This is a genomic window from Pantoea sp. AS142 (assembly GCF_037152305.1).
Lineage (GTDB): Bacteria > Pseudomonadota > Gammaproteobacteria > Enterobacterales > Enterobacteriaceae > Pantoea.
Genome location: NZ_JBBCMO010000009.1, coordinates 1 through 57,671 on the forward strand (window position 1 = coordinate 1; position 57,671 = coordinate 57,671).

Consider the following 57,671-nt stretch of genomic DNA (forward strand, 5'->3'; position numbering starts at 1 on the left):
GCGTATATTACGCGTTCCTCCTGCAGAGTCAACCTCTATTTCAGAAGTTTTTCTCCGGCGGCCCAGTCTCCTGCGCCTCTCAACCCGTTTCCCGTTGCCGGTGTGCCGTGTTGATGGAGGCGCATTATAGGGAACGGCTCAGATAGCGCAAGTGCAAATTGAGAGTTTTTTTCTGTTCGTCTGAATTTTGCACAAAAGGGCCGTTTTACCCCTTTTTAATGCGTCCTGGCAGTTCTGCAAGGCTATTAATCACCCAATCTGCTGTAGCTTCGCCTTCAGCCGTGACCGGTTTGCCACTGCGTACCAGCACTTTTGTGCCGACACCGGCAGCCTGCCCTGCCAGCATATCTTCGAGTTTATCCCCCACCATATAAGAAGCGGCCATATCAATATGCAGCTCTTCCTGGGCCGTCAACAGCATGCCAGGCTGAGGCTTACGGCAGTCACATGTCTGACGGAATTCGTCTACTGTTGCTTCGGGATGGTGAGGACAGAAATAGATGCCATCAAGATCAACATCGCGGTCGGCCAGCGACCAGTCCATCCATTCTGTCAGCCGCATAAAGGTATCTTCGGTAAACATACCGCGCGCGATGCCGGACTGATTGGTCACGACCACCAGCGCAAATCCCATTGTCTTCAGTTGTTGCAGCGCTTCAATCGTGCCATCAATAAATTGGAAGTCATCGATCTCATGGACATATCCATTGTCGACATTAAGGGTGCCATCACGATCAAGAAAAATAGCGGGGACTTTATTCGCCACGTAGAAACTCCTGCTGTAAAAATTGCCGATCAGTATCGCATGATTGCTATAAAAGGGAGAATGTCAGATTGAAGCACTTCCATTGATTTAGACGTCTGGATGCCTTAACATCCATCCAGCTTATATACCGAATAAAAATGACGGGTCTTCCCACACCACGGACAACGCAACACGATAATTAATAACATAATGATTAAATTAGAAAATATCACCAAGGTGTTTCAGCAAGGCGCGCGGTCTATTCCGGCATTGACGGATGTCAGCCTGCACGTACCTGCCGGACAGATTTATGGCGTTATTGGCGCTTCCGGTGCCGGTAAAAGTACATTGATTCGTTGCGTGAACCTGCTGGAGCGCCCTACCTCAGGCCGTGTGCTGGTCGACGGGGCTGATTTAACTGCACTTAACGAACGTCAGTTAACCCAGGCGCGCCGACAGATCGGCATGATTTTCCAGCACTTTAACCTGATGAACTCCCGTACCGTCGCGGGCAACGTTTCTCTCCCACTGGAACTGGGGAATCTCTCACGCGCTCAGATCAACGCTCGCGTCACAGAGCTGCTGGAACTGGTGGGATTGTCCGATAAACATGATGCCTGGCCTGCTAATCTCTCGGGCGGACAGAAGCAGCGCGTCGCGATTGCCCGGGCCTTGGCCAGCAATCCTAAAGTTCTGCTGTGTGATGAAGCCACCAGCGCACTGGATCCTGCGACTACGCGCTCCATTCTGGAATTACTGAAAGACATCAATCGCCGGCTTGGACTGACGATTCTGCTGATCACTCATGAAATGGATGTAGTGAAACGCATCTGCGATCAGGTTGCGGTCATCAGTCATGGTGAGTTGATTGAGAAAGATAGCGTCAGTGAGGTTTTCTCGCATCCTAAGACGCCGCTAGCACAGCAGTTTATTCAGTCGACTCTGCATCTGGATATCCCGGATGATTACCAGCAGCGTCTTTCTGCCACCGCAGCTGAAGGCACCGTGCCCTTACTGCGAATGGAATTCACCGGTAAATCGGTTGATGCACCTCTGCTTTCTGAAGCGGCTCGGCGTTACAACGTGAATAACAACATTATCAGTGCCCAGATGGATTACGCCGGTGGCGTGAAGTTCGGCATTATGCTGGCCGAAATGCACGGCACAGAAAGCGATACCCGCGAGGCGATAGCCTGGCTGAAGGAGAATCATGTGAAAGTAGAGGTGTTAGGTTATGTCTGAAGCGATGATGTGGTTGCTGGGACGGGGCGTGTGGGAAACGCTGATGATGACCTTCGTCTCGGGCTTTTTCGGTTTTGTACTGGGCCTGCCGGTTGGCGTTTTACTTTATGTCACCCGTCCGGGGCAGATTCTGCAGAATCAGGGGTTATACCGCGTGCTCTCCGCGCTGGTGAATATCTTCCGCTCCATTCCGTTCATCATTTTACTGGTCTGGATGATTCCCTTTACCCGCGTCATCGTCGGCACCTCCATCGGATTACAGGCGGCCATCGTACCGCTGACCGTAGGCGCTGCGCCGTTTATCGCACGTATGGTTGAAAATGCCTTGCTGGAACTCCCTACCGGCCTCATCGAAGCGTCACGTGCTATGGGCGCAACGCCAATGCAGATCGTCCGTAAGGTTCTGCTGCCGGAAGCGATGCCTGGCCTGGTGAATGCAGCCACCATTACCCTGATTACCCTGGTCGGTTACTCCGCCATGGGTGGCGCAGTGGGTGCCGGTGGTCTGGGTCAGATCGGTTATCAGTATGGTTATATCGGATACAACGCCACTGTGATGAATACGGTATTGGTGTTGTTAGTGGTTTTGGTGTATCTCATTCAATTCTGTGGCGACCGCATCGTGCGTGCGGTGTCCCATAAATAAGCCAGCAATATCACATTATTAAGAAGGAAAGGATATGTCTTTCAGATTCAAGAAAATTGCCGCTGTGGGTGCACTGATTGGCGCGATTGCGCTGGCAGGATGCGATCAAAAAGAGAAAGATCCTAACCACATCAAAGTGGGCGTGATTGTCGGTGCTGAGCAGCAGGTTGCTGAAGCAGCGCAGAAAGTTGCCAAAGAGAAATATGGTCTGGACGTTGAGCTGGTGACCTTCAACGATTACGTACTGCCGAATGAAGCACTGAGCAAAGGCGACATCGACGTCAACGCCTTCCAGCACAAGCCTTATCTGGATCAGCAGATCAAAGATCGTGGCTACAAGCTGGTTTCAGTGGGTAACTCCTTCGTTTACCCAATCGCGGGTTATTCGAAAAAGATCAAATCACTGGATGAGCTGCAGGATGGCGCGCAGGTTGCCATTCCAAACGACCCGACCAACCTGGGCCGTACATTACTGCTGCTGCAGAAAGTCGGTCTGATTAAACTGAAAGATGGCGTGGGATTACTGCCAACCTCGCTGGATATCACTGAGAACCCTAAGCATCTGAAAATTGTTGAGCTGGAAGCGCCACAGCTGCCGCGCTCACTGGACGATCAGCAGATTGCGCTGGCGGTGATCAACACCACCTACGCCAGCCAGATTGGCCTGACACCAGCCAAAGATGGCATCTTTGTCGAAGATAAAGATTCACCTTACGTCAACCTGATTGTTGCCCGTGAAGATAATAAAGATGCGGAAAACGTGAAGAAGTTCGTTCAGGCTTACCAGTCTGACGAAGTGAACGAAGCCGCTAACAAGGTCTTTAACGGCGGCGCAGTTAAAGGCTGGTAATTAAGCCGTTCATCTCCTTAAGGGCGGCGCTATGCCGCCCTTTCTATTATTGGGTGCCCTGCCCGACTTGTTATTTATTCCTGTCCTTGTTTCAATAACGCCACTTTTTGAAATCTGAGGATGTTGCCATGCGTTTTTTACCGCTCTGCTTGTTAGCATTGATGCTGACAGGGTGTGTTCATGAGTATCGCCCGATAAGCAGCGCACCGTCCCGGCCGCAGCAATCCAGTGAACCGACCCACAAACCTGCGGCACGCTCGGCTCCAGTCAAGCTCTATAACGATGCAGCTGATCTGGTCAGCAAACCCTTCCGCGATCTGGGTGAAGTCTCCGCTGAAGATTGCCAGATCAGCAATCAGAACTCGCCAGCTAACATCGCCACCGCACGTAAACGTCTGCAGATCAGAGCGTCACAGATGAAAGCCAATGCTGTGCTGCTGCATCAGTGTGAAATCGTAACCGGCACGCCAGGCTGCTATCGTCAGGCCGTGTGTCAGGGTTCAGCACTGAAAGTCAGCAATCAATGAGTGAATTCGCTTTTGCGCAAATTGGCGTCATCCGTTCGCCGTGGAAGGAGAAGTTTGCCGTACCACGTCAGCCAGGGCTGGTGCAGGATGGCGGCGGTGAACTACACCTGCAGCCACCTTACAATCAGCCGGACGCGGTGCGTGGACTGGAAGCGTTCAGCCACCTCTGGCTGCTGTTTGTTTTTCATCAGACGATGGCGAGCGGCTGGCGTCCCACGGTTCGCCCTCCCCGATTGGGCGGCAATGCGCGCATGGGTGTATTCGCTACACGTTCCACGTTCCGTCCCAATCCCATTGGCATGTCGCTGGTTGAGCTAAAAGGTATCAGGATTGAAAAACAGCAGGTGATCCTGCAGTTTGGCAGTTTGGATTTGGTCGATGGGACCCCGGTGGTGGATATCAAACCTTATCTGCCCTTTGCCGAAGCGCTACCCCATGCCCAGGCAGGTTTTGCCCAGACGGCCCCTGCGGCGGATATGCCTGTTCGCTTCTCGGCTCAGGCACAACAGCAACTGCACCAACAGTCGCGCTACCCCCATCTGGCACGCTTCATCAGTGAAGTGCTGGCACAGGACCCCCGTCCCGCTTATCGTCAGGGCGAAACGCAGATGCGGGAATATGCGGCCTGGCTGATGGATTTTAATGTACGCTGGCGCATTGACGATGCCGGTACTGAAGTGATCGCTATCGACCCGCGTTAAAACCCGCTTTTGAGCCGGTGATCTCACTGGTACACTAGCCGCCAGCAAAATTCTGTCTGTGACTTTCCGATCAACTGGAACCGTAATCAATGCGTACTACTCAATATCTGCTCTCTACTCAGAAAGAGACGCCTTCCGACGCTGAAGTGATCAGCCATCAGCTGATGCTGCGCGCCGGTATGATCCGCAAACTGGCTTCTGGCTTGTACACCTGGTTACCGACCGGGGTTCGCGTGCTGAAAAAAGTCGAAAACATCGTGCGCGAAGAGATGAACAACGCGGGCGCGGTTGAGATTTTAATGCCGGTTGTGCAGCCCGCCGACCTGTGGCAAGAGAGCGGTCGCTGGGAGGAGTATGGACCAGAACTGTTACGTATTGCCGATCGCCACGAGCGTCCGTTCGTGCTGGGTCCGACGCATGAAGAGGTGGTCACTGACCTGATCCGCAATGAGCTGAGCTCTTATAAGCAACTGCCGCTCAACCTTTATCAGATCCAGACCAAATTCCGTGATGAAGTCCGTCCGCGCTTTGGCGTGATGCGTTCACGTGAATTCATCATGAAAGATGCTTACTCGTTCCACGTTTCGCAGGAGTCACTGCAGGAAACGTATGACGCGATGTACCGCGCCTATAGCCAGATCTTCAGCCGTATGGGCCTGGATTTCCGCGCCGTGCAGGCCGACACCGGCTCGATTGGCGGCAGTGCATCCCATGAGTTTCAGGTGCTGGCGCAGAGTGGTGAAGATGATGTGATTTTCTCTACCGATTCTGATTACGCGGCCAATATTGAGCTGGCCGAAGCTGTTGCACCTGCCGGTGAACGCGCAGCGCCGTCGCAGGAGATGCAGCTGGTCGAAACGCCAGACGCAAAAACCATCGCGGAGCTGGTTGAGCAATTCAATGTGCCTGTTGAAAAAACAGTGAAGACGCTGATTGTTAAAGGTGCTGAAGAGAGCGGTCATGCGCTGGTTGCCCTGCTGGTACGCGGCGATCATCAGCTTAATGAAATCAAAGCGGAGAAGTCGGCCGTCGTTGCTTCACCACTGGTGTTCGCGACTGAAGAAGAGATTCGTGCCGCTGTGGGTGCCGGACCGGGTTCTATCGGGCCAGTGGGTCTGCAGATACCAGTCATTGCCGACCGAACCGTGGCGAAGATGAGTGACTTCAGCGCCGGTGCCAATGTTGATGGTAAGCACTACTTCGGTATTAACTGGGAGCGCGATCTGCCGCTGGCCAGCGTAGCGGATATCCGCAACGTGGTCGAAGGCGATATAAGCCCGGATGGTAAAGGCACACTGCAAATTAAGCGCGGCATCGAAGTCGGGCATATTTTCCAGCTCGGCACCAAGTATTCTGACGCGCTGAAAGCGTCGGTTCAGGGCGAAGATGGCCGTAATCAGGTGATGAGCATGGGCTGCTATGGCATCGGCATCACCCGCGTTGTCGCCGCAGCGATTGAACAGAACCATGACGATCGCGGCATCATCTGGCCAGCCGCACTGGCACCTTTCGAGGTCGCGATTCTGCCAATGAATATGCAGAAATCGTTCCGGGTTAAAGAGCTGGCGGAAGAGCTTTATGCCACACTGCGTGCCAAAGGCGTTGAGGTTATCCTGGATGACCGTAAAGAGCGTCCAGGCGTGATGTTCGCGGATATGGAACTGATCGGTGTGCCACACACCATCGTCATCGGCGACCGCAATCTCGACAATCAGGAGATTGAATATAAATCGCGCCGTGCCGGTGAGAAGCAGATGATTAAGCAGGATGAAATTGTTGAATTCCTGCTGAAGGCTCTGAAGAAGTAAGTTCTTAGCGTTAATCAAAGCGGGCTGAATCTGGCCGCAACGGATGAGCTCAACGCGAAGGGAACCGGGTCAGAAGAGGAAAGCGTCCCGCGCCAGGGGAGGTGCGGGCCGAGCGGCCATGGATGGCTTTAGCGACTTTCCGATCTGACCCCATTCCCTGAGCAGGCTCGATCTCTTCGCCGCTCGCCCCTGACATTGTAAGTACTCAAACGCCCCGCCTGCGGGGCGTTTTTTATTGCACCTTGCCGCGCATCGATTTAGTTGAACTGCGGCGGGCCTTTCCTTCCAGACGGCGCTCTTTTGAAGCGCGGGTCGGCCGCGTGGCGCGCCGGGCTTTTTCAACGGTACTCAGTTCCTGGATCAGATTAACCAGACGTTGCAGTGCCGCTTCGCGATTCATCTCCTGACTGCGATACTCCTGCGCCTTGATCACCACGACGCCATCACCGGTAATCAGATGATGGCTGGCGGTCAGCAGCCGCTCTTTATAAAACGCGGGAAGCGAAGAGGCGGCAATATCGAAGCGCAGATGAATGGCAGTACTGGCTTTGTTGACGTGTTGTCCGCCTGCGCCCTGGGCGCGAATCGCCGTCAGTTCAATCTCACTTTCCGGAATCTCAACCGAACGGGATAGCATAATCATCAACTCGCTCCCCACACCTTAACCACGTTGACCTCCGATAACCTGTTCATAAAATTAACCTTTTGTGCTCTTATTCTTTCCGCCTCAGACAGCGGAATCTGTCACTTTAGCAGTGTTTAGCGCACTGTTCCTGCTTTACACAGGCTGATTTCCACTAAATGGCTATGATATAGTCGCCAGTTAACCAGAGTATTTACGCTCTGCCGAGGAGGGCCACGTGCAAAATTATTGTGAGTTAGTTCGCCGGAAATATGCCGAAATCGGCAGCGGGGATTTAGGTTACATACCGGATGCGGTTGGCTGCGCATTGAAGGCACTTAATGATATTGCCGCAGATACTGAGCTAAACTCTTCTGTCAGGGAACAGGCGGCCTACGCCGCTGCTAACTTATTGGTGAGCGACTATGTTGATAAATAAAGCGTACCAACCTATCAATTGCGATGATTACGATAATCTGGAACTCGCCTGCCAGAACAACTGGATGCTGTCGCTGGAAATGAAAGATGGCGAACAGCTTAAGGCAAAGGCCAAAGAGATCTTTTCACGTAAGAATGTGGAATATCTGGCCATCGATCTTTCTGGTGAACATCGCGAATTACGTCTCGACCATATCGCCAGCTTCACCCATCCCGAGCTGGGCACGGTAGTTGTCAGCGCAGAGTAATCCACGCATTTCGGGCGGGATATTCCCGCCCCTGTCAAACGTCAGGGCTGCAACGAACCGTAGTACGCCGCCAAATCCGCCATATCGCTATCACTCAATCCCGCCACAAACGCCTTCATGACCTCAGCCTGACCGCCACTGCGTTCGCCCTTTTTATAGGCCTGCAGGGCATGTTCCAGATAAGGGGCATGTTGCCCGGCCAGATTGGGGTAGAGCGGCACCGTCGCTTTTCCTTCTGCGCCATGACAGGCCATACAATTGCCTGCTTTCTGGGCACCGCGCTGCACATCACCCACAGCCCAGGCCGGTAATACAACCGCCACTAAACAGGCGATAAGCCACTGCTTCATTGTTGTTCTCCTGCGCTGGATGCCTCATCCCAGACTATCTGCCAGCCCTGCTGATCGGTAGCCGCACCATCACGGGTGACAACGAGATTCGGAACACAGATCAGCGTCTGGTTATAAAAAATTAACGGCAGCCGTTCACGCTGCCACGGCGGTATCTGTAACTCCTGCCACAGCTTTTTCATTTCCCTTCCGCCATTACGGCCTACCAGATGGACGTGTCCCTGCGCATGGAAGCGTACGCTGACCTGCTCATCGGGCTCAGGATAGCGCAACAGGCTCTGCGACGGGCTGGCACGCAGCGTGCCGATGTGCTGCGGTAATGTCAGCGGTTGGCCGAGATCGCGCCATGCCAGCGTTATACCGCGCAGTGAACTGAGCAACGGCAGCCAGTAGAGCTGCTGACGGTAACGACGGAGTTCAGCCTGACCGAATTGCAGCCGGGGCTGTGCATCCTCCCGGCTCGCCATCACTTCATCGCGAATGCGGTTCAGCGCTTCACGGGACGGCATCACACCGCCCTGCCCGGCAATCCAGCGGCGCAATAACGCATTAGCACGCAACTCACTCATGGCCATCAAGGGCGGAAAGTGCAGGCTGCCGTCAGGCTGGATCAGCTCAGCCAGTTGCCCGGCGAGCAGTTCATCAAGCAACTGCTCCTGCTCACTGCACAACGCCGCGCTTCGGGCTGTTGCCTGAGTAAAATGGGGCCACCGCTGACAAAGCTCAGGCAGCAGCCGCTGACGGAGGAAGTTGCGGTCATAGCGAACGTCCTGATTGCTCTCATCTTCAATCCATACCAGCTGGTGTGCGTCGGCATAGGCCTCAAGCGACTGTCGCGACTGATTAAGCAGAGGACGCAGCAGCGGATTGGATCCCAGCATACGCGATGAAGGCATCGCAGCCAGCCCGGCTGGACCACTGCCGCGCTTGAGCGCCAGCAGAAATGTTTCACACTGATCGTCGAGGTGCTGCGCGGTAAGTAGCACTTCCCCCGGCTGCAATGCCGCACCCAGCACCTGATAACGGGCATCGCGGGCCGCCGCTTCAATCCCCTTTTCCCTGCCATCCACGATAACGCGCAGCACTTCAAATGGCAGCTGCCACTGCTCACATATCGTCTGGCAATGTATTGCCCAACGTTCGGCATTAGGGCTTAGCCCATGGTGAACATGCAACGCCCTCAGGCGCGACTGAGGATGCTGCTGCTGCCAGCCGCGAAGCTGATGCAGCAGTACCGTTGAATCGAGTCCGCCGCTGAACGCAACCACCAGCGCGGCATCGGGTTGCAACAGGGCATAAAAAGCGGGCAAAGGCATGGCAGAATCCAGAAAATCGGGCCACTAAATGTTGCCCGCTAAGCGCGCTATTTTACGCCTGATAAAGCTCCAGCGGCAAACCATCCGGATCGGCAAAGAAAGTACAGTATTTTCCAGTCAGTGCATCGATGCGAATGGGTTCGCAGATAACGCCTTTATCGGCCAGCGTCGCGACGGCAGCAGCAACATCAGGCACGGTAAAGGCCAGATGACGCAGGCCACACGCCTCGGGATGACTGACCCGCGCCGGCGGCTCAGGAAAAGAGAACAGCTCAATGGTATAGCGATCCTGTAAGGCCAGATCACCTTTCCAGGAATCGCGCGCCTCGCGGTAAACTTCGCTCATCAGACGGAAGCCCAGTACGTCACAATAAAACGCTTTGCTGCGCTGATAGTCGGAGGCGATGATGGCAATGTGGTGAATAGCGCTTAACTGCAACATGTTCAATTCCCTGATCAGGCCGGGTGTCTGCAAACACCCTGCCGGTGATAGTCGTTTAAAAACCTAAGCGAGATCGTTTTTTAACACACGGACGCGGTACTCGCCCTCTTCCGTCAGGCTGGCACCGTGAATATCGGTTTCGAAGCCCGGATAATGCCGGCCAATGCTGCACAGCATCAGTAGAAAATCGAGCACCGCACGGCTCTTCTCGGTGATCATCTCGCCCGGCATCACCAGTGGGACGCCTGGCGGATAAGGCAGAATCATGTTGGCCGATACCCGCCCGACCAGTTCGCTGAGATCCACCGTTTCGATATTGCCCTTCACCTGCTGCTGAAATGCCTGATGTGGTGTCATCTTCATTTCGGGCAGGACATCAAACGCCTGCAGCATGAGACGCGGTAAATCGTGATGGCGGATGAGCTGATGGATCCCCTGCGCCAGTGTCTGAATGCGCATATTGCGATAGAAGTCGGGATCTTCAGCATAGAGATCCGGCAGCATGTTTTTCACCCGCAGATTGAGATCGTAGGCGCGTTTGAACTCGGTCAGACCGCGCAGCACGCTCATCGCTTTGGTTTTGTCGATACCGATACTGAACAGAAACAGCAGGTTATAAGGGCCGGTCTTCTCCACTACAATGCCGCGCTCATCCAGAAACTTCGCCACCAGCGCGGCCGGGATCCCCTCTTCCGCCATTTCACCCAACTCGCTCATGCCCGGCGTCAGGATAGTCACCTTGATCGGATCGAGGTACATGTGATCGCGATCGGCCTGAGTAAATCCGTGCCACTCTTCGTCGCCAGGCTGGATCGGCCAGCACTGCGCTTCGTCAATCTGCTCCGGCTGCCAGATATCAAAGAACCAGCTGTCAGACTCTTCGCGCAGGCGCTGGATCTCACGCCGGAAGTGCAGCGCGCGTTCCACCGAGCGATTAATCAGTCGCTTACCGGGATTGCCGCGCAGCATGGCGGCAGCGGTTTCAATCGAGGAGACGATGGCGTAATTGGGCGAGGTAGTGGTGTGCATCATGTAGGCTTCATTAAACGTCTGTTCGTCGTAGTCGCCTTTAATGTGAATCATTGATGCCTGCGAAAATGCCGCCAGCAGTTTGTGAGTCGATTGCGTTTCATACACCACTTTGCCAGGGATGCGGTCGCCACTCATGCCGCTTTTACCGGCGTAAATAGGGTGAAAATTGGTGTAAGGCACCCAGGCCGAATCGAAATGAATTGACGGCACATCCAGCGTCTCTTTGATGTACGGGGTGTTGTAGAGCAATCCATCATAAGTAGAGTTGGTGATCACAGCATGAACCGGCCAGGTGGCACGATCGGTGGTCGCGACCTTCTGCGTAATGCTCTCCCGGGTGAACTCCTGCTTCGGGATACCGCCGAGAATACCCAGCGCATTGCGGGTCGGCTTCAGCCAGATGGGGATCAGATCGCTCATCATCAGCAGGTGGGTCAGTGACTTGTGACAGTTGCGATCAATCAGCACGGTACTGCCCGCCGGTGCGGCATACATGCCGACAATTTTGTTCGACGTTGAGGTGCCGTTGGTCACCATATAACTCTGCTCGGCGCCAAACGTGCGTGCGATGTACTCTTCAGCTTCAAGATGCGGGCCGGTGTGATCCAGCAGCGAACCCAGCTCGGTCACTGAAATGGAGATGTCCGACTTCAGGGTATTGGCCCCGAAGAAATCATAGAACAGGCAGCCTACCGGGCTCTTCTGAAATGCGGTGCCCGCCATGTGACCCGGCGTGCAGAAGGTGTACTTGCCCTCTTTCACATAGGTGAATAGCGCTTTGGTCAGCGGTGGTGTGATGTGATCAAGATAGTCGTTGGTATACTGCCGGATATGCAGCGCGATATCGTCGGCGGCATTCAGCGCATACTCAAAGAAGTGCAGCGGCATGCGCATCTCATTAATGCTGATGTCCATCTGCGAATGCGTATTGATAAAGGCATACAGGGGCAGATATTCGTTAAGCTGATTTATCTCACCGCACAGCGCCGGACTGTTGTGTGCGTCCCAGTCGAAGATGACGCCGCTGATACGCGGATTGTGTTCGATCAGTTTCAGCAGATCGTCACTGTTTTTCGGGTAAAGCAGCTGGAAGCCTTGCAGATTTAACGCCGCGTCGAGTTCGCGTAACGGTTCATCTTTATAAAACACGCCGTGCGCGCCCATGATCGCCAGAATATTCAATGCCCCTCTCCCTGATTGTTATGGAACCGGACAAGCATAACCGCTAACTCCGGTAAGGTGTAGCAAGGGGACGATCAGATGAGGCTGAAAGGCGTCAGAAAGCGTGCGGAGGCTAAACTGGCGACATAAAAAAAGCGGACCGGAGTCCGCTTTTATTGATGAGCTAGAATCAGGCGTAGCCGTAACTCATCAGGCGCTGATAACGACGATCCAGTAGCTCTTCGGTACTTAATCCATCGAGATCAGCCAGGTCTGCCAGCAGCTGCTGCTTCAGTGACTGCGCCATATCCACCGGACGACGATGTGCACCACCCAGCGGCTCAGGGATCACGGAGTCAATCAGTTTCAGCTCTTTCAGACGGTGAGCCGTAATGCCCATCGCTTCGGCGGCCAGCGGCGCTTTATCTGCGCTCTTCCACAGAATGGATGCACAGCCTTCTGGCGAGATCACTGAATAGGTGCTGTACTGCAGCATATTCACTTTATCACCCACGCCAATCGCCAGCGCACCACCTGAACCGCCTTCACCGATCACCGTACAGATTACCGGTACTTTCAGGCCAGACATTTCACGCAGGTTGCGGGCGATCGCTTCAGACTGCCCACGCTCTTCGGCGCCCACGCCCGGATACGCGCCCGGTGTGTCGATGAAGGTGATGATTGGCATTTTGAAACGTTCAGCCATCTCCATCAGACGCAGCGCTTTGCGGTAGCCTTCCGGTGCTGGCATGCCGAAGTTACGGCGAATTTTCTCTTTGGTCTCACGGCCTTTCTGGTGCCCGATGATCATCACCGGACGTCCATCAAGACGCGCAATCCCGCCGACAATCGCTTTGTCATCCGCATAAGCACGGTCGCCCGCCAGCTCATCGAAATCGTCGAAAGCGTTGCGAACGTAGTCAAAGGTGTAAGGACGTAAAGGATGGCGTGCCAGTTGAGCAATCTGCCATGCGCCCAAATCGGCGAAGATTTTACGGGTCAGCTCAACGCTTTTCTCACGCAGACGCTGAACTTCTTCATCCAGATTAACGTGTTTATCATCCTGACGACCAATCGACGTCAGCGAATCAATCTTCGCTTCCAGTTCTGCAATTGGCTGTTCAAAATCCAGGTAATTAAGACTCATAATGTTCCTGTTCTAGTCAAACTCCAGTTCCACCTGCTCCGATCCAATCAACGAGCGCAGATCGTTAAGTAAACGATCGCTGGGCGAAATTCGCCACGCTGCACCAAAGCGCAGCTTCGCTCGCGCGTCGGCTCTCTGATAGTAGAGATGCACCGGAATCGTCCCTGATCGATGAGGTTCCAGGGACTGACGGAGCCGGTTTAATAGCTGGTCATCAATTTGCCTGTCCGTCAGCGAGATAGCAAGTCCGCGCGCGTATTTTTCGCGAGCTTCGTCGATGTCCATGACTTCACGAGCGGTCATTTTAAGGCCGCCACTGAAGTCATCAAAGCTGACCTGTCCGCTGACGATCAGGATTCGGTCTTTCTCCAGCAACTGCTGGTATTTATCTAACGCATCGGTAAATAACATCACCTCAAGACGACCGGAGCGATCGTCCAGAGTACAGATACCAATTCGGTTGCCGCGTTTGGTGACCATTACCCGTGCGGCGATCACCAGACCGGCCGCCACGGTAATTTTACCCCGATCGGTAGGATGCATATCTTTAAGACGCACCCCGCCAACGTAACGCTCAATTTCTTTCAGGTACTGATTAATCGGGTGGCCGGTAAGGTAAAGCCCCAGCGTTTCCCGTTCGCCATCCAGCTGCACCTGCTCAGGCCACGGCGTGACGCTGGCGTACGATTTCTCAACCTGTTCCGGCTCTTCCGCCAGTACGCCAAACATATCAGCCTGGCCAATCGCTTCCGCTTTCGCGTGCTGATCGGCCGCTTTTAACGCGTCACTGAGTGAACTCATCAGCGCAGCACGATGAGGTCCAAGGCGATCAAAGGCCCCGGACATGATCAATTTTTCCATTACCCGACGGTTGATCTTTTTGGTGTCAGTACGGGCGCAGAGATCAAACAACTCGCGGAAATAACCGCCTTCGTTACGGGCGTCGATGATCGCTTCGATCGGGCCTTCACCGACGCCTTTGATCGCGCCGATACCGTAAACGATCTCGCCCGCGTCATTAACATGGAACGGATAGAGACCGGAGTTGATATCGGGCGGCAGGACTTTCAGCCCCATCCGCCAGCATTCATCCACCAGACCAACCACTTTCTCGGTGTTATCCATATCGGCGGTCATCACCGCCGCCATGAACTCTGCCGGATAGTGCGCTTTCAGCCACAGCGTCTGGTAGGACACCAGTGCGTAAGCCGCTGAGTGTGACTTGTTAAAGCCATAGCCTGCAAATTTTTCTACCAGATCGAAGATCTTCATCGACAGTTCGCCGTCGATACCCATACTTTCGGCACCGTCGCGGAATACTGAACGCTGTTTGGCCATCTCCTCGGGTTTCTTTTTACCCATGGCGCGACGCAGCATATCTGCACCGCCCAGGGTATAACCGGAAAGCACCTGGGCGATCTGCATCACCTGTTCCTGATAGAGGATGATGCCGTAGGTCGGTTCCAGCACCGGTTTCAGGCTTTCATGCTGCCACTGAATGTCGGGATAGGAGATCGCTTCCCGGCCATGCTTACGGTCGATGAAGTTATCCACCATGCCGGACTGCAGTGGGCCAGGACGGAACAGCGCCACCAGTGCGATCATATCTTCGAAGCAGTCGGGCTTCAGTCGCTTGATCAGATCTTTCATGCCGCGCGATTCAAGCTGGAACACCGCCGTGGTTTCCGAACGCTGCAGCATATCGAAGCTTTTCTTATCATCCAGCGGGATAGAGGCGATATCGATCGGCTCCAGCCCCTGCTTTTCCCGGCGCGGGTTGATCATCTTCAGCGCCCAGTCGATGATGGTCAGCGTACGCAGACCCAGGAAGTCGAACTTCACCAGGCCGGCATATTCCACATCATTTTTATCGAACTGGGTGACCGGGAACTGCCCATGCTCATCGCAATAGAGCGGCGCAAAATCGGTGATCTTCGTTGGCGCAATGACCACGCCGCCCGCATGTTTACCGGCGTTACGCGTGACCCCTTCCAGCTTGCGCGCCATGTCGATCAGCGCTTTAACCTCTTCGTCCGCGTCATACATGGCGGGAAGCTGCGGTTCAGCAATAAAGGCTTTTTCCAGCGTCATGCCGGGATCGGGCGGGATCAGTTTTGAAATGCGATCGACAAAACCGTAAGGGTGACCCAGTACACGACCCACATCACGGATGACCGCTTTTGCCGCCATGGTGCCGAAGGTGATGATCTGGGAAACCGCTTCACGTCCGTACATATCCGCGACGTGCTCAATCACCTGATCGCGCTTCTCCATGCAGAAGTCGACGTCGAAATCAGGCATCGAGACACGTTCCGGGTTCAGGAAGCGTTCGAACAGCAGGTCAAATTCCAGCGGATCGATATCGGTGATTTTCAGCGCATAGGCCACCAGTGAACCGGCACCGGAACCACGGCCCGGCCCGACCGGGACGCCGTTGTCCTTCGACCATTGGATGAACTCCATCACGATCAGGAAGTAGCCGGGGAACCCCATCTGGTTGATAACGTTGAGTTCAATCTCCAGGCGCTCGTCATATTCCGGGCGTTTTTCCAGACGTTCGGCTTCGTCCGGGAACAGAAACTCCAGACGCTCTTCCAGACCCTCACGGGATTTCACCACCAGATAATCTTCGGTGGTCATGTCACCGGTCGGGAACTGCGGCAGGAAGTACTCGCCCAGCCGGACGGTGACGTTACAACGCTTAGCAATCTCTACGCTGTTGGCCAGCGCTTCGGGAATGTCCGAGAAGAGTTCGCACATCTCCGCTTCGCTGCGCATATATTGCTGAGGACTGTAGTTGCGCGGACGCTTAGGGTCATCCAGCGTATAGCCATCATGAATGGCAACGCGAATTTCATGAGCGTCGAAATCGTCTGCATTGATAAAGCAGACTTCATTGGTGGCGACCACCGGTATTCCCTCTGCAATCGCCAGTTCAACGGCCGCATGCAGATAGCTCTCTTCGTCCTGACGGCCAGTACGAATCAGCTCCAGGTAGTAGCGGTCGGAGAAGTGCTGCTGGTAAAACGACAGACATTGCGAAACCAGGGCATTGTTGCCACGCAGCAGGCTGCGACCTACATCGCCGCGCCGTCCGCCCGACAGCAGAATTAATCCTTCCTGCAATTCAACCAACCAATCACGATCGATGATCGGTCCGGCCACGCCGTAGCCGCGTTGATAGGCACGGGAGATCAACAGCGTCAGGTTCTGATATCCGATATCACTGGACGCCAGCACGGTCAGCTGTGTTAGTTCATCCCCCATTAGCTCACTGGCCACATTGAAATCGGCACCAATGACCGGCTTTATCCCTGCGCTGTGTGCACCACCGTAGAATTTCACCAGACCACAGAGGTTAGTGAAGTCGGTAATCGCGATAGCCGGCATGCCAAGGGCAGCCGCCTTCTTGATCAGCGGCCCGGTTTTCGCCAGGCCATCAACCATCGAATAGTCACTGTGGACACGCAGATGTATAAAACGGGGTTCAGCCATATCAGTTTCCGGTTAAAACAGCGTCAGGCTATTAAAGCGTAAGGGTCTGGCGGGCAGCCACTATTTCAGCATCGAGCAGCGCATTGCGTACGGGCGCAAAACTGCGACGGTGGTGCGGCGTGACGCCATACTGCGTCAGTTTTTCCATGTGCAGCGCCGTCGGATAACCTTTGTGCTGCGCAAAACCATACTGCGGGAAGAGCAGATCCAGCTCGGCCATCTCACGATCACGCGACACTTTGGCAATAATCGAGGCCGCACTGATTTCGGCAACAAGGCTGTCACCTTTAACCACCGCCTGTGAAGGCATAGGCAGGGTTGGGCAACGGTTACCATCAATCAGCACATAATCGGGCTGAATGCCGAGGCCAGCAACGGCGCGCTGCATCGCCAGCATGGTGGCGTGCAAAATGTTCAGCTGATCGATCTCTTCCGCCTCTGCGCGTCCCAGATTCCATGCCAGCGCTTTCTCTTTAATTTCGTCATACAACGCCAGGCGGCGCTTTTCCGACAGTTTCTTAGAGTCAGCAAGACCGGTAATTGGGTTTGCCGGATCGAGGATCACCGCGGCAGTAACGACCGCGCCGACCAGCGGACCGCGACCCACTTCGTCCACACCGGCAATCAGTCTGGCTGCGGGATAGATAAAATCAGGCATTCGCCAGCTCCAGTACCGCATCAGCTGCCTGTTCATCGGCGTTCCAGCGGATCTGTTGATGTAATTCATGAAACGTCTGCAGAAGTGCTTCACGATCAGGCCCGGCATGCAGCAGCGGATCTAACGCCGCGGCCAGAGCTTCGGGCTGACACTCATCCTGCAGTAACTCTTTGACCAGCTCACGCTTTGCAAGCAGGTTTGGCAGCGATACGTAAGGCGTTTTTACCAGCCGTTTCGCCAGCCAGAAAGTGGCCGGCTTCATGCGATAACCGACTACCATTGGGCATTTTGCCAGCATGCACTCCAGTGCGGCAGTGCCTGACGCCAGAAGTGCAGCATCGCTCGCAATCATCGCCTCACGTCCCTGCCCATCCAGCAGATGCATGGGAAGTTCGGGTGCGGCTTCCGCTTTAATCTTCTCAAACTGTTCGCGGCGGCGGTCGTTAACCAGCGGCACTACAATTTCCAGCGTTGGGTAGTGACGACGCAACAATTGAGCTGTTTTCAGGAAATCAGCGCTGAGCATTTCCACTTCCGCCCCCCGACTGCCGGGCAGCAGGGCCAGACAGAGGGCATCATCGGCAATGCCGAGATGACGGCGCGCAGCCAGCTTATCGGGTTGCAGCGGCATGGCATCCGCCATAGTGTGGCCAATAAAGCGACAGGGAACGTTATAGCGATCGTAGAAGGCTTTTTCAAACGGCAGGAACGCCAGCACCAAATCGGTGTTGCGACCAATCTTAAAGACGCGCTTTTGCCGCCATGCCCATACCGAGGGACTGACATAGTGAATAGTGCGAATGCCAGTGCGTTTGAGGTTGCCTTCCAGAGTGATATTGAAATCGGGCGCATCAATCCCGATAAAGACATCGGGTCTGAGTTCGGAAAAGCGCCGGGTGAGATCGCGGCGGATTTTCAGCAAACGTTGCAGGCGACCCAGCACCTCGACAAGACCCATTACCGCCAGCTCTTCCATCTCATACCAGGCTTCACATCCTTCTGCCTGCATCAATGGACCTGCTACGCCGACAAAGCGAGCATCAGGATGACGGGCTTTCAGGGCACGGATCAGACCTGCACCAAGAATATCGCCGGAGGTTTCTCCGGCGACCAGGGCAATCGTTAAAAGACGCGCTGACATGGATTAACGAATTAATCCACGGGTTGAACGGGTGAAGAAGTCGTAGAAAGGCTGCACTTCGCTGTGCTGCTGCGCGATGGCTTCGATCTCCGGCTTCACTTCCTCCAGCGTTCTGCCGCTACGATAGAGCAACTTGTAGGCGTTGCGGATAGCGTGCAGCGACTCTTTACTAAAGCCACGACGCTTGAGGCCCTCGATATTGATCCCGAACGGCGTCGCGTGGTTGCCCTGCGCAATAACATAAGGCGGTACATCCTGCGCCACGCCGGAACAGCCACCAACCATCACATGAGCACCGATGATGCACCACTGATGTACCGCTGTCATGCCGCCAATAATGGCGAAATCATCGACCGTCACGTGACCACCCAAAGTGGCATTGTTGGCGAAGATACAGCGGTTGCCAATCACGCAGTCATGCGCGATGTGGACATTCACCATCAGCAGATTATCACTGCCCACCGTGGTGACATTGCCACCCTGAGTGGTGCCGCGATGAATCGTCACGCTTTCACGGATGCGGTTGCGATCACCGATCTCAACCCGTGTCGGCTCACCGGCATATTTCAGATCCTGATTCACTTCGCCAATCGAGGCGAATTGATAGATCTGATTATCTTTTCCGATACGCGTGTGGCCGTTCACCACAACATGTGACTTCAGTACCGTTCCTTCATCGATCTCAACATTCGCGCCAATAAAGCAAAACGGGCCAATGTGAACGCGGGCACCAATGATAGCGCCCTCTTCGATGACAGAACTGGGATGGATAGTGGCGGTTGGATCAATCACGAATTATGCCTCCCGGCTGCGGGCACACATCATGGTCGCTTCACAAACGATTTTACCGTCGACAGTCGCCACGCCTTTAAAGCGGGTCAGACCACGGCGGGTTTTCTCGAAAGTCACTTCCATGATCATTTGGTCGCCTGGTACAACAGGGCGTTTGAAACGGGCACTGTCGATACCGGCAAAGTAATAGAGTTCGCCTGGCTCCAGTTTACCTACGCTTTTAAACGCCAGAATACCGGTAGCCTGCGCCATGGCTTCCAGGATAAGAACGCCAGGAAAAATCGGTTTACCAGGGAAGTGCCCCTGGAAAAACGGTTCGTTAACAGAAACGTTCTTCACTGCACGCAGGTATTTGTGCTCTTCAAATTCCAGCACGCGGTCTACCAGCAGAAACGGATAGCGGTGCGGCAGCAGCTCTAAAATCTCTTCAATTTTCAGAGTATGAGTTTCAGTAGTCAAAATACTCTTCCTGTCCTAAAAATCTGATGACATCAATAACACGGCCTGCACAGATCAAGATGATCTTCCGCAGGCCGCAAATAGGTTCTGTGGCGCCGGGCTTCCCTGCTTAACATTTTTATTATGAAAGCCGGTCAGTTTTGGGATGGCGGTTAGTCGTCTTTGCCGACCTTGCGCTCGATGGCTTTTAAGCGTTTGCTCATGTCATCGATGTTCATCACCAGCGCTGCAGTTTTGCGCCAGGTTTTGTTGGGTTGTAGCGGAATGCCTGACGAATAGACACCAGGCTCTGTGATAGGACGCATGACCATACCCATACCGGTCACTGTTACTTTGTCACAGATTTCCATATGGCCGTTAATGACGCTGGCACCGCCAATCATACAGTAACGTCCAATTTTCAAACTACCCGCCATGATCACACCGCCTGCAACCGCAGTATTGTCGCCAATAACTACGTTGTGAGCGATCTGGCACTGGTTGTCTATGATAACACCATTGCCGATCAGAGTGTTATCCAGCGCACCGCGATCAATAGTGGTGCAGGCACCTATTTCTACGCGATCGCCGATAACTACCGCGCCTAACTGCGGGATTTTTACCCAATTACCGCGATCGTTGGCATAGCCGAAACCATCAGAACCGATAACGGTACCTGATTGAATCAGGCAATCCTGGCCGATCTCAATCTCGTGATAAACAGAGACGTTGGCCCACAGACGGGTTCCGCTGCCGATACAGGTTTTTTTGCCGATAAAGCAACCCGCACCAATGACCACGTTATCGCCCAACTCCACGTCCGCTTCGATCACCGCATTGGCGCCAATAGCGACGTTGCTGCCGAGTCGGGCTGAGGGATCGATCACCGCACTGGGGGCGATATTTTGCGCCGGCTGCGGGGTGGTATCGAGTATTTGTGCCATACGCGCATAGGTCAGGTAGGGATTTTTCACTACCAGCGCGGCGGTATTGCACCACTCCAGATCCGCTTCCGTCAGCACCACGGCTGAGGCCTTAATCAGGGCGAGTTGCTCGCGGTAACGGCTGTTTGCAAGAAAAGTGATTTGGCCAGTTGTGGCGGATTGCATAGAAGCAATGCCGGAGATGACGATATCGCCATCTCCGTGCAATTCTGCATCCAACTGCTGGGCTAAATCAGCCAGTCGAATAGATGACATCAATTATTTAACCTGTTTCAGCACGTCAGCAGTGATGTCTTTTGCGTTTGATGCATAAGCCACTGCGTTAGCGTCGATGACGACGTCGTAACCATCGCTGTCAGCGACTTTCTTCACGGCATCCTGAATGCGGCTCAGCAGCTTGTTACGCTCTTCCATCTGACGACGGCGATTATCCTGCTCAAAAGCCTGGGCTTTTGAAGAGAAAGCTTCACGCTGAGACATGACATCTTTTTCCATACGGCTGCGTTCACTCGCCTTCATGGTAGAACCGTCACGCTGCAGACGCTGCATTTTGGTTTGCAGATCGCGCTCCTGGCTCTGCAACTCAGTTGCACGGCCTTTGAACTCGTTTTCCAACTGTTTAGCAACAGTCGCACGTTGCGGTAACTGTTGGAAAATGCTGGACACGTTTACCACTGCAATTTTGTCGGCAGCCTGAACACCAGCGGAAACCGCTAAAGCAAGACCCAGACCTGCGGCACACAACAACTTTTTCACTATAAACTCCTTACCATCAACGTTTGTGTCAGCGACACAGTGTTTGCCCCGGATCAGCAACAAGTGCTGTCCGGCAGCAATACTTCAGCTATGCATCCATGCTCAGAACATTACCAGGTTTTACCAATGTTAAACTGGAACTGCTCTGACTTGTCTCCATCAACTTTCTTGATCGGCTGGGCGTACGAGAACACCAGCGGGCCGAGCGGTGACATCCACTGCAGCGCAAGACCGCTTGATACGCGGATATTGTTTGGATCACTGTAGTCGGGAATGTCCGCAGCGCGCGTTTCTGCAGTATTTTCCCAATGGGTATCCCACGCGGTACCGGCATCAACAAACACCGAGGTACGAACTGAGTTAGCATACTTCTCGCTCAGGAACGGCGTTGGCGTGATCAGCTCAAGGCTGGCAATCGCCATGGCGTTACCGCCCACCGCATCGTCAGACTTACAGACGCCATTTGGATCGGCGATTCGGCAATTCGACGAGTTGTTATTAAAGTAAGCGGCTTTCGGTCCAATGGTGTTGGACTGGAAGCCACGAACGGTGCTTGAACCACCGGCATAGAAGTTCTCGTAGAACGGCATCTCTTTGCCGCCCAGCCCATCGCCATAACCTACACGACCACGCCCCAACAGCACCCAGGTACGATCCTGGTTAATCGGCACATACTGCTGAGTGTCCAACGTAGCCTTATAGAAGCTGTTATCCGAACCTGGAATCGTCACCTTGCCATTCAGGTTAGTGCGGTTACCGGACGTTGGGAAGAAACCACGATCCAGGGTGTTATAGGTCCAGCCGTAGTTAAAGGTGAAGTCATCCGCTGAGAAATCACCGTCATCATTGAGCTGCTGCGGCTTGCCGACTGAGTCAAGATAACGCCACATCGCAACCTGAGGCTGCATGTTTGACAGGTCATTGTGGACATAGCCCAGACCGACACGCAGGGTGTTGTTTTCGTTGACCGGGAAGCCAAGCGTGCCATCCAGACCATAACTTTTGTTGGTATAGTCCGAAAGGTCCGCATTGTCCGCTTTGAAGTCGTTGTAGAACAGACGACCACCCAGACTCACACCATCAACGGTGAAGTAAGGGTCAGTAAGCGAGAATTCAGCGTAAGTCTGGTAATCGTTTTTGGTCCCGCTAATGCCCACGGTATTACCGGTGCCCAGCCAGTTGTCCTGCGTGACCCCCACCTGGAAACTCACACCACTTTCGGTGCCGTAGCCGACGCCAAAGTTAAAAGTACCGGTGTTACGTTCTTTAACCTTGTAGACCACGTCAACCTGGTCTGGCGAACCTGGCACTCGCTGCGTATCCACATCAACGGTTTCAAAATAACCGGTACGGTTCAGACGCTCTTTACCCTGCTCAACAAGATCGCTGCCCAGCCACGCGCCTTCCATCTGACGCATTTCGCGACGTAACACCGAGTCTTTTGAGGTGTCATTGCCTTCGAAACGGACGTTACGCACGTAGTAACGGTTACCCGCGTCCACATTGATATGCAGTTTTACCGTTTTATCGGCGTCGTTGATTTCTGGCTGCGTTGCCACGCGCGGATAGGCATAGCCGTAACGGCCCAGCAGTTTCTTAATGTCATCTTCCATTTTCGTGACTTTGGCGCCGTTATACAGCTCGCCTGCCGGAATTTTGGTCAGATGTTCAATTTCTGCTGAATGGCCCGCCATGCTGCCATTGACGATCACGCCAGCGATTTTGTACTGGTCACCTTCGGTGATGTTCACCGTGATGTAGATACCTTTTTTATCAGGCGTCAGGCTGACCTGCGTTGAATCGATGTTAAAACGTGCATAGCCACGATCCAGATAGAAGCTGCGCAGGGTTTCGAGGTCACCCGCCAGTTTCTGCTTCTGGTATTTACGATCGCCGACCACGTTCCACCACGGCACTTCATCGCGCAGTTGGAAGCGGGAAATCAATTCATCGGAGCTGAAAGCTTTATTACCGACGATGTTGATCTGCTGAATTTTGGCAGAGACACCTTCAGTAAAGACCAGCTTCAGATCAACACGGTTACGCGGCAATGGTGTGACCACGGCTTTCACGTTGGCGGTATATTTACCTACGCTGTAGTAGAAATCCTCAAGTCCCTTCTCAATAGAGGAGATAGTGGTGCGGTCCAGCGCTTCGCCGACACGAACACCTGAGGCTTCCAGATTTTGTTTGAGCTGATCCTCTTTCACCGCTTTGTTACCGGTGAAGGTAATGCTGGCAATGGTAGGACGTTCTTTGACCTGGACAATCAGCGTTGTACCGTCTCGCAGGACCTGAACATCCTCAAAGTTGCCAGTAGCGAACAGCGAGCGGATAGTATTTCTGACATCATCGTCATTCACCGTATCGCCAACCCGTACTGGCATGCTCAGCAGAGCCGCGCCGACGGCGACTCGCTGCAGCCCTTCGAAATGAATATCCTTCACCACGAAATCGTCTGCACCGTAAACGGTGGCGCTGCTAAACAGCAGCGACGCTATGAGCAACTTTTTCATCGCCATCGTTGTTATGCGTTTTCCTAACACATCCCTCGAATGTTCGCGTTCCAGCGGTTACAAACGTGAGAAATCATTGAAAAGTGCAAGCCCCATTAACAGCACCAGTAAAATCGAACCGATGCGATAACTAAAGTCCTGAACTCGCTCGGACACCGGTCCACCTTTGATCTTTTCGATCGCCAGGAAGAGCAAGTGCCCACCATCTAAAACCGGTAGAGGAAACAGGTTGATGATGCCCAGGTTGACGCTAATCAACGCCAGGAACATCAGGTAGTAAATCAACCCATACTCTGCTGACAACCCTGCACCCTGCGCAATCGAAATTGGCCCGCTTAGGTTGTTCAGCTTCACATCACCGGTTATTAACTTGCCAAGCATGGAGACGGTGAGCTTCATTAGCTGCCAGGTTTTTACACTGGCCTCACCGATAGCCGCAAACGCACCATACTGTCTTACCGTCTTGTACTCTTCTGGCAGAGGAACAATGCGCGGAATGACACCGGCAAATCCCGCTTTAGTGCCAGGTTTCGCTTCTGGCGTCATCGTCAGCGCAATTGAGTCACCGCCGCGATCCACCTCAAGCGCCATGCTTTTGCCAGGATTATCCCGTACCTGCATGACAAAAGTCTGCCACTGCGACAATGGCTGACCATCGACTTTAACGATCCTGTCGCCTGCTTGCAAACCGGCTTCACTGGCTGGCGAGTCCGCCTGTACTTCTGCCAGCGTGGTCTCAATTTGCGGACCGCGTGGCTGAATCCCTAACGCAACAACTGGATCCTGCTTATCAGGCTCAAACTGCCAGTTACGCAGATCGAGCTGTTTCTGCTGGGTCGCATCCTCGCCAAATCGTGCCACTGTTATGGTGGTGCTGCTGTCGCCGATTTTACCCACCAGCGCCATACGCACAGCATCCCAATCAGGCGTTTCGATACCGTCAACTGCCTTAAGTTCCATGCCAGGCGTAATTTGGGCTTCCGCAGCCACCGAACCGTTTAAAATTTCACCGATTACCGGGCGCACACCGGGCACGCCGTGAATAAACACAACCCAGTAGGCAAAGACGGCAAAGATGAAGTTAGCGACAGGGCCTGCCGCAATGATTGAGGCGCGTTGCCAGACGGCTTTGTTGTTAAAAGCCTGATGCCGCAGCTCGGCTGGTACGCTTTCAACGCGTTCGTCGAGCATTTTAACGTAGCCGCCGAGGGGAATCAGCGCGATGACGAATTCGGTGCCATGGCGGTCACGGCGCTGCCAGAGCGACTTACCGAAACCAATGGAAAAGCGCTCAACTTTGACACCACAGCGGCGAGCGACCCAGAAATGGCCAAACTCATGAACGGTAATCAACACGCCCAGCGCAACGATAAAGGCGACGAAACTCCAAAGTATGCTCAACATCTTTGCCTGTCCTTAAAGGGTGCGGAACACCAGCAGCAATAAACAGGCAAACACCGGCACCGCCGCAGTAAGACTATCAATGCGATCAAGGATGCCGCCGTGACCAGGGATCAGATTACCACTGTCTTTGATGCCCGCTTCACGTTTGAACATACTCTCAGTGAGGTCGCCCAGCACTGAGGCCAGCGTCGCGATAATTGCGCAAATGACCAGCGTACCGATGGAAACCGTCAGCGGAGCCAGAGTCGCAAAAAGCAGCGCAATCAGCGCCGAAGAGACCAGGCCGCCCAGGAAGCCTTCCCAGGTTTTGCCTGGCGAGACTTTCGGTGCCAGCTTGTGCTTGCCGAACATCTTGCCAAACATGTAGGCACCTGAATCAGCTCCCCACACCAGCAACATCACAAACAGCAGCCACCAGGCACCGGCGAAGTGGTCGGTATCATAGTGATACTGGCGCAGCGCCACCATGCCCCAGAAAAAAGGCACCAGCGTTAATACGCCAAACAGTAAGCGAAGTGGACGCGAATGGCGCCAGAAAGCAGCAGAGGCGGGATAAGAGAGCACCAGCAGCAGAGCAACGACCCACCACACCAGCGACGCCCAAAGCGATGTCGCTACCTGTGGCAAATGCACATCATGTTGATAGGGTGGCAAGGTAAACTGCATCAGTGCCAGCAGCAGACCGCAAAGTACAGCCAGCCAGACGCGCTGTTGCCGGGATGCCATCCCTGCCAGCTGGCCCCATTCCCAGGCAGCCAGCATGCAGATAACGATGGTTGTAAGGGCGAAGCCAACGGGCGGTAACCAGAACAGTGCAGCTATTACCAGCGGAATTAATATCAACGCGGTAATCAGACGAGACTTCAGCAAAGGTTACCCCCAGATTGCTCAGGCGCCGCCTGGTGCAGCGCCGCCAAAACGACGCTCCCGCAGAGAGAATGCATTCAGTGCACCTTCAAAAACGTGTTCATCGAAATCCGGCCAGAGCACATCGGTAAAATAGAACTCAGCATAGGCAATCTGCCACAGCAGGAAGTTGCTAATCCGATGCTCTCCCCCGGTCCTTATCACTAAATCCACTGGCGCCAGCTCTTGCATACAGAGCTGCGACGTCAGGCTCTCTTCGGTAATCTGGTCAGGACGCAGTAATCCTTCCTGAACCTGTTCAGCCAGTTTTTTCACGCCTTCGATAATATCCCAACGGCCACCATAGTTGGCAGCAATGTTGAGCGTCAGGCCACTATTATTTGCAGTCAGCGTCTCAGAACGGCGAATACGTTCCTGAATACGTGGACTAAAACGGCTGGTATCGCCAATGACGCGTAAACGGACATTGTGTTTGTGGAGGCTTTTTACTTCACTGTCGAGCGCCCAGACAAACAGTTCCATCAGCGCGGTGACTTCCTGCGCCGGACGACTCCAGTTTTCGCTGCTGAAGGCATAAAGCGTCAGGGCTTCAAGATTGTTACTGACCGCAAAGCTGACGGCTCGGCGTACCGATTTAACGCCAGCTTTATGGCCTGAAATACGCAATTTTCCCTGATTTTTGGCCCAGCGACCATTGCCATCCATGATGATAGCGACGTGGCGCGGACCGTTTCCCTGCTGGTCATCAGTGTTGTTGTGATTGTTAGACGACATAACGCTTAACCAATTCCTTTCATCAGAAATGCTGTGGTTTCTGAATACATTGCGCCCGATTCAAATCCCGACACCCTCTCAGTGCCGGGCCACACCGAATTCGGTGACAGACCGTGAAACGCGAGCCAGCGACTATACCATTTTCACCTGAAGCGAACAAATGGCCTCATATCGATCGGCTTCACAACGTGAAGCGCGGCAACATTTCTGTCGCCAGCGCGCGCGCAGTACGATCGATTTCAAGGACAGCGTCCACCGAATCCGGCTCTGGACACACCTGTGCCGCCATTACCGCACTGTTAAGCGCGGCAATGTCGGTGAAGCGGATCTGGTGATTCAGGAAAGCCGCGACGGCAACCTCGTTGGCTGCATTAAGCGTAGTGGTCGCCGCCTGCCCTGCATCACAGGCATCAATAGCCAGTTTCAGACAGGGATAGCGACTAAAATCAGGTTCAGCAAAGGTCAGCGCCGACATGCGGGTAAAATCCAGCGGTGTCACACCTGCATTAATACGCGAAGGCCAGGCCATGCTGTGAGCAATGGGCGTACGCATATCCGGAGAACCTAACTGAGCCAGCACGCTGCCATCGCAGTATCGCACCATGGAGTGAATCACCGACTGTGGGTGAAGGATCACTTCCATCTGCGCTGCGCTGGCATTAAACAACCAACGGGCTTCAATGTACTCAAGACCTTTATTCATCATAGTGGCCGAGTCGACAGAGATTTTTCTCCCCATCGACCAGTTCGGATGTGCACAAGCCTGATCCGGCGACATGGCGCTGAGATCGACTAAATCTGTGTCACGAAAAGGACCACCCGATCCCGTAAGGATAATCGACTCAATGCCATTATCCCGCAGGTCAGCGTAACCTAACTGATGCTGGATGGTAGCCGGTAAACTCTGAAAAATGGCATTATGCTCGCTGTCGACCGGTAGTAACTGTGCGTTATGATGACGCACGGCCTCCATAAACAAACGGCCGCAGGTGACAAGCGATTCTTTGTTTGCCAGCAGCACCGTTTTTCCGGCGCGGATGGCCGCCAGCGTCGGCAGCAAACCCGACGCACCGACAATCGCCGCCATCACCTGATCCACCTCATCCAGCGCGGCCAGTTCACAGGCTGCCTGAACGCCGGAGAGCACTTCAGTATTGACTCTTATTGCTCTCAGTCGCTCACGCAACGCAGTGGCTGATACCTCATCTGCCATACAGGCGTAGCGCGGCGTAAAGGCCGCACACTGTTCCGCCATCAGCGCCACGTTCTGGCCGGCAACCAGCGCAGTAATCTGATAAAGCGCCGGGTTGGCGCGAACCACCGCCAGTGTACTGGTGCCGATCGAGCCGGTGGATCCCAGCAGAGTTAGTCGCTTCATGAGGCTATCCGTGTGAAGTCAGCGTGCCCACAGGCACAATGTAAAACGCCGCCAGATGTCGCATTCATATGAATACCTCTCTGTACGGCGTTTTTTCCGGCAGTGATGGAATTAGAAATCCATCAGCTCCGTCTCTTTTTCTGACAGTGCGGCATCAACTTTCTTGATATACGCATCGGTCATTTTTTGCACTTCATCCTGCGCACGACGTTCGTCGTCTTCGCTGATCTCTTTATCCTTCAGCAGCGCTTTGATTTTATCGTTGGCATCGCGACGGACGTTACGTACCGACACACGGCCCTGCTCGGCTTCGCCGCGCACGATTTTAATCAGATCCTTACGGCGCTCTTCTGTCAGCGCAGGTAGAGGAACACGGATGTCAGTACCGGCTGAACTTGGGTTCAGACCGAGATCGGACTTCATGATCGCTTTTTCGACTGCCGGACTCAGTGAACGATCAAACACGTTGATTTTCAGCGTACGTGAATCTTCCACAGTGACAGAAGCCAGCTGACGCAGTGGCGTCGGCGTGCCGTAATATTCGACGACAATGCCGTCGAGCAGCGAAGGTGAAGCACGACCGGTGCGCACTTTGCTGATGGTGGTTTTGAATGCTTCAACGCATTTTTCCATGCGCGTGTCAGCATCTTTTTTGATGTCGTTAATCACGTTGAAACCCTTGGATTCGGTTTGACCTGGCCAGTTCCGGCATAACCGGAAGCGGGATCGATAATCATCGATAATCCTGACTGGTGCGCGATGCATTATTATCGCGCTGACAGAATATACCTTATTTTATCTCGCCTCGGGTATTAATGCGTAATCAGGGTACCTTCTTTTTCACCCATCACTACACGACGCAGTGCGCCAGGTTTATTCATGTTGAAAACACGGATAGGTAATTTGTGGTCACGCGCCAGGGTAAAGGCCGCCAGATCCATCACCTTCAGCTCCTGATCCAGCACTTCAGCATAGGTCAGTTGCTCATATAGCGTCGCGTCCGGGCTTTTCACCGGATCGGCAGAGTAGACGCCATCAACTTTGGTCGCTTTCAGCACGACGTCCGCTTCAATCTCAATCCCGCGCAGACACGCCGCAGAGTCAGTAGTGAAAAACGGGTTGCCGGTACCGGCGGAGAAAATCACTACGCGGTTGTTACGCAGCAGGCTGATTGCTTCTGCCCAGCTGTAGTTGTCACAGACGCCATTCAGTGGAATCGCTGACATCAGGCGTGCATTCACATAGGCGCGGTGCAGTGCATCACGCATCGCCAGTCCGTTCATCACGGTTGCCAGCATACCCATGTGGTCACCCACAACGCGGTTCATTCCTGCCTGCGCCAGGCCCGCTCCACGGAACAGGTTCCCTCCGCCAATCACCACGCCAACCTGGATGCCCAGTTCAACCAGCTCTTTTACCTCTTGTGCCATACGGTCAAGCACACTCGCGTCAATACCAAAACCTTCAGCGCCTTGCAGGGCTTCGCCGCTGAGTTTAAGCAGGATACGTTGATAAACAGGTTTTGCGTTGGTCGCCATGGTCAGTTCTTCCTGGAAGATAGGGTGTAAAGGAGAAGTAAATTCTGATCGATCATCCGCTTACCGCAAAGAAAATGCTATTGGGATGAAACTGAAAACGTGTCTGTTGCGATTCACAGACAAAAAAGAACCGCCATCTGGCGGTTCTTTCAGAGCATTAAGACTGTTTGGACATTGCTGCAACTTCTGCAGCGAAGTCAGACTCAACTTTCTCGATGCCTTCACCCACTTCGAAGCGGATGAAGTTGATAACGTCAGCGCCCTGCTCTTTCAGAGCCTGGCCAACGGTTTTGCTTGGGTCGATAACGAAAGCCTGACCAGTCAGAGAGACTTCGCCGGTGAATTTCTTCATGCGGCCTTCAACCATCTTCTCTGCGATCTCTTTAGGCTTACCAGACTGCATCGCGATGTCCAGCTGAACCTGGTACTCTTTATCAACCACGTCAGCAGAAACGTCTTCTGGCTTAACGAATTCAGGCTTGCTTGCCGCAACGTGCATTGCGATCTGTTTGATCAGCTCTTCGTTAGCGCCTTTTGCTGAAACCAGAACCCCGATACGTGCGCCGTGCAGGTAGCTGCCCAGCTCTGCGCCTTCCAGAATTGCAACGCGACGGATATTGATGTTCTCACCGATTTTAGCGACCAGTGCAACACGCTCTTCTTCAAACTGCGCTTTCAGCGCTTCAACGTCGGTTACGCGATCAGCTGCAGCCACATCCAGAACTTTGTCTGCGAACGCCTGGAAACCGCCATCTTTTGCCACGAAGTCAGTCTGGCAGTTTACTTCCAGAATCACGCCGTAGTCGCCAACGATCTTGGTTTTGATTACGCCATCAGCAGCAACGTTGCCTGCTTTTTTCGCTGCTTTGATTGCGCCAGACTTACGCATGTTCTCAATCGCCAGCTCAATGTCGCCGTTCGCTTCAGTCAGCGCTTTTTTGCAATCCATCATGCCAGCGCCAGTACGCTCGCGCAGTTCTTTTACCAATGCAGCGGTAATGTCAGCCATTCCAGAATCCTCGGTTCGTGCCTGGGTACATGTGCACCAGCAAACACTTATTTGCGGAAAATTTACTCTGCCCCGCCGTCCGGTTGGGGGCGTGACAGACTTAGATAAAATAAAGGGGCCAGTATAGGCCCCTTACAGATCACATCTGAATGCTAAGGGCTCTTATGCAGAGCAAACCTTATTAAGCGTTTTCTAAAGACGCTTCTTCAGCTTGCTCAGCCAGGTCCTGAGAGCGACCTTCGCGAACGGTCGTCGCAACGGCAGTCAGGTACAGGTTTACAGCACGGATCGCATCGTCGTTACCAGGGATAACGAAATCAACGCCATCTGGATCAGAGTTGGTATCAACGATAGCAAATACCGGGATACCCAGGTTGTTTGCTTCTTTGATTGCGATGTGTTCATGGTCAGCATCAACAACAAACAGTGCGTCTGGCAGACCGCCCATATCTTTGATACCGCCCAGGCTGTTTTCCAGCTTGGCCAGTTCACGCGCACGCATCAGCGCTTCTTTTTTGGTCAGTTTGTCGAAAGTACCATCCTGAGACTGAGTCTCCAGATCTTTCAGACGCTTGATTGACTGACGCACGGTTTTCCAGTTAGTCAGCATGCCACCTAACCAGCGGTGGTTTACGAAGAACTGGTCGCAGCTCAGTGCAGACTCTTTTACCGCTTCAGCAGCAGCGCGCTTGGTACCTACGATCAGGATCTTACCTTTACGGGAAGCGATCTTGTTCAGTTCAGCCAGAGCTTCGTTGAACATAGGGACAGTTTTTTCCAGGTTGATGATGTGAACCTTGTTACGAGCACCAAAAATGAATGGCTTCATTTTTGGGTTCCAGTAACGGGTCTGGTGACCGAAGTGAACACCAGCCTGGAGCATGTCGCGCATGGAAACAGTTGCCATGATTACCTCTAAATTTTGATTGGGGTTGGGCCTCCATGTATCCCATACGACCGACCTCTTTCGAGGCACCCCGGCGTATGTGTCGATACATGTGTGTTTTATTACACATAATGAGAGTTATGCGTTTCCTGCTGACCGAAACGGCCATACAGAGAATCGTCGGCGCGCTTTATACCATAACCAGCCCAGGGACGCCAATAAATGATCACAGGCCGCGGCCTGCGCGTTCTCTATTTGGCAGCCCTTTTGCTGGCTGCTAACATGGCAGCACAGAACTTATTATTGTCGATAATGTCGACAACTGCGGATTAATTTAATGGCAATTTCAATCAAAACCCCTGAAGAAATCGAAAAAATGCGCGTCGCAGGCCGACTGGCCGCCGAAGTGCTTGAGATGATCGAATCCCACGTCAAACCCGGAGTCACTACCGGTGAGCTGGATCGTATCTGCCACGATCACATTACTCAAAAGCAACAGGCTGTTTCTGCCTGCCTCGGCTATCACGGCTTTCCGAAATCGGTCTGCATCTCGGTGAACGAAGTGGTGTGTCACGGGATTCCCAGCGATGATCGCCCGTTAAAAGATGGCGATATTGTCAATATTGATGTCACCGTGATTAAAGATGAGTACCACGGCGATACCTCAAAGATGTTTATCGTCGGCAAGCCGACCATCCAGGGCGAGCGCCTGTGCCGCGTCACGCAGGAGAGCCTCTATCTTTCTCTGCGTCTGATTAAGCCCGGCATCCGCCTGCGCGAACTGGGCCGTGCAATCCAGAAGTATGTTGAAGCTAATGATTTCTCCGTCGTACGTGAATATTGCGGTCACGGCATCGGCAAGGGGTTCCACGAAGAGCCTCAGGTACTGCATTACGATGCTGATGATGGCAGCGTGGTGCTGCAAGCGGGCATGACCTTCACAGTAGAACCGATGGTCAATGCCGGAGATTATCGCATCCGCACCATGAAAGATGGCTGGACGGTAAAAACCAAAGATCGCAGCTTGTCCGCGCAGTATGAGCATACTATTGTGGTGACTGAAAACGGCTGTGAGATTTTAACCCTGCGCAAAGACGACACGCTGCCTGCTGTGCTGGTCGCCGAAGGGTAATTCCCCCATTACAGATCAAGCCGGCGCTGAGCCGGCTTTTTTTGGCTAAAAAGAGATGAGCAGCATGAGCGTAAGTCTGTCGGAAGAGGTGAAAAACGGTCTGGTTGATTCGCCGGCCGAATGGGGTGACGACCAGCTGACCCGCGACATTCTGAAGCCGCGGCTGGAGCAGTTTCAGCAGCATCTGGCTGCCGCGTTTGATGCCGGTGAAGACGTTGAGCCGCTGATTGATGCCCGCACGCTATTTATCGATCGGCTGCTGCGTCGCCTGTGGTGCTTCTTTGGCTTTGATGAGATGCCAGCTATCGCGCTGGTCGCCGTTGGCGGCTATGGCCGTGCTGAACTGCATCCGCTCTCCGATATTGATGTCCTGATCCTCAGCCGCCAGCCGCTGGAAGAACAGGCTGCGCAGCGCACCAGCGACCTGTTGACTCTGATGTGGGACCTTAAACTGGAAGTGGGCCACAGCGTTCGCACACTGGAAGAGTGTCTGCTGGAGGGGTTATCTGACCTTACCGTTGCCACCAATCTGATTGAATCACGCATGCTGACCGGCGACGTGGCGCTGTTTCTTGAATTGCAGAAAAACATCTTCAGCGACGGTTTCTGGCCGTCATCCTGCTTTTTTGCCGCCAAAATCGAAGAGCAGCAGGAGCGCCACACGCGTTACCACGGCACCAGCTATAACCTCGAGCCGGACATTAAAAGCAGCCCCGGTGGCCTGCGGGACATCCATACGCTGCAATGGGTCGCCCGACGCCATTTTGGTGCCACCACGCTGGATGAGATGGTCGGCTTTGGGTTCCTCACCGACGCTGAGCGCAGCGAACTTAACGAATGTCAGGCATTTCTCTGGCGCATCCGCTTTGCTCTGCATCTCTCCCTGCCCCGCTACGATAACCGCCTGCTGTTTGATCGCCAGCTCAGCGTGGCACAACGCCTGAAATACCAGGGCGAGGGCAATGAGCCGGTCGAGCGGATGATGAAAGATTTCTATCGGGTCACGCGCCGCATCGGCGAACTAAATCAGATGCTGCTCCAGCTGTTTGATGAGGCGATTCTGGCGCTCTCCACCAGCGAAAAGCCCAAGCCTATAGATGACGATTTTCAGCTGCGTGGCGATTTAATCGACCTGCGCGACGAAACGCTGTTCACACGCGAACCGCAGGCGATTCTGCGCATGTTCTACGTCATGGTGCGTAACGACAGCATAAAAGGGATCTACTCCACCACTCTGCGTCACCTGCGCCATGCACGTCGGCATCTGAAGCAACCGCTGTGTCAGATCCCGGAAGCGCGACGCATCTTTATGTCGATTCTGCGCCATCCCGGTGCGGTCAGTCGGGCGCTGGTGCCGATGCATCGTTACAGCGTGTTGTGGGCTTACACGCCGCTGTGGAGCCATATCGTCGGACAGATGCAGTTCGATCTGTTTCACGCCTACACCGTTGATGAACACACCATTCGGGTTTTGCAAAAGCTGGAAAGCTTTGCTAATGAAACTACCCGTCCGCAGCATCCGCTATGCGTAGAGTTATGGCCGCGCCTGCCACAGCAGGAGCTGTTACTGATGGCAGCGCTACTGCATGACATTGCTAAAGGGCGCGGCGGCGATCACTCTATTCTCGGCGCGCAGGATGCGCTCGATTTCGCTGAAATGCACGGCCTGAACTCGCGTGAAACGCAGCTGGTGGCCTGGCTGGTTCGTCATCACCTGCTGATGTCGGTGACGGCTCAGCGGCGCGATATTCAGGATCCGACGGTGATCCAGCAGTTCGCTGAGGTGATGCAGAATGAGAACCGGCTGCGCTATCTGGTCTGCCTGACCGTAGCCGATATCTGCGCCACCAATGAAAGTCTGTGGAACAGCTGGAAGCAGAGCCTGTTGCGCGAGCTGTTTTTCGCTACCGAGAAACAGCTGCGACGCGGCATGGAAAACAGTCCGGATCTGCGTGAACGGGTGCGTCATCATCGCCTGCAGGCGCTGGCGCTGCTGCGGATGGACAACATTGATGAAGAACGTCTGCACCAGATTTGGAAACGTTGCCGCGCTGACTACTTCCTGCGCCATACGCCGAATCAAATCGCGTGGCATGCCCGCCACTTACTGGTTCACGACCTGAAAAAACCGCTGGTGCTGGTCAGCCCGCAGGCCACGCGCGGCGGCACCGAAATCTTTATCTGGAGTCCCGATCGCCCGCACCTGTTTGCTGCCGTCGCCGGTGAACTCGATCGCCGCAATCTCAGCGTACACGACGCGCAGATCTTCACCAGCCGCGATGGCATGGCCATGGATACTTTTATTGTCCTGGAACCGGATGGCAGTCCGCTTTCTCCGGATCGCCATCCGATGATCATTCAGGCGCTGGAGCAGGCGATAACCCAGTCAGAGTGGGTACCGCCACGTACCCGCCGTCCGTCAGCCAAACTCCGGCATTTCAGCGTGGATACCGAGGTCAATTTCCTGCCAACGCATACCGATCGTCGCAGCTACCTGGAACTGGTGGCGCTGGATCAGCCAGGCCTGCTGGCAAGAGTCGGCGAAGTCTTTGCCGATCTCGGTGTCTCACTGCATGGCGCACGCATCAGCACCATCGGCGAGCGGGTCGAAGATTTGTTTATTCTGGCCAACAGTGAACGTCAGGCGCTGGATGAAGAAATGCGCAAAGCGTTGCAACAACGGTTGACAGAGGCCCTTAATCCAAACGATAAAGTGTGACCAGACTCGATTTGTAAACATTATTCTCTTTACTTGTGTCGGGGTATTCCCCGGCATCGCACATGACAGATCAGGAAAAAAATATGCAACAGTTACAGAGCGTTATTGAATCCGCCTTTGAACATCGCGCTGATATCACACCTGCCAGCGTCGACAGCAAAACCCGTGACGCCATCAACCAGGTGATTTCCCTACTGGACAGCGGTGCACTGCGCGTTTCTGAGAAGATCGACGGCGAATGGGTAACGCATCAGTGGCTGAAGAAAGCAGTGCTGCTCTCTTTCCGCATCAATGACAATCAGGTGATGGAAGGCGCAGAAACCCGCTTTTACGACAAAGTGCCGATGAAATTTGCCGGCTGGGATGAAGCACGTTTCAAAGAAGCCGGTTTCCGCGTCGTACCGCCCGCGGCTGTGCGTCAGGGTGCCTATATCGCCCGCAACACGGTGCTAATGCCTTCTTACGTCAACATTGGCGCCTTTGTAGATGAAGGGACCATGGTGGATACCTGGGCGACCGTGGGTTCCTGTGCGCAGATTGGTAAAAACGTTCACCTTTCTGGCGGCGTGGGTATCGGTGGCGTGCTGGAACCGCTTCAGGCGAACCCGACCATTATCGAAGACAACTGCTTCATTGGCGCACGTTCTGAAATCGTTGAAGGCGTGATTGTTGAAGAAGGTTCAGTGATTTCAATGGGCGTTTACATCGGTCAGAGCACCAAAATTTATGACCGTGAGACCGGTGAAGTGCATTATGGCCGCGTTCCTGCTGGTTCAGTGGTGGTCTCCGGTAATCTGCCGTCTAAAGATGGCAGCTACAGCCTCTACTGTGCCGTGATTGTGAAAAAAGTGGATGCAAAAACGCTGGGCAAAACCGGTATCAACGAATTGCTGCGCACCATCGACTGATTTAAGTGACGGGCTGGAAACCAGCCCGTCATCTTTTCTTTACAGATATTCTAAAATAACATGCTTCGCGCCGCGAATTAACTGGTGCGTTTAGTTTTTATCCAGGTCATAATCCGCGCCAGTTAAATCCTGTCGCGCAATATTCATCCCGCTTATTTATGCCTACAGTTGTCTGACGTCATGAACAAGACTGCGCGCTTCTCACTTTTGATGGAAACAACGCTATGTATGACAATCTGAAAAGCTTAGGAATCAGTAATCCGGACGACATCGATCGTTACAGCCTGCGTCAGGAAGCCAATAACGACATTCTGAAAATCTACTTCCGCAAAGATAAAGGCGAATTTTTTGCGAAGAGCGTCAAATTCAAATATCCGCGCCAGCGCAAAACGGTTGTTGCCGATCACGCGACCCAGGGCTACAAAGAAGTTCAGGAAATCAGCCCGAATCTGCGTTATGTCATCGATGAACTGGATCAGATTTGCCAGCGCGATCAGGTTGAAGTGGATCTGAAAAGCAAAATTCTGGATGACCTGCGCCACCTGGAAAGCGTGGTTTCCCACAAAATCACCGAAATTGAATCGGATCTGGAAAAATTAACCCGTAAAAGTCGTTAATTTCCTGCCAGACGAGAGAGGCCAGCATTGCTGGCCTTTTTTATGCTGAAATCTGCACTTCAGCCCTGCTCATCCAGTTGCAAAGCCACGTAGAGCAACAGCCTGTCATCAAAATGGCCAAGATTCAGCCCGGTCAGTTCAGAAATCCGGTTTAGCCGGTATTCAAGCGTATTTCGATGAATGAACAGCGCACGTGCGGTGGCGCTCGGCTGGACGTTATGGGTGAACCAGGCGATCAGAGTGCGGCGCAGCAAGCCGTTATTATCCATGCTCTTGAGCTTCGCCAGTGGCCGGGCGAGTTCATTGGCCTGCCAGCCACCACGCAGACTGTCGAGCAGCACGGGCAGCACCAGATCCTGATAAAAATAGCTGCGCACCTCAGGCATCCGTTGTTTGCCTACCATCATCGTGGTGCGCGCCGTCCGGTAAGAACGTGCGATGCTGCCGGGCCCGGTAAAGAAGTTGCCCAGTGCGATACGCATCCGAAGATGACCACTCTCTTTCATCCGCTGTAGCAACTGCCCTACGCGGCGGCAATGCTCCTCCTGATCGTAACGACCATGCCCATTAAGGGCGGGTTTCAACACCACCATTTCGGTCAATGACACAATAGCGATCAGATTATCGCGCTCCGGTGTGGTCAGTAGCGTTTGCAACTGCTGTAACTCTGACATCGCGCTGTCAACGCCAAGCTGACCGCTATCCACCTCCACCACGGCTACCACCCTTGGCTGATTGAGATCGATGCCGAGCCGCTGCGCCCATTCAGTCAACTGTGGAGACAGGGTATCACTGCGGATCAGATTCAGTACCAGCTCTTCACGCAGACGGCTGTCCTGCGCAAGCATATGCAGTAGCCTCGCCTGCTCCAGCATCATCTCCGCGGTCATGCAGACCAACTCGCCATAGTGCCGCAGTGCCAGCGGCTCACCAGTCAGGCCAATCACCCCGACAATGTCACCATCAATGCGTAGCGGCAGGTTAATGCCAGGCCGCACGCCATGAAGATGTTTAGCCACCGCCTCATCGATGTCTACTACGCGCCCCTGAGAGAGCACCAGCAACGCCCCCTCGTGCAACTCCCCAATACGTTCCCGGTCACCGCTACCGATAATCCGACCCCGCGCATCCATCACGTTGACATTGCTGTCAATAATTTTCATGGTGCGCGCCACGATATCCTGTGCCAGCCGGGCATCAAGGTGATAGGTAGCCATCCATTACTCCTGCAAAGAAGGGGGGAGAAACAGAATACGCAAGCGCTGCACGCAGAACATTGTGCAACTGCACAGAGCCAGGCCGTCATTTGCCGAATTTGCGGCAAACATCACACTCTGTCGCGGCAGAAATTGGACATAAAAAAGGCGGACCGCAGTCCGCCTCTGAGTCAGTTATTGTTCAGTTATTGCATCAGCAGATAGATACTGCTGTCACCGCGCTTCACATTCAGCGCCAGAACCGACGGCTTGGTGTCGAGGACTTTGCGCAGTTCACCCAGATTGGTCACTGCCTGCTGATTAACGCCCTGGATAACGTCGCCCTTTTTCAGGCCGATACGCGCCGCGGCACTGCCCGGTTTCACGTTTTCAACCCGTACACCTTTAGTACCCGCTTCGATATTGCTGAGATCGGCGCCTTCGATGCCATTGTAGATGGTCGCGGACTGCACTTTCGCCTGGCTGCTCTGCTGTAATTTAACAGAGACATCCACCGGTTTGCCGTCACGCAGCAGCCCCAGTTTCAGGGTGGTACCAACCGGCAGTGAACCCACTTCTGCACGCAGCGACGCAAAGCTGCTTAGCGGTTTGCCGTTCATCGAGACAATCACGTCACCCGCTTTAATGCCCGCTTTGGCGGCTGCAGAGTCTGGCAGCACCTGACTGACAAAGGCACCACGCTGTGCGTCCACTTTCATCGCTTTTGCCAGCTCGGAGTTCAGTTCAGTACCCTGTACGCCCAGTTCACCGCGTTTCACCTGGCCAAACTCAACCATCTGAGCTGTCAGGTTTTTCACCATGTTGCTGGGGATAGCAAAGCCGATACCGATGTTGCCGCCATCCGGTGCCAGAATGGCGGTGTTAATCCCAATCAGTTCACCGTTGAGGTTAACCAGCGCACCACCGGAGTTGCCCCGATTAATGGCCGCATCCGTCTGAATAAAGTTTTCGTAGTTTTCCACGTTCAGGCCGCTGCGTCCCAGTGCCGAGACGATTCCTGAGGTCACCGTTTCACCCAGACCATAAGGGTTGCCGATTGCCACGGTATAATCACCGACGCGGAGGTTGTCAGAGTCAGCTAATTTCACTGCGGTAAGATTTTTGGCTTCCTGCAGCTGAATCAGTGCAATGTCAGAGCCTGGATCTTTACCGATCACTTTTGCGTCATAGCGACGACCGTCACTGAGCTGTACCTGAATTTTGGTGGCATTATTCACCACGTGATTATTGGTCACCACATAGCCTTTTTCGGCGTTAATGATCACGCCCGATCCCAGAGCTCGGAATTTTTCCTGCTGGGTATCAGGGGCTGGCGCACGGCCGTTACCACCTGCACCGTCGCCGCTTTGGCACATTGGTGAACCCTGGAACGGTGAACCGTCCTGGCAGAATGGCGAATTGTCGCCAAAGAATTGCTGAAACTGCTGCGGCATGCGCGGGGTTTTCACCGTGGTGCTGCCCTCGACGCTGATACTAACCACAGACGGCATCACCTTCTCCAGCATGGGTGCCAGGCTTGGCTGGTTCTGGCTATCAGAAGAGGCCGTTTGCGCAGCAGAAACAGTAACAGGGGCGAGTGCCATGCTCAGGCTCAACGTCAGCGCACTTAACATTAAAGTCTTTGTTTTCATTTTTCGTTTCTCTATAAGATTACTGTTCAGACCATTGCTGTGGTCGAAAGGTGAGATAAATGTTTTAGCGCGAAGTTCCTTTAAAATTTTAAGTCAAAGGTAAAAAATTATTCGCGCTCCTTACAATTGGCGACTTATTCTACCGCCATCAGCCGCCGGTACTCATCCCAGGCATAGAGATCGGTCATGCCACTGATATAATCCTGAATAAGCCGGAAGCGATAATAACGTTCCCACAGCAACCGCTGATATTTATGTTCTACTACCAGATTACGCATTTTATGCAAATAGGCTTTGCGGTGTTTACCGGAAAGTTTATGGAAAAGCCGGGTTTCAATCGGGTGCTGACGCAGGAAGTCTTCATTTATCAGCGTGGTAAAGGCTTCATAATTAAGGCGCATCAGTGGCTGATAGATCTCCAGCAGTCCTTTAATCACCCGGTATCCCTGTAACTCCAGCTGCTCTACTTCCGAGTGATTAAAAACCTGCTGGCGGGCAACAGTCTTGAACAGTTGCAGTAAGCGGCCCTCTTCACCCTCGTCTTCCAGTAGCGCATGGTTGAAACTTCCATCGAATATTGCAGGCAGATTATCAACAAAACGTTTTACAGCGTAGCTCACCAGCACGCTCTGAACATTTACGCGTAATGACATAAAAAATTGATCGCTGCGACTTCGCCGTTTTTTACTACAGGCTTCACGCCAGGCTTCACCAATAGTCCGGCTAAAAGCGTCATTATTTTTGACCGGCCCCCAGGCTTTATTAAGGAACTCATACAAACTTTCAACATTAAAGATATCTTTTTCTACAGCGTCGTCCAAATCGGCAATGCAATAGGAGATATCATCCGCGGCTTCCATTATATAGGTGAGTGGGAAGCGATGGTGCTCTTCCATATTGGTGGCAGCACGCAAATCGGCAATATAATCCTGCTCAGAGAGATAAAACCCAGGTTTCTTCATTAAGGCGCTAAATTCGGCGGGCTTTTCTCCCTGCCACCAGGCGGGTGCGGTATATTTCAGGATGCAGGCGACCTGAGAATAACTGAGATTCAGTTGCAGCAGTGTATGCACCATTCGAATTGCCTGCGCGTTGCCCTCAAAATGACAGAGGTCCTGGCGGATCATGGCGTTGAGTTGATCAAAGGCCTTACGCTGCGCATCACCTTCCACGCCCGCTACCAGCGGATCAACCAGCTCGGCTGCGAGATTATCTTCAAACCAGTCGTTAATGGCCGCCTCGCCAAAATGGCCAAACGGCGGATTACCCACGTCATGCAGCAGACATGCCATCTCAATCAGACTTTCAAACGCGCCTTCCAGCTCATCCAGACCATACTGCGCCAGCCCGCCCTGCATCTTCAGAGTTTGCAGGATCTCTTTGGTGATGTAGCGCCCGGTCTGCTGCACCTCCAGCGAGTGCGTCAGGCGGGAGCGGACTGCGGCATTACGCTCCAGCGGAAAGACCTGCGTTTTTTGCTGCAAGCGCCGGATCGCGGCGGAATTAATAATCCGTCCGCGGTCGCTCTCAAAATGGCGGGTAATGTAATATTCGCCTTCCGGATCTTTTCGACTGGTATAAGGGCGCGAGAAGCTGATCTTCTTCCTGAAATTGATCGCAGACATAAATTACCCCTTATTTTTTCGTGAATTAATCCCCTGAATGCCATGGTAGACTATGCCCTAAATTTTGATTCTTTACATTAGCGGAACTCACTATGAAAGCAGGCATTATTGGCGCGATGGAGCAGGAAGTCACACTGCTGCGCGACAAAATTGAAAACCGTCAAACGCTGTCGCTGGCGGGTTGTGAAATTTATACCGGCACCCTGCAGGGCGTTGAGGTGGCACTGCTGAAATCGGGCATTGGTAAAACTTCTGCCGCGCTGGGTACCACACTGCTGCTGCAGCTTTGCAAACCAGATGTGGTGATCAACACCGGTTCGGCTGGCGGTTTAGCGCCGTCGCTCAGCGTTGGCGATATCGTGGTGTCAGAAGAAGTGCGTTATCACGATGCTGACGTTACCGCGTTTGGTTATGAGCCGGGTCAAATGGCGGGTTGTCCGGCCGCGTTTGTAGCAGACAGCAAGCTTATTGCGGCGGCGGAAGCCTGCATTAAGCAACTGGATCTGAATGCCGTACGCGGTCTGGTGGTCAGCGGTGATGCCTTTATCAATGGTGCCGAACCTCTGGCACGCATTCGCAATCTGTTCCCGCAGGCGATTGCCGTTGAGATGGAAGCAACCGCTATCGGTCACGTCTGTCATCAGTTCCAGGTGCCGTTTGTGGTGGTCCGCGCGATTTCCGATGTGGCCGATAAGCAATCTCACCTCAGCTTTGATGAGTTCCTTAGCGTTGCGGCGAAGCAATCTTCGCTGATGGTGGAGAACCTACTGGCGCATCTGGCGCGTGGCTAAAACGCTGCTGCTCTGCTGGCTGCTGCTGTTGAGTGGCGGCCTGTTCGCTTCCCCACCGCGTGTTATTACCCTCGCCCCCCATCTTACTGAACTCGCCTTTGCTGCCGGGATTACACCGATTGCGGTCAGCGCCTGGTCCAATTACCCGCCGCAGGCGAAACAGATTGAACAGGTCGCAAACTGGCAGGGCATCAAGGCCGAACGCATTTTGCAGCTCAAACCGGATCTGGTATTAGCCTGGCGTGGCGGTAACCCGCAGCGGCAAATTGACCAGTTGCAGCAGCTCGGCGTGCCGGTTAAATGGATTGATCCGCGGACGCTGGATGAAATGTTCACAGCGCTCACCGAACTGGGCCGCTGGAGCCCCAGACCGACGCTGGCCGCCAGCACTGCCCGACAGTTACGGCAGCAGGAAGCCACGCTGCGTCAGCGTTATACTCATCTGAGTGCGGTTCCGCTTTTTTTGCAGTTTGGTCAGCAGCCGCTGTTTACTGCCGCCAGAGCCACGCTGCAGAATGAGATTATTACATTGTGTGGTGGCAGGAATATCTTTGCCGACAGTCGCGTCAGCTGGCCGCAGGTCAGCCGTGAGCAGGTGCTGATGCGTCATCCTCAGGCTGTTGTGACCGTTGGCGGTGTGCAGCAGGCGGAGAACATCCGTGCGTTCTGGCGGCCGCAGCTCACTGTACCGGTGATCGCCATTAACGAGGACTGGCTTAGCCGGCCAGGCCCGCGATTGATACTGGCGGCGCAGCAACTCTGTACGGCCCTCCATCCCGATGAATAAATCGGCGAATTGATTAAAGTCACTGCGTTTTTTGCCGTTAATCTATACCAGAGACGACCGCGCCACGTATGCTCGCCGTCCTTTTAGCGCCCCGGCGCTTTTTAAAACACCAGGAACCTGATATGACCAGAGCACTGCTGCTGGCCATAGCGCTATTGATCGCCGGTTCTGCATTTGCGGAATCGATAAATGGCTCTATAGGCGCCAGGCTTGTCATCTATTCACGCTGTGAAATCAACACGGCTAACGGTCAGCCTTCGCCGCAAATCAACTGCGGCAGAGAGGCAAGCGCACAGCCACGCATAACGAATAGCCAGATTGAATTGCAGGGAAGTCTGAAGCAGGGTAACCGGCTGGTTACGATAGAATGGTAAATGAGGCCGTCGTCATGACGGCCTGCGTCCTCAGATACTAAAGGAAGAGCCACAGCCACAGGTGGTTTTGGCATTCGGGTTGGTCACGATAAAGCGTGAGCCTTCCAGACCTTCAGTGTAATCCACCGAACCGCCCACCAGATATTGCAGGCTCATCGGGTCAACCACCAGTGAGACGCCCTGTTTTTCAATCGTCATGTCGCCATCGTTCATCTGGTCATCAAAAGTAAAGCCATACTGAAAACCACTGCAACCGCCCCCGGTAATATAGACGCGCAGTTTCAGCGCCGGGTTCTCTTCGTCGGCAATCAGGTTCTTCACCTTAGTGGCTGCGGCGTCGGTAAACTGCAACGGCAGTGCTACTACTTCATCACTCATGTTTTACTCCGGTAAACGCCCAGGTCAGAAAACGACCTTAATGACGCTATTATCAGCCAGCACCTCAGCGCAATCAAGCTCTGGCCTTCGCACTCTGTGCCGCTTTCACTTCCGTTAGGGGTGCTGCGGATGAATCTACCTTTCGTCTGGTGCCCCTCTTCCGTAGAATGACAGAATATTTTTCTGAACACGCTGGAGCCGAAAATGAGTAAGTCCGAACAACTTTTTGCCGAGGCGCAACGCCTGATTCCGGGTGGGGTAAACTCGCCAGTACGCGCATTTACCGGTGTAGGCGGCGTTCCGCTGTTTATTGAACACGCTGATGGCGCTTATCTCTATGACGCTGACGGCAAAGCCTATATCGACTATGTCGGCTCATGGGGTCCGATGGTGCTGGGCCATAACAACGCGGCTATCCGCAATGCTGTGATCGAAGCTGCTCAGCGCGGCCTGAGCTTTGGCGCACCGACCGAAATGGAAGTGACCATGGCGCAGTTGGTGTGCGAGCTGGTGCCGAGCATGGAGATGGTGCGAATGGTTAACTCCGGCACCGAAGCGACCATGAGCGCGATCCGTCTGGCGCGTGGCTTTACCGGCCGCGATAAAATCATCAAGTTTGAAGGCTGTTATCACGGCCACGCCGATCATCTGCTGGTGAAGGCGGGTTCCGGTGCCTTGACCCTGGGTCAGCCAAACTCGCCGGGCGTACCAGCCGATTTCGCTAAGCATACCCTGACTTGCACTTTTAACGATCTCGACTCGGTGCGCAGCGCCTTCGGGCAATACCCTGACGACATCGCTGCCATCATTGTTGAGCCGGTCGCTGGCAACATGAACTGCATCCCGCCACAGCCGGAATTCCTGCCGGGCCTGCGCGCGCTCTGTGATGAGTTCGGCGCACTGCTGATTATCGATGAAGTGATGACCGGTTTCCGCGTGGCGCTGGGCGGCGCACAGGCTCACTACACTGTACGCCCTGATTTAACCTGCCTTGGTAAAATTATCGGTGGCGGGATGCCAGTGGGTGCATTCGGTGGCCGTCGAGACGTGATGGCCGCGCTGGCCCCGACCGGCCCGGTCTATCAGGCGGGAACGCTTTCCGGTAACCCGATTGCCATGGCAGCAGGTTTTGCCTGCCTGACGCAGATTGCGCAGCCCGGCACTCACGAGAAGCTGGATGCCCTGACCCGCAAGCTGGCAGAGGGTCTGCGCGAAGCAGCACAACAGCAAAAAATCCCGCTGGTAGTTAACCATGTTGGCGGGATGTTTGGCCTCTTCTTTACCGATGCTGACAGTGTGACCTGTTACGCCGATGTCACCCGCTGCGATGTAGAACGCTTTAAAACCTTCTTCCACCTGATGCTGGAGGAGGGCGTTTACTTTGCGCCATCAGCCTATGAAGCGGGCTTTATGTCGCTGGCGCACAGCGAAGAGGATATTCAGCGCACTGTGGACGCCGCGCGTCGTTGTTTCGCGAAGCTGTAATTGCGGCAGCGTTAAAGATGAAGACCGGCAGCAGCCGGTCTTTTGTTATTAATGAGGCTTGCCCCGCTCTGTTGTGAGAGGGTGCACGCACAGGAAACAGGGTCAGATCGGAAAGGCGCGAAAGCCGTCATCCATGACTCGCTCGTCCCGCGCCGTCCCTGGCGCGGGACGCTTTCCTCCTCTGACCCAATTTCCTGCGCATTGAGCTTCTTCGTTGTTGTCAGATTCACCCTACTTTGGATCTGGCCGGCGTCTGAAACCAGCCTGCTTTTTCCTCTTAACCTGAACGCCGTAGCAGCCAGATAAAGTAAGGCGCACCTAAAAACGTTGCCATCAGCCCGGCAGGGATTTGATCCGGAAACGCCAGCATCCGCCCGCACCAGTCAGCCAGCACCATCAATCCCGCGCCCAGTAGTCCCGACAGCAACAGTTGCGGCAAGGCCCGCCGGAATCCCAGCATCCGCGCCATATGCGGAGCCATTAACCCGACAAAACTCAGCGGACCGATAGTCAGCGTCGCGCTGGCGGTCAGTGCTGCCGCCAGCAGCAGCAAACTCAGCCGCGCGGGCGTTAACGCCATACCGGCCGAGCGCGCAGTCGCGCTTCCCAGCGGCAACAGCGTCAGCCAGCGGCTGGCCAGTGGTGCCAGCGACACCAGCAGCAGCGCGCAGATTGCGCTTTGCATCGCCTGACTGCCGCTGATGTTATAGGTTGAACCGGAGATCCAGCTTAGCAGCCCGCCCATACGCGGATCGCCGCTGGCCAGCAGCAGCATCAGCAGGGTGACAAAGGCACTGTTGAGCGCCATGCCCGCCAGCAGCATCCGCTCCGGCGAGAAGCCGCCACGGCTGGCTACAGCCATGATCACCAGCAGCGTCATTGCGGCCCCCAGCGCACCGGCGGGCAGCAGCCATGTCAGCGCATCGCCCGGCACAAAGAACATCATGACTACCACGCCACAGGCAGCACCCGAACTGATGCCCAGCACTTCCGGGCTGGCCATCGGGTTGCCGGTCAGCCGCTGAATCAGACTTCCCGCCACGCCCAGCATCAGGCCGGTCACCAGCGCGGCCAGTACGCGTGGTGCGCGCCACGGCAGCAGCGATTGCAGCATCTCACCTGCTGACCCGCTCCAGCCCTGCGCATCGCGTCCTAGCGCCAGACCGCCCCACGCCAGCAGCGCCAGAACAGCAAGACCGATCAACGCCCAGTGCAGCAGGTTCTGTCGCTCAGCGGGCACCTTGTCACCCTGATTCAACGCGGGCGGCACCGAACCGGTGCGCAGTCGCGGCAGCAGCCACAGCAGAATCGGTACGCCAAGCAGCGCCGTGGCCGTGCCGGTCGGAATATCACGCCAGTGGCTGCTGAGCCACAACACGCAGCTGTCTGCCAGCCACAGCAGCAACGCGCCAGTCAGCGGTGCCAGCAGCATCCGGCTGATGAGCCGACGTCCACCCAGCAGCTTCGCCAGCAACGGGGCAAACAGCCCGATAAAGCCAATGATACCGGCGACATTCACCAGTTGTGCGCTGAGCAGAATTGCCAGACCAAGTCCACCAATACGCGCCACGGAGAGCGCTAACCCAAGGTTTTTCGCAACATTATCATCCAGCCCCATCAGCGTCAGCGGACGCAGCAGCGCGAGTGCCAGCACAAACGCCAGCAGCAGGCGCGGCCAAAGTTGCTGCACATTGTCCCAGCTCATCTGATTCAGCGCGCCGGTGCTCCACAGAAACATGTTCTGCAGCTGATCGTGATTGAAGATCGCGAAGATTTGATTCACCGCGCCGCTGTAAAGGCTCAGCACCAGCCCGGCCAGAATCAGCGTCACCGGTGATAAACGCTTGCCCCAGGCCACACCAAACACCAGCGCGCCCACCAGCAGCGCGCCACTGAGCGCGGCAAACTGCTGTGTCAGCGCCCCGCCCGGCAGATGCCAAAGCGTCGCCACGGTAATGCCCAACTGGGCGCCGGAAGAGACGCCCAGTGTGGTGGGTTCCGCCAGCGGATTTCGCAATATCTGCTGAAACAGCAGGCCAGCTAAGCCCAGTCCCCCCCCCACCAGCAGCGCCAACACGATACGCGGCAGCAGGCTGTGGTGAAACACCATCTGCGGCATATTATCGGCTGCCGGTGACCAGATTGCCTGAGACCACTCAGCCTGCGGCAACGCCTGTTGCAGGTTAACCAGCGTCAGGCTGAGTGCCAGTAGAAACAGCAGACTGAGGAGGCCTGCGGGAAACAGAGCATGGCGCATCATTGCGTCTCCAGCGCGCGTTCCAGCACGCGAACAAAGTGCAGCGCTGAGAGCGTTGCTCCGTAATACCAGACAGCCGGAACACGCTGAAAGCGTCCGGCGCGGACAAACGGCAGCGCCTGCCACAGCGGGCTGCGCATCAACTGCTGCATCTCTGCGTCATTATCGTGATCGAAACAGATGGCATCGACATCTCCCAGCGGCGCCAGCTGTTCAATGCCGATCACCGCGCTGCCCCAGAAATTGGTGTCACCCTGCCAGCCATTTTTCAGCCCCAGCAAAGTCATCACTTCCAGGAAAAGACTGTTTTTGCCGAAGGTAATGGCATGACGACTGTCGAGCAGCGACATCAGCAGAATCGTCCGTCCGGCATAGGGGGCCAGACGCTGACGCGCCGCCGCCAGCTGATCATCCACCTCGCGCAGATGCTGCTCCGCCCGATCGCTTAATCCAAGGCGCGCGGCCAACTGACGCAGCGATGCCCGCGCGGCGGTGAAGGGTTTCCCGTCGCCGCGGTGGAGATCGAACCCCATGATGGGCGCGATGCGCGTCAGTTTCTCTTTAGGTGGGCCGTAGCCGTTGGAACAGAGGATCAGCGACGGCTGCATTTGCGCCATCAGCTCAAGATTGGGTTCGGTGCGCAGACCGACGTCGATCACGTCTGCAGCCAGCGTCGGTTCCCCTACCCAGATGTTGTAGTTGTGCAGATCGGCCACGCCCCAGGGCGTGACGCCTAATGCTATAAGCAGTTCGGTGGGGAGCCACTCCAGTGCAATGATTCGCCCCAGATTCGGCGTGGTAGCACGCAGCGGAAGCGAACAAAACAGCGGCGAGACCGCCAGCGCCAGCATCAGTCGGCGGCGATAAAGATCGGGCATCATCCTTTCCTTAACAGACAAAACTGACCGGCGCGCCGCCCTGCGGGTGCGGTAAAATGCCCATCGGAATGCCGTAGATTGCACCCAGCACCTCAGGTTGCATAATGGCCTCCGCGTCCCCTTCAGCAATCATCGCGCCCTGACGCAGCGCCACCAGATGGTCGCAGTAGCGTGCAGCCATATTGATATCATGCAGCACCGCAATCACGGTTAAGCCACGCTGCTGGCTCAGATCGTTGATCAGCGCCAGCACCTCAACCTGGTGGGCAATATCCAGCGCCGACGTCGGTTCATCCAGCAGCAGACAGCGGCTGTTCTGCGCCACCATCATCGCCAGCCAGGCGCGCTGACGCTCGCCCCCCGACAGACTGTCGACCAGCCGCCCGGCAAAGGGCTTTAGCCCGACCTGGATAATCGCATCCTCCACCCGATCACGATCGTCCTGACCGAACCGTCCCAGCGCGCCGTGCCAGGGATAGCGGCCAATCGCCACCAGTTCCCGCACCGTCATCCCTTCAGCGGCCGGTAACTGCTGCGGCAGGTAAGCCACCTCGCGGGCAAAGGCTTTGCTGTTCCAGCGCCCGACCGGCTGCTGATTCAGCAGCACCTCCCCGCTGCTGGCCACATGATGACGGCCCAGCATTTTCAACAGTGTCGATTTTCCCGAGCCGTTGTGCCCTATCAGCGCGGTCATTTTACCCGGTGGAAAGGTCAGCGACAGGGGCTGAAGGAGAGTACGGCCCGGCACCTCAAAACTGGCGTTTTCCAGCGTAAAGGTCGCCTCTTCTGCGTGAGGATGCGGCATGGTTATCCCTGTGAACGGGCGCCGGAGCGCCCGGTTAAATCAGAATCTGAAGGTCGCGGTGCCGACAATCTGGCGTTCCGCGCCCCAGTAGCAGGCGTATTCACGGTAGCAGCTGGCGACATACTCACGGTTGAACAGGTTGTTGACGTTGACGCCCACTGTCGAGCCCGGCAGACCGAAACGACCCAGATCATATTTTAGCGCCGCATCCACCGTGGTGTAACCGGCCACCTTAAAGTTCTGGTTCGAGAGTCCAGCAGCGGTATTATCTGTGGTATCAGCATACAGACCCTGGCTCTCACCGACATAACGCACCCCCGCGCCGATCGTCACCCCTGACAGGACGGTTTCATGGAAGGTGTAGTCGCTCCACAGTGAGGCCATATGCTTCGGTACCTGAACCGGCGTTTTGCCTTTGAGCAGCGTATCTTCGGTATATTCCGCATCGGTATAGGTGTAAGAGGCCGTCAGGTTAACGTTGGCATTCAGCGCCGCTTTCGCTTCCAGCTCTACGCCGCGCGACCGGATTTCACCGCTCTGCACGCTGAAAAGAACATTGTTCGGATCGGCAGTCAGATTTTTGGTTTTGGTCAGCTGATAAAGCGCAGCGGTGAGCACCACCGGACGATCTTTTGGCACATATTTCACACCCGCTTCATATTGTTTTGCACGTGCCGGATCGAAAGTCTGACCGGCAGATGTCGTGCCTGCGGTGGGTATGAAAGATTCGCTGTAGCTGAAATAAGGCGCGATGCCATTATCAAATACGTAATTAAGGCCACCACGCCAGGTAAATGCCTGGTCATGATTTTTAACTTCCGTATTCCCGTTACGATTCAACGCGGAGGTCATTGCATAGTCGTAGCGCCCGCCCAGGGTTAGCACCCAGCGGTTCCACTCCATCTGATCCTGCGTATAGAGACCCGTCTGCTCTTGCTTATTCAGATACTGATAAGGGAATGGCGTCCCAATATTCGCATCATTACCGTACTGCGGATTAATGGCACTAAGGGAGGCAGCGCTGCCAAATGCCGCATCAATATCATTACGCGTCCGCTGATAATCCACGCCCAGCAGCAGCGTATGATCCACCTGGCCGGTGGCAAACTTCGCCTGCGCCTGGGTATCCACCGCAAACTGATTGAGCTTCTCTTCTGAAACCGCCGACCCCCGCGTAATCTCCTGAGTCGCCGGGTTAAATCCATTGCCATAGATACTGCGGTAATCGGTGCGCAGGTCGGCATAGCGCAGGTTCTGACGCACCGTCCAGGTGTCGTTGAAGCTGTGCTCGGCGTTATAGCCCACCATTTTGGTGGTGCGTGAAATTTTGTTGCTCTGCTCGCCTTCATCGAAGTTAGTCGGCAGTTTGTACTGGCTACCATCGGCGCGGGTGATCGGCACCACCGTGCCCTGACGCGGCAGCCAGCCGTAATAGCCGGTTTCTGGCTCGTTCTGGAAATAGGTCAGCAGGTCAACGCGGGTGCGATCGTCGGGACGCCAGCTGAAAGCCGGTGCGATGGTGTAGCGCTTCTCTTTGTTCATCGCCTGCTGCGCATCCTGACTGCGCGCCTGACCGGTCAGACGATAGCTGTAGACGCCGTTATCATCCAGCGCCCCGCCAAAGTCAAAGCCGGTCGAGAAGAGGTTATCGTTACCCATCTGGAACTGCACTTCACGCAGGGTTTCCTGGGTCGGACGCTTACTCACCAGCGAGACCACGCCGCCGGGGTTGCTTTTGCCATAGAGCACCGACACCGGACCGCGCAGCAGTTCGGCGCGCTCCAGGAAGTAAGGATCAAGGGCAAACTCAGAATAGTTGTCACCCTGCAGTTTCAGACCATCCAGATACTGATTGGTATTGGTTTCGCTGAAACCGCGAATCGACAACGCATCAATGACGTCTGAGCTGCCACGGTTACCGGTCAGCACGCCAGGCGTGTAGTTAAACGCGCCTTTGACGCTGGTCACGTTACGCATCTCCATCTCTTCGCGGGTGACCACGGAGACAGACTGCGGATTTTTTTCAATCGGCGTATCGGTTTTGGTGCCGGTGGCGCTGCGTTTCGCTGCCACGGTCGGTGCCGGGCCCCAGGCGCTTTCCGCCTCGACGCCGCTGCCGCCATCCGCCGAGACCACCATTGTCTCCGCCTGCGCGGCGTAAAGAGAAGTGCTCAGGCTCAGTGAGATCATGACGCCCAAAAGCGGTCGGGAAAATGTTTTTTTGGTGTTGTCTGCAAAAGTCGTTCGCGCATTCATAAAAGTGTCTCTTAAAATAGGCTCATTCGAGCGAATCGAAACGATAATGATTATTATAACGGATTAGATAATATGCGAACTTCAGCGAGCACTGCAAGAAGTAATCCCAGCCGTGACGCCGTTTGCAGCCCGGTTGATACATAGTGATGACAAACAGAAAAAGGGCGCCGAAGCGCCCTTTTTAACCTGTCTGACTGATTTATTTGCCAAACATATCTTTTATCCACCCTGCTACGCCGTCGCTATCTTTCTGCTCCTGCGGTTGCTGAGCCGGTTGTTGCTGCTGCTGCTGCTGATCAAACAGCTGTTGCTGCTGCTGAACCTGCTGTTGCTGTTGCTGACACAGCGCATTCGGATCCAGCGCCCACACCGGCAGAGAACGCCAGGTGCTGCTGCCGGTGCCACAGACAAAGTTACCCGCCGAGTCCACATTCATCAGCGACACATCTTCCGGTGGCGTCAGCTGCAACGGCATCGGTGCCTGAATGTCGAGATAGCGGCGGTAGAGCTGCATCGCGCCACTGGCACCATAGAGTTTGGTCGGTTGGTTGTTATCGCGTCCTACCCAGGTGATCGCCACTTCTTTGCCATCAATACCGGCAAACCAGCTGTCGACCAGATCGTTGGTGGTACCGGTTTTGCCAGCCAGATGCGCATTCGGGAAACGCGCGCCCAGCGCACGGGCGGTACCGTGGTCAGCCACCTGCTGCATAGTGTAAAGCGTCAGATAAGCCGCCTGCGCCGGTTCAACACGCTGCGCCTGCGGATAGCTCTGATAGAGCACGCTGCCATCTTCTGCAATCACTGAACGCACCGCTGACAGCGACGCGCGGTTGCCGCCGCTGGCGATCGACTGGAACGCCTGCGCCACTTCAACCGGCGTCAGATTTAAAGCACCCAGCAGCATCGCCGGAACCGGATGCAGCTGCTCTTTCGGCACGCCCAGTTTGTTCCAGGTGTCGACTACCGCATCCAGCCCCAGCGTCATGCCGAGGTTAACCGTCGGCACGTTCATTGAGTTGGTCAGCGCATCGACCAGCATCACTTTTCCGCTGAAGCGACGATCGTCGTTCATCGGTTTCCAGATGCTGCCGTTTGGCTGCTTCAGCGCAATCGGCTCATCGGCGATCCAGCTATTCAGCCGGTAGCTGTTTGGCTGGCTCAGCGCGGTCAGGTAAGTTGCCGGTTTCGCCAGTGAGCCGATAGAGCGGCGCGCCTGGATTGCCCGGTTATAACCGGCATACTGCGGATCGGCACCGCCGACCATGGCACGGACTTCTCCGCTGAAGCGGTCAACTACCACCATCGCGGTTTCCAGATCTTTCAGACCACGCTGTTTTTTTAGCGTCGGAATACCATCAATCACCGCTTTTTCGGCCGCATCCTGCGACACCGGGTCCAGCGTGGTGAAGATTTTCACGCCGGAGAGATCTTTCACTTTGTCGCCCAGTTTCGCCTGAAGCTCGTTACGCACCATCTGCATAAAAGCAGGCTGCGGCGTGATCACGCCGCCTTTCGGCTGCACCCCCAGCGGACGGGCCGACAGCATGTCATACAGTTCCTGGTCGATCACTTTCTGCTGCTGTAACAGGCGCAGCACCAGGTTGCGGCGTTCCAGCGCCAGTTTCGGGTTACGCCATGGATTATAGAGCGACGCCCCTTTAACCATGCCGACCAGCATCGCCTGCTGATCCAGACTCAGCTCATCAACCGGACGGCCAAAGTAGTAAAGGCTCGCCAGCGGGAAACCGCGTATCTGATCGCTGCCTGCCTGACCGAGATAGACCTCGTTCAGGTAAAGCTCCAGAATGCGATCTTTGCTGTAGCGCGCATCCATGATCACCGCCATATAAGCTTCACGCGCTTTACGCCACAGCGAACGTTCGTTGGTGAGGAACAGGTTCTTCACCAGCTGCTGCGTCAGCGTACTGCCGCCCTGCACCGCTTTCCCGGCCGTGATGTTCGCCAGGAAGGCGCGACCAATGGAGTAAGGGCTGATGCCATCATGCTCATAGAAATGGCGATCTTCGGTAGCAATCAGCGTATCGACCAGCAGATCCGGGAAACCGGTGCGCGGTACGAAGAGTCGCTGTTCACCATTCGGCGACTGCAGCATGGTGATCAGGCGCGGATCAAGGCGGAAAAAGCCAAAATCACGGCCGGTTTCGAGGTTTTTAATCTCACTCAGCTCATCTTTAGTGAAGCTCATGCGCGCGTGGATCTGCCCCTCTTTACTGTCGGGGAAATCAAACGGGCGACGCAGTAGATCGATGGTATTGCCCTTTACCGAAAACTCGCCAGGGCGGGTAATCCGGGAGACTTCGCGGTACTGGGTTCCTTCCAGCAGCGCCACCATTTCACTTTTGTTGTAGGCCATGCCCGGTTCCAGGCTGACCATGCGACCGTAGACAGTAGCGGGCAGTTGCCACACTTTACCGTCAATTCGGCTGCGAATTTCCGAGTCGAGGTAGATGCCCCACGCGGCCATGACCACCACAAACACCAGGAACAGTTTGATTACCCATCCCAGCCAACGGCGTTTGCCGCGCGGCGGTTTTCCACCTTTACCTTTACGTGGCACCGGCGCTTCCTCCTCGTCATCATTAAAATCGTCCTGATCGATATCTTGTTCGATATCCCTGCGTCGTCCCCGGCCCGCACTGCTGCGCGGCGGCAACGGTTTACCTTTGCGCCCTATTGGTTCGCGATCGTTCCCAGACATTACTTTTCTTCTCCAGGCAGTGCTTACGGCAGCGCCGCTACTCTAACTGCTTTCTCGCGTGCCGCATGGCAGAACCCTCTGAATTCGATCCAGCGGACTCAACCCTGCGGGGACATTTTTTTGGTTCGCCTTGTTGGCAAGGCGGTGGCCGGATCCTCTGGCCAGGGATGTTTTGGATAACGTCCCTTCATCTCTTTCCTGACGTCCGGCCAGGCACCTCGCCAGAACGCCGCCAGATCGCGGGTGATCTGCAACGGGCGCTGGGCGGGCGATAACAGCTCCAGCACCAGCGGAATGCGTCCTTCCGCCACCGTGGGATTACGCGCTTCGCCAAACATCTCCTGAATCCTTACTGCCAGCGCGGGCGGCTTATCCGCATCATAGCGAATCGGCAGCCGGCTTCCGGTCGGCACAGTGTAATGAGTTGGCAGCACAGTATCCAGCCGCTGACGTTGTGACCATGTGAGTAAATGTAATAGCGCGGTGGTCAGGTTGACTGCCTGCAGGCTCCGCAGATCGCGCACCGCTGACATCTGCGGCAACAGCCACTGTGGCAGGCTCTCAAGCAGGCTTTCGTCATCCGTGGCGGGCCAGCTCTCTTCCGGCAGCCACTGCGTCGCACACTGGATGCGCAGGCGCAGCTGTTGGGCGTCCGACGTCCAGCCCAGCACCGACAGACCTTTTTCGGCGATCCAGCGCAGCATGGCTGCGTGCAGCACGTCCGGTTCCGGGCGCGCCATCGGCTGGGTTTTCAGTATCAGCGCGCCAATCTGCTCACGTCTGAACGCACGCAGCGTGCCCTTCTCTTCATCCCACTCTACTTCGGTCCGGCGCTCAATCAATGCGGGATGCTGCTGGCACAGCGCTTCAATATCGACCGGCAGTGCCAGCAACATCCGGGCATCCGGCGTCGCACTGCCCTGCAACAGGGCGGGAGCAATCAGCCACTCATTGCGCGTCAGGCCATCCTGCTCATCGAGTCGGGCACCCAGCCCGTTGGCCAGCTGATAGCGACCGCTCTGATCGCGTCGCCGCGCCAGCCGATCGCCAAACCCCACCGCCAGCAATCCGGCAAAACGATCGTCATCAACCCGGCCACCCCGGATTTTTAGCCGTTGCTGCCACTGCTGCGCCCGCCGCTGCCCGTGAGTTTGTGGCCGATGCAGGGCATCGCGCAGATCGGCGCTGCCGCTACGGGGCGGGTCTTCCAGAATCGCCACCAGCAGCGCGGCGCTGGCGACCGCATCCGGCTCGTCACCCGCGGCACACAGCATGGCGGCGAGTCTCGGATCACATCCCAGCTGCGCCATGCGCCGTCCCAGCGTGTTAAGCATACCGTTGTTGTCCAGTGCACCCAGTCGGGTTAACAACTGTTGCGCAGCAGCAAGATTTCTGGCTGGCGGCCGATCCAGCCACTGCAGTTGTTGCGGCCGGGTACAGCCCCACTGCAGCAGCTCAAGCCACAGTGACGAGAGATCGCTGTTAACGATTTCCGGTTCGCTCTGCGCCGCCGCACGCAATGCCTGCTCCTGAGGCAACAGATGCAGGCAGAGCCCCGGCATCAGTCGTCCGGCGCGACCCGCACGCTGAATCATCGACGCCTGGCTGATTCGCTGGGTCTGCAAGCGCGTCACGCCGCTACGGGCGTCAAACAAAGCGCTCCGTTCCAGCGCACTGTCGACCACCAGCCGAATCCCCTCAATGGTCAGGCTGGTCTCGGCGATATTTGTGGCGAGCACCACTTTGCGCCGTCCGGCGGCAGCGGGCAGAATAGCCAGGCGCTGCGCCGCCAGCGGCAGTGCACCATAGAGCGGTGTCAGATCAACGTCGTCACTGATGCGTGATTCCAGTTCGCGCTTCACCCGTTCGATCTCCGCCACGCCCGGCAGAAACAGCAGCAGTGAACCGCTCTCATCCCGAAGCAGTTGGGCGACTTCACGCGCGACCGCCTCTTCAAAGCGCACGTTCTGATTCAGCGACGCATAACGCCGCTCTACCGGATAGCTGCGCCCTTCTGAAACAATCAGCGGCGCATCTGGCAGCAGCGTCGCCAGCCGGGTATTATCCAGCGTGGCGGACATCAGCATAATCTTCAGGTCATCGCGCAGCCCCTGCTGCACATCGAGCAGCAGCGCCAGCGCCAGATCGGCTTGCAGGCTGCGCTCGTGAAACTCATCGAGGATCACCAGCGACACGCCCTCCAGCATCGGGTCGCGCTGAAGCATGCGCGTGAGCATTCCTTCGGTGACCACTTCCAGCCGGGTCTGTGGCCCGACGCAGCTTTCGCCACGCATCCGGAACCCCACCGTGGCACCCGGCTGTTCGCCAAGCTGCTCCGCCAGCCGCTGCGCCACATTCCGCGCCGCCAGCCGACGTGGCTCCAGCATAATGATCCGTCCCGACAGCGCCCCCTGCTGTAACAACTGCAGGGGCAGCCAGGTCGATTTGCCCGCGCCAGTGGGCGCGGCCAGCAGGATTTGAGAGGCGTCACTCAGCGCCGCCAGGATGTCAGGCAGCACTGCGCTGACCGGTAAATCGCTCACAGCAAACTCCGCTTCTGCCTGTGCTAAGATGGCGCGCATTGTAGCATCCATCCGTGATATTTGCCGGAGAGCGCCATGGCAACACAACGCTTATTTTTTGCCATCAGCCTGCCTGAGGAGATGCAGCAACAGCTGGTGCGCTGGCGGGCCGACACCTTTCCTGCGGAGACGGGCCAGCCGGTGGTCGCGGCCAATCTGCACCTGACGCTGGCGTTTCTGGGTGAGGTCGCGCCGGAAACCTCACAGCGCCTGCAGACGCTGGCCTCACGCATTGTCCAACCCGGCTTTGATCTCGACCTTGATGATGCCGGACACTGGCCGCGTCCCGGGGTGGTCTGGCTCGGCTGCCAGCGTGCGCCACGCGGTCTGTTGCAGCTCGCCAGCCTGCTGCGGGCGCAAGCCGCCCGGCATGGCTGTTACCAGAGCCCCCAGCCGTTTCATCCGCACATCACGCTGTTACGCCACGCTACTCAGCCGGTGTCGTTACCGCCGCGCGGCTTTCACTGGCGTTTTCGCGTCTCCACCTTTTCCCTGTTCGCCTCTGAATATGCCCGGGGCCGTACCCGCTATCGCGCAATGGCCAGCTGGCCCTTACCGTCTCAGGATCCTCATGCACTTCTCTCCGCCCCTTAAACCCGCCCGTCTGATTGCCCGTTACAAACGTTTCCTGGCCGA

51 protein-coding genes (1 of these 51 running past the window's edge) are annotated in these 57,671 nt (G+C 55.2%); 18 read left to right on the forward strand and 33 right to left on the reverse strand.

Annotated features, from left to right (window positions below):
- Positions 1–205: 205 nt before the first annotated feature.
- Positions 206–766: a D-glycero-beta-D-manno-heptose 1,7-bisphosphate 7-phosphatase gene (gene gmhB / locus WFO64_RS15935; RefSeq protein ID WP_337013059.1), complete on the reverse strand. Its 561-nt coding sequence runs from the start codon at positions 764–766 to the stop codon at positions 206–208.
- A gap of 189 nt (positions 767–955) precedes the next feature.
- Between gmhB and metN the strand changes: the two genes are divergently transcribed.
- The 6 genes from metN to proS all read left to right on the forward strand — a co-directional run bounded on the left by metN (position 956) and on the right by proS (position 6,519).
- Complete coding sequence (gene metN, locus WFO64_RS15940; protein ID WP_337013060.1) at positions 956–1,987, forward strand: methionine ABC transporter ATP-binding protein MetN; 1,032 nt, start codon at positions 956–958, stop codon at positions 1,985–1,987.
- Positions 1,980–2,633 (forward strand): methionine ABC transporter permease MetI, encoded by a 654-nt coding sequence (locus WFO64_RS15945; RefSeq protein ID WP_009091958.1) that lies wholly within the window; start codon positions 1,980–1,982, stop codon positions 2,631–2,633. Before metN ends, WFO64_RS15945 begins: the two co-directional genes overlap by 8 nt.
- 34 nt (positions 2,634–2,667) lie before the next feature.
- The gene (locus tag WFO64_RS15950; protein WP_337013061.1) at positions 2,668–3,483 is read left to right on the forward strand and encodes a MetQ/NlpA family lipoprotein; all 816 of its coding nucleotides are present in this window, start codon (positions 2,668–2,670) and stop codon (positions 3,481–3,483) included.
- A gap of 128 nt (positions 3,484–3,611) precedes the next feature.
- On the forward strand, positions 3,612–4,010 hold the full coding sequence (gene rcsF / locus WFO64_RS15955; protein ID WP_337013062.1) for an Rcs stress response system protein RcsF: 399 nt from the start codon (positions 3,612–3,614) through the stop codon (positions 4,008–4,010).
- Positions 4,007–4,711, forward strand: coding sequence for a tRNA (N6-threonylcarbamoyladenosine(37)-N6)-methyltransferase TrmO (tsaA, locus tag WFO64_RS15960; protein WP_337013063.1), 705 nt, complete (start codon positions 4,007–4,009; stop codon positions 4,709–4,711). Before rcsF ends, tsaA begins: the two co-directional genes overlap by 4 nt.
- 89 nt (positions 4,712–4,800) lie before the next feature.
- On the forward strand, positions 4,801–6,519 hold the full coding sequence (proS, locus tag WFO64_RS15965; protein ID WP_337013064.1) for a proline--tRNA ligase: 1,719 nt from the start codon (positions 4,801–4,803) through the stop codon (positions 6,517–6,519).
- Positions 6,520–6,751: 232 nt separating this feature from the next.
- Here proS and arfB read toward each other — a convergent pair whose 3' ends face one another.
- Positions 6,752–7,162 (reverse strand): alternative ribosome rescue aminoacyl-tRNA hydrolase ArfB, encoded by a 411-nt coding sequence (arfB, locus tag WFO64_RS15970; RefSeq protein ID WP_003852622.1) that lies wholly within the window; start codon positions 7,160–7,162, stop codon positions 6,752–6,754.
- A gap of 217 nt (positions 7,163–7,379) precedes the next feature.
- On the opposite strand from arfB, the gene WFO64_RS15975 reads away from it, so the two are divergent.
- Both WFO64_RS15975 and rof read left to right on the forward strand, forming a co-directional pair.
- Positions 7,380–7,580, forward strand: a complete 201-nt coding sequence (locus WFO64_RS15975; protein ID WP_337013065.1) for a YaeP family protein — start codon at positions 7,380–7,382, stop codon at positions 7,578–7,580.
- A complete protein-coding gene (gene rof, locus WFO64_RS15980) occupies positions 7,567–7,827 on the forward strand; it encodes a Rho-binding antiterminator (RefSeq protein ID WP_336999792.1) in 261 nt (86 codons plus the stop codon). Before WFO64_RS15975 ends, rof begins: the two co-directional genes overlap by 14 nt.
- Positions 7,828–7,868: 41 nt before the next feature.
- Here rof and WFO64_RS15985 read toward each other — a convergent pair whose 3' ends face one another.
- From WFO64_RS15985 to rpsB, 21 genes are all read right to left on the reverse strand, one after another.
- Positions 7,869–8,177, reverse strand: a complete 309-nt coding sequence (locus WFO64_RS15985; RefSeq protein ID WP_337013066.1) for a c-type cytochrome — start codon at positions 8,175–8,177, stop codon at positions 7,869–7,871.
- On the reverse strand, positions 8,174–9,493 hold the full coding sequence (gene tilS, locus WFO64_RS15990; RefSeq protein ID WP_337013067.1) for a tRNA lysidine(34) synthetase TilS: 1,320 nt from the start codon (positions 9,491–9,493) through the stop codon (positions 8,174–8,176). Before tilS ends, WFO64_RS15985 begins: the two co-directional genes overlap by 4 nt.
- A gap of 52 nt (positions 9,494–9,545) precedes the next feature.
- A complete protein-coding gene (locus tag WFO64_RS15995) occupies positions 9,546–9,935 on the reverse strand; it encodes a VOC family protein (protein WP_337013068.1) in 390 nt (129 codons plus the stop codon).
- A 63-nt stretch (positions 9,936–9,998) separates the two neighbouring features.
- Positions 9,999–12,149, reverse strand: a complete 2,151-nt coding sequence (locus tag WFO64_RS16000) for a lysine decarboxylase LdcC (protein ID WP_337013069.1) — start codon at positions 12,147–12,149, stop codon at positions 9,999–10,001.
- A gap of 169 nt (positions 12,150–12,318) precedes the next feature.
- The gene (accA, locus tag WFO64_RS16005) at positions 12,319–13,275 is read right to left on the reverse strand and encodes an acetyl-CoA carboxylase carboxyl transferase subunit alpha (RefSeq protein WP_003852630.1); all 957 of its coding nucleotides are present in this window, start codon (positions 13,273–13,275) and stop codon (positions 12,319–12,321) included.
- Between the two features lie 12 nt (positions 13,276–13,287).
- Entirely contained in the window at positions 13,288–16,770 is a 3,483-nt protein-coding gene (dnaE, locus tag WFO64_RS16010) for a DNA polymerase III subunit alpha (protein WP_337013070.1), read from the reverse strand.
- Between the two features lie 31 nt (positions 16,771–16,801).
- The gene (gene rnhB, locus WFO64_RS16015; RefSeq protein ID WP_337013071.1) at positions 16,802–17,428 is read right to left on the reverse strand and encodes a ribonuclease HII; all 627 of its coding nucleotides are present in this window, start codon (positions 17,426–17,428) and stop codon (positions 16,802–16,804) included.
- Positions 17,421–18,569, reverse strand: a complete 1,149-nt coding sequence (lpxB, locus tag WFO64_RS16020; protein ID WP_337013072.1) for a lipid-A-disaccharide synthase — start codon at positions 18,567–18,569, stop codon at positions 17,421–17,423. Before lpxB ends, rnhB begins: the two co-directional genes overlap by 8 nt.
- A 3-nt stretch (positions 18,570–18,572) precedes the next feature.
- Positions 18,573–19,361, reverse strand: coding sequence for an acyl-ACP--UDP-N-acetylglucosamine O-acyltransferase (gene lpxA / locus WFO64_RS16025; RefSeq protein ID WP_337013073.1), 789 nt, complete (start codon positions 19,359–19,361; stop codon positions 18,573–18,575).
- A gap of 3 nt (positions 19,362–19,364) precedes the next feature.
- Positions 19,365–19,820, reverse strand: a complete 456-nt coding sequence (fabZ, locus tag WFO64_RS16030) for a 3-hydroxyacyl-ACP dehydratase FabZ (protein ID WP_003852639.1) — start codon at positions 19,818–19,820, stop codon at positions 19,365–19,367.
- 152 nt (positions 19,821–19,972) lie between these two features.
- Entirely contained in the window at positions 19,973–20,998 is a 1,026-nt protein-coding gene (gene lpxD, locus WFO64_RS16035; RefSeq protein ID WP_337013074.1) for a UDP-3-O-(3-hydroxymyristoyl)glucosamine N-acyltransferase, read from the reverse strand.
- A 3-nt stretch (positions 20,999–21,001) separates the two neighbouring features.
- Complete coding sequence (gene skp, locus WFO64_RS16040; RefSeq protein WP_003852644.1) at positions 21,002–21,499, reverse strand: molecular chaperone Skp; 498 nt, start codon at positions 21,497–21,499, stop codon at positions 21,002–21,004.
- Positions 21,500–21,609: 110 nt separating this feature from the next.
- Positions 21,610–24,021, reverse strand: coding sequence for an outer membrane protein assembly factor BamA (gene bamA, locus WFO64_RS16045; RefSeq protein WP_337013075.1), 2,412 nt, complete (start codon positions 24,019–24,021; stop codon positions 21,610–21,612).
- A gap of 51 nt (positions 24,022–24,072) precedes the next feature.
- Positions 24,073–25,419, reverse strand: coding sequence for a sigma E protease regulator RseP (gene rseP, locus WFO64_RS16050; RefSeq protein ID WP_337013076.1), 1,347 nt, complete (start codon positions 25,417–25,419; stop codon positions 24,073–24,075).
- 12 nt (positions 25,420–25,431) lie between these two features.
- Complete coding sequence (gene cdsA, locus WFO64_RS16055) at positions 25,432–26,289, reverse strand: phosphatidate cytidylyltransferase (RefSeq protein WP_337013077.1); 858 nt, start codon at positions 26,287–26,289, stop codon at positions 25,432–25,434.
- Between the two features lie 18 nt (positions 26,290–26,307).
- Positions 26,308–27,060, reverse strand: a complete 753-nt coding sequence (gene ispU, locus WFO64_RS16060; RefSeq protein ID WP_009091989.1) for a (2E,6E)-farnesyl-diphosphate-specific ditrans,polycis-undecaprenyl-diphosphate synthase — start codon at positions 27,058–27,060, stop codon at positions 26,308–26,310.
- Positions 27,061–27,241: 181 nt separating this feature from the next.
- Entirely contained in the window at positions 27,242–28,438 is a 1,197-nt protein-coding gene (gene ispC, locus WFO64_RS16065) for a 1-deoxy-D-xylulose-5-phosphate reductoisomerase (protein WP_337013078.1), read from the reverse strand.
- Positions 28,439–28,549: 111 nt separating this feature from the next.
- Positions 28,550–29,107, reverse strand: coding sequence for a ribosome recycling factor (gene frr, locus WFO64_RS16070; protein WP_010254103.1), 558 nt, complete (start codon positions 29,105–29,107; stop codon positions 28,550–28,552).
- 143 nt (positions 29,108–29,250) lie between these two features.
- The gene (pyrH, locus tag WFO64_RS16075; RefSeq protein ID WP_337013079.1) at positions 29,251–29,976 is read right to left on the reverse strand and encodes a UMP kinase; all 726 of its coding nucleotides are present in this window, start codon (positions 29,974–29,976) and stop codon (positions 29,251–29,253) included.
- 157 nt (positions 29,977–30,133) lie between these two features.
- A complete protein-coding gene (tsf, locus tag WFO64_RS16080; RefSeq protein WP_337013080.1) occupies positions 30,134–30,985 on the reverse strand; it encodes a translation elongation factor Ts in 852 nt (283 codons plus the stop codon).
- Positions 30,986–31,166: 181 nt separating this feature from the next.
- Complete coding sequence (gene rpsB, locus WFO64_RS16085) at positions 31,167–31,892, reverse strand: 30S ribosomal protein S2 (protein WP_031375276.1); 726 nt, start codon at positions 31,890–31,892, stop codon at positions 31,167–31,169.
- A 316-nt stretch (positions 31,893–32,208) separates the two neighbouring features.
- Here rpsB and map point away from each other — a divergent pair, with 316 nt between their 5' ends.
- From map to WFO64_RS16105, 4 genes are all read left to right on the forward strand, one after another.
- Positions 32,209–33,003, forward strand: a complete 795-nt coding sequence (gene map / locus WFO64_RS16090; RefSeq protein WP_337013081.1) for a type I methionyl aminopeptidase — start codon at positions 32,209–32,211, stop codon at positions 33,001–33,003.
- A gap of 64 nt (positions 33,004–33,067) precedes the next feature.
- A complete protein-coding gene (glnD, locus tag WFO64_RS16095) occupies positions 33,068–35,722 on the forward strand; it encodes a bifunctional uridylyltransferase/uridylyl-removing protein GlnD (protein WP_337013082.1) in 2,655 nt (884 codons plus the stop codon).
- A gap of 83 nt (positions 35,723–35,805) precedes the next feature.
- Positions 35,806–36,630, forward strand: coding sequence for a 2,3,4,5-tetrahydropyridine-2,6-dicarboxylate N-succinyltransferase (gene dapD / locus WFO64_RS16100; protein ID WP_337013083.1), 825 nt, complete (start codon positions 35,806–35,808; stop codon positions 36,628–36,630).
- A gap of 224 nt (positions 36,631–36,854) precedes the next feature.
- Positions 36,855–37,247 carry a DUF3461 family protein gene (locus tag WFO64_RS16105; RefSeq protein WP_337013084.1) on the forward strand — a complete coding sequence of 131 codons (393 nt, stop codon included), beginning with the start codon at positions 36,855–36,857 and terminating at the stop codon, positions 37,245–37,247.
- Positions 37,248–37,306: 59 nt separating this feature from the next.
- Here the strand turns inward: WFO64_RS16105 and WFO64_RS16110 are convergent, their stop codons facing one another.
- The 3 genes from WFO64_RS16110 to dgt form a co-directional block, all read right to left on the reverse strand.
- A complete protein-coding gene (locus WFO64_RS16110) occupies positions 37,307–38,464 on the reverse strand; it encodes a CdaR family transcriptional regulator (protein WP_337013085.1) in 1,158 nt (385 codons plus the stop codon).
- 185 nt (positions 38,465–38,649) lie between these two features.
- Positions 38,650–40,095, reverse strand: coding sequence for a serine endoprotease DegP (gene degP / locus WFO64_RS16115; protein WP_337013086.1), 1,446 nt, complete (start codon positions 40,093–40,095; stop codon positions 38,650–38,652).
- Positions 40,096–40,229: 134 nt separating this feature from the next.
- The gene (gene dgt / locus WFO64_RS16120; protein ID WP_337013087.1) at positions 40,230–41,720 is read right to left on the reverse strand and encodes a dGTPase; all 1,491 of its coding nucleotides are present in this window, start codon (positions 41,718–41,720) and stop codon (positions 40,230–40,232) included.
- Positions 41,721–41,812: 92 nt separating this feature from the next.
- Here dgt and mtnN point away from each other — a divergent pair, with 92 nt between their 5' ends.
- The 3 genes from mtnN (at position 41,813) to WFO64_RS16135 (ending at position 43,672) form a co-directional block, all read left to right on the forward strand.
- Complete coding sequence (mtnN, locus tag WFO64_RS16125) at positions 41,813–42,511, forward strand: 5'-methylthioadenosine/S-adenosylhomocysteine nucleosidase (RefSeq protein WP_086905233.1); 699 nt, start codon at positions 41,813–41,815, stop codon at positions 42,509–42,511.
- Positions 42,504–43,298: a vitamin B12 ABC transporter substrate-binding protein BtuF gene (gene btuF / locus WFO64_RS16130; RefSeq protein WP_337013088.1), complete on the forward strand. Its 795-nt coding sequence runs from the start codon at positions 42,504–42,506 to the stop codon at positions 43,296–43,298. Before mtnN ends, btuF begins: the two co-directional genes overlap by 8 nt.
- 122 nt (positions 43,299–43,420) lie before the next feature.
- Entirely contained in the window at positions 43,421–43,672 is a 252-nt protein-coding gene (locus WFO64_RS16135; protein WP_337013089.1) for a hypothetical protein, read from the forward strand.
- A 30-nt stretch (positions 43,673–43,702) separates the two neighbouring features.
- Here WFO64_RS16135 and erpA read toward each other — a convergent pair whose 3' ends face one another.
- Positions 43,703–44,050, reverse strand: coding sequence for an iron-sulfur cluster insertion protein ErpA (erpA, locus tag WFO64_RS16140; RefSeq protein WP_010254064.1), 348 nt, complete (start codon positions 44,048–44,050; stop codon positions 43,703–43,705).
- Positions 44,051–44,254: 204 nt separating this feature from the next.
- On the opposite strand from erpA, the gene hemL reads away from it, so the two are divergent.
- Entirely contained in the window at positions 44,255–45,535 is a 1,281-nt protein-coding gene (gene hemL / locus WFO64_RS16145) for a glutamate-1-semialdehyde 2,1-aminomutase (protein ID WP_337013090.1), read from the forward strand.
- 277 nt (positions 45,536–45,812) lie between these two features.
- Here the strand turns inward: hemL and fhuB are convergent, their stop codons facing one another.
- The 6 genes from fhuB to hrpB form a co-directional block, all read right to left on the reverse strand.
- Entirely contained in the window at positions 45,813–47,792 is a 1,980-nt protein-coding gene (gene fhuB, locus WFO64_RS16150; RefSeq protein WP_337013239.1) for a Fe(3+)-hydroxamate ABC transporter permease FhuB, read from the reverse strand.
- Positions 47,792–48,670 (reverse strand): Fe(3+)-hydroxamate ABC transporter substrate-binding protein FhuD, encoded by an 879-nt coding sequence (gene fhuD / locus WFO64_RS16155; protein WP_337013240.1) that lies wholly within the window; start codon positions 48,668–48,670, stop codon positions 47,792–47,794. Before fhuD ends, fhuB begins: the two co-directional genes overlap by 1 nt.
- Before the next feature lie 10 nt (positions 48,671–48,680).
- A complete protein-coding gene (fhuC, locus tag WFO64_RS16160; protein WP_337013091.1) occupies positions 48,681–49,475 on the reverse strand; it encodes a Fe3+-hydroxamate ABC transporter ATP-binding protein FhuC in 795 nt (264 codons plus the stop codon).
- A gap of 39 nt (positions 49,476–49,514) precedes the next feature.
- Positions 49,515–51,731 (reverse strand): ferrichrome porin FhuA, encoded by a 2,217-nt coding sequence (gene fhuA / locus WFO64_RS16165; protein WP_337013092.1) that lies wholly within the window; start codon positions 51,729–51,731, stop codon positions 49,515–49,517.
- A gap of 199 nt (positions 51,732–51,930) precedes the next feature.
- A complete protein-coding gene (mrcB, locus tag WFO64_RS16170; protein WP_337013093.1) occupies positions 51,931–54,453 on the reverse strand; it encodes a bifunctional glycosyl transferase/transpeptidase in 2,523 nt (840 codons plus the stop codon).
- 98 nt (positions 54,454–54,551) lie between these two features.
- Positions 54,552–57,035, reverse strand: a complete 2,484-nt coding sequence (gene hrpB, locus WFO64_RS16175; RefSeq protein ID WP_337013094.1) for an ATP-dependent helicase HrpB — start codon at positions 57,033–57,035, stop codon at positions 54,552–54,554.
- A 36-nt stretch (positions 57,036–57,071) separates the two neighbouring features.
- On the opposite strand from hrpB, the gene thpR reads away from it, so the two are divergent.
- A complete protein-coding gene (gene thpR / locus WFO64_RS16180; RefSeq protein WP_337013095.1) occupies positions 57,072–57,629 on the forward strand; it encodes an RNA 2',3'-cyclic phosphodiesterase in 558 nt (185 codons plus the stop codon).
- Positions 57,607–57,671, forward strand: the 5' portion of a protein-coding gene (sfsA, locus tag WFO64_RS16185; protein ID WP_337013096.1) for a DNA/RNA nuclease SfsA. It continues 640 nt past the right edge of the window; 65 of the gene's 705 nt are visible here — the first part of the coding sequence; the start codon lies at positions 57,607–57,609; its stop codon lies beyond the right edge, outside the window. The genes thpR and sfsA overlap by 23 nt, the downstream gene beginning before the upstream one ends.

Excerpts from the sequence above, each read along its gene's own strand:
- WFO64_RS15945 (WP_009091958.1), top strand. The coding sequence starts at position 1,980 with ATGTCTGAAGCGATGATGTGGTTGCTGGGACGGGGCGTGTGGGAAACG.
- fhuA (WP_337013092.1), bottom strand. The coding sequence starts at position 51,731 with ATGAATGCGCGAACGACTTTTGCAGACAACACCAAAAAAACATTTTCC.
- WFO64_RS16135 (WP_337013089.1), top strand. The coding sequence starts at position 43,421 with ATGACCAGAGCACTGCTGCTGGCCATAGCGCTATTGATCGCCGGTTCT.
- fhuD (WP_337013240.1), bottom strand. The coding sequence starts at position 48,670 with ATGCCCGATCTTTATCGCCGCCGACTGATGCTGGCGCTGGCGGTCTCG.
- ispC (WP_337013078.1), bottom strand. The coding sequence starts at position 28,438 with ATGAAGCGACTAACTCTGCTGGGATCCACCGGCTCGATCGGCACCAGT.
- WFO64_RS16105 (WP_337013084.1), top strand. The coding sequence starts at position 36,855 with ATGTATGACAATCTGAAAAGCTTAGGAATCAGTAATCCGGACGACATC.
- lpxB (WP_337013072.1), bottom strand. The coding sequence starts at position 18,569 with ATGTCAGCGCGTCTTTTAACGATTGCCCTGGTCGCCGGAGAAACCTCC.
- rof (WP_336999792.1), top strand. The coding sequence starts at position 7,567 with ATGTTGATAAATAAAGCGTACCAACCTATCAATTGCGATGATTACGAT.
- WFO64_RS15985 (WP_337013066.1), bottom strand. The coding sequence starts at position 8,177 with ATGAAGCAGTGGCTTATCGCCTGTTTAGTGGCGGTTGTATTACCGGCC.
- hrpB (WP_337013094.1), bottom strand. The coding sequence starts at position 57,035 with ATGCGCGCCATCTTAGCACAGGCAGAAGCGGAGTTTGCTGTGAGCGAT.
- pyrH (WP_337013079.1), bottom strand. The coding sequence starts at position 29,976 with ATGGCGACCAACGCAAAACCTGTTTATCAACGTATCCTGCTTAAACTC.
- tsaA (WP_337013063.1), top strand. The coding sequence starts at position 4,007 with ATGAGTGAATTCGCTTTTGCGCAAATTGGCGTCATCCGTTCGCCGTGG.
- metN (WP_337013060.1), top strand. The coding sequence starts at position 956 with ATGATTAAATTAGAAAATATCACCAAGGTGTTTCAGCAAGGCGCGCGG.
- mtnN (WP_086905233.1), top strand. The coding sequence starts at position 41,813 with ATGAAAGCAGGCATTATTGGCGCGATGGAGCAGGAAGTCACACTGCTG.
- arfB (WP_003852622.1), bottom strand. The coding sequence starts at position 7,162 with ATGATTATGCTATCCCGTTCGGTTGAGATTCCGGAAAGTGAGATTGAA.
- map (WP_337013081.1), top strand. The coding sequence starts at position 32,209 with ATGGCAATTTCAATCAAAACCCCTGAAGAAATCGAAAAAATGCGCGTC.
- rpsB (WP_031375276.1), bottom strand. The coding sequence starts at position 31,892 with ATGGCAACTGTTTCCATGCGCGACATGCTCCAGGCTGGTGTTCACTTC.
- mrcB (WP_337013093.1), bottom strand. The coding sequence starts at position 54,453 with ATGTCTGGGAACGATCGCGAACCAATAGGGCGCAAAGGTAAACCGTTG.
- rseP (WP_337013076.1), bottom strand. The coding sequence starts at position 25,419 with ATGTTGAGCATACTTTGGAGTTTCGTCGCCTTTATCGTTGCGCTGGGC.
- tsf (WP_337013080.1), bottom strand. The coding sequence starts at position 30,985 with ATGGCTGACATTACCGCTGCATTGGTAAAAGAACTGCGCGAGCGTACT.
- glnD (WP_337013082.1), top strand. The coding sequence starts at position 33,068 with ATGAGCGTAAGTCTGTCGGAAGAGGTGAAAAACGGTCTGGTTGATTCG.
- dgt (WP_337013087.1), bottom strand. The coding sequence starts at position 41,720 with ATGTCTGCGATCAATTTCAGGAAGAAGATCAGCTTCTCGCGCCCTTAT.
- thpR (WP_337013095.1), top strand. The coding sequence starts at position 57,072 with ATGGCAACACAACGCTTATTTTTTGCCATCAGCCTGCCTGAGGAGATG.
- rcsF (WP_337013062.1), top strand. The coding sequence starts at position 3,612 with ATGCGTTTTTTACCGCTCTGCTTGTTAGCATTGATGCTGACAGGGTGT.
- WFO64_RS15950 (WP_337013061.1), top strand. The coding sequence starts at position 2,668 with ATGTCTTTCAGATTCAAGAAAATTGCCGCTGTGGGTGCACTGATTGGC.
- fhuB (WP_337013239.1), bottom strand. The coding sequence starts at position 47,792 with ATGCGCCATGCTCTGTTTCCCGCAGGCCTCCTCAGTCTGCTGTTTCTA.
- degP (WP_337013086.1), bottom strand. The coding sequence starts at position 40,095 with ATGAAAACAAAGACTTTAATGTTAAGTGCGCTGACGTTGAGCCTGAGC.
- lpxD (WP_337013074.1), bottom strand. The coding sequence starts at position 20,998 with ATGTCATCTATTCGACTGGCTGATTTAGCCCAGCAGTTGGATGCAGAA.
- hemL (WP_337013090.1), top strand. The coding sequence starts at position 44,255 with ATGAGTAAGTCCGAACAACTTTTTGCCGAGGCGCAACGCCTGATTCCG.
- fhuC (WP_337013091.1), bottom strand. The coding sequence starts at position 49,475 with ATGCCGCATCCTCACGCAGAAGAGGCGACCTTTACGCTGGAAAACGCC.
- dnaE (WP_337013070.1), bottom strand. The coding sequence starts at position 16,770 with ATGGCTGAACCCCGTTTTATACATCTGCGTGTCCACAGTGACTATTCG.
- erpA (WP_010254064.1), bottom strand. The coding sequence starts at position 44,050 with ATGAGTGATGAAGTAGTAGCACTGCCGTTGCAGTTTACCGACGCCGCA.
- WFO64_RS16110 (WP_337013085.1), bottom strand. The coding sequence starts at position 38,464 with ATGGCTACCTATCACCTTGATGCCCGGCTGGCACAGGATATCGTGGCG.
- bamA (WP_337013075.1), bottom strand. The coding sequence starts at position 24,021 with ATGGCGATGAAAAAGTTGCTCATAGCGTCGCTGCTGTTTAGCAGCGCC.
- ispU (WP_009091989.1), bottom strand. The coding sequence starts at position 27,060 with ATGTCGTCTAACAATCACAACAACACTGATGACCAGCAGGGAAACGGT.
- accA (WP_003852630.1), bottom strand. The coding sequence starts at position 13,275 with ATGAGTCTTAATTACCTGGATTTTGAACAGCCAATTGCAGAACTGGAA.
- dapD (WP_337013083.1), top strand. The coding sequence starts at position 35,806 with ATGCAACAGTTACAGAGCGTTATTGAATCCGCCTTTGAACATCGCGCT.
- WFO64_RS15995 (WP_337013068.1), bottom strand. The coding sequence starts at position 9,935 with ATGTTGCAGTTAAGCGCTATTCACCACATTGCCATCATCGCCTCCGAC.
- rnhB (WP_337013071.1), bottom strand. The coding sequence starts at position 17,428 with ATGCCTGATTTTATCTATCCCGCAGCCAGACTGATTGCCGGTGTGGAC.
- proS (WP_337013064.1), top strand. The coding sequence starts at position 4,801 with ATGCGTACTACTCAATATCTGCTCTCTACTCAGAAAGAGACGCCTTCC.
- tilS (WP_337013067.1), bottom strand. The coding sequence starts at position 9,493 with ATGCCTTTGCCCGCTTTTTATGCCCTGTTGCAACCCGATGCCGCGCTG.